50 protein-coding genes and 3 pseudogenes (1 of these 53 running past the window's edge) are annotated in these 55,634 nt (G+C 74.3%); 32 read left to right on the top strand and 21 right to left on the bottom strand.

The genetic code is table 11. The features are described 5' to 3' along the window. The 8 genes and pseudogenes from AB0D66_RS27885 to AB0D66_RS27850 form a co-directional block, all read left to right on the top strand. Positions 1–408: the 3' portion of a phosphatase PAP2 family protein gene (locus AB0D66_RS27885; protein ID WP_362309153.1), read on the top strand. The gene continues 402 nt to the left of window position 1, outside the view; the window shows 408 of its 810 coding nt (coding positions 403–810); the start codon falls outside the window, past its left edge; it ends in the stop codon at positions 406–408. Next, positions 405–1,397, top strand: a complete 993-nt coding sequence (locus tag AB0D66_RS27880; protein ID WP_362309150.1) for a hypothetical protein — start codon at positions 405–407, stop codon at positions 1,395–1,397. The genes AB0D66_RS27885 and AB0D66_RS27880 overlap by 4 nt, the downstream gene beginning before the upstream one ends. Positions 1,398–1,473: 76 nt before the next feature. Next, positions 1,474–1,740: a GlsB/YeaQ/YmgE family stress response membrane protein gene (locus tag AB0D66_RS27875; protein WP_362309147.1), complete on the top strand. Its 267-nt coding sequence runs from the start codon at positions 1,474–1,476 to the stop codon at positions 1,738–1,740. Between the two features lie 35 nt (positions 1,741–1,775). Next, a complete protein-coding gene (locus AB0D66_RS27870) occupies positions 1,776–1,964 on the top strand; it encodes a hypothetical protein (protein WP_362309144.1) in 189 nt (62 codons plus the stop codon). Positions 1,965–2,032: 68 nt separating this feature from the next. Continuing rightward, complete coding sequence (gene rraA, locus AB0D66_RS27865; RefSeq protein ID WP_362309141.1) at positions 2,033–2,512, top strand: ribonuclease E activity regulator RraA; 480 nt, start codon at positions 2,033–2,035, stop codon at positions 2,510–2,512. Between the two features lie 382 nt (positions 2,513–2,894). After that, positions 2,895–4,412, top strand: a pseudogene (locus AB0D66_RS27860) (peptide-N4-asparagine amidase); the annotation flags it as partial. A gap of 27 nt (positions 4,413–4,439) precedes the next feature. After that, positions 4,440–6,089 (top strand): serine/threonine-protein kinase, encoded by a 1,650-nt coding sequence (locus AB0D66_RS27855; RefSeq protein ID WP_362309138.1) that lies wholly within the window; start codon positions 4,440–4,442, stop codon positions 6,087–6,089. An 80-nt stretch (positions 6,090–6,169) separates the two neighbouring features. Next, on the top strand, positions 6,170–7,075 hold the full coding sequence (locus AB0D66_RS27850) for a squalene/phytoene synthase family protein (RefSeq protein WP_362309135.1): 906 nt from the start codon (positions 6,170–6,172) through the stop codon (positions 7,073–7,075). A 10-nt stretch (positions 7,076–7,085) separates the two neighbouring features. Here the strand turns inward: AB0D66_RS27850 and AB0D66_RS27845 are convergent, their stop codons facing one another. After that, entirely contained in the window at positions 7,086–7,790 is a 705-nt protein-coding gene (locus AB0D66_RS27845; RefSeq protein WP_362309132.1) for a LysM peptidoglycan-binding domain-containing protein, read from the bottom strand. A gap of 510 nt (positions 7,791–8,300) precedes the next feature. Continuing rightward, a complete protein-coding gene (locus AB0D66_RS27840; RefSeq protein ID WP_362309129.1) occupies positions 8,301–9,353 on the bottom strand; it encodes a dihydrodipicolinate synthase family protein in 1,053 nt (350 codons plus the stop codon). Between the two features lie 71 nt (positions 9,354–9,424). Here AB0D66_RS27840 and AB0D66_RS27835 point away from each other — a divergent pair, with 71 nt between their 5' ends. The 5 genes from AB0D66_RS27835 (at position 9,425) to AB0D66_RS27815 (ending at position 14,668) form a co-directional block, all read left to right on the top strand. Then, on the top strand, positions 9,425–10,357 hold the full coding sequence (locus AB0D66_RS27835) for a LysR substrate-binding domain-containing protein (protein ID WP_362309126.1): 933 nt from the start codon (positions 9,425–9,427) through the stop codon (positions 10,355–10,357). 73 nt (positions 10,358–10,430) lie between these two features. Then, the gene (locus AB0D66_RS27830; protein WP_362309123.1) at positions 10,431–11,519 is read left to right on the top strand and encodes an S-(hydroxymethyl)mycothiol dehydrogenase; all 1,089 of its coding nucleotides are present in this window, start codon (positions 10,431–10,433) and stop codon (positions 11,517–11,519) included. A 127-nt stretch (positions 11,520–11,646) separates the two neighbouring features. Next, positions 11,647–12,951, top strand: coding sequence for an alpha/beta fold hydrolase (locus AB0D66_RS27825; protein WP_362309179.1), 1,305 nt, complete (start codon positions 11,647–11,649; stop codon positions 12,949–12,951). A 54-nt stretch (positions 12,952–13,005) separates the two neighbouring features. Further along, positions 13,006–13,770 (top strand): PIG-L family deacetylase, encoded by a 765-nt coding sequence (locus tag AB0D66_RS27820; RefSeq protein WP_362309120.1) that lies wholly within the window; start codon positions 13,006–13,008, stop codon positions 13,768–13,770. A gap of 61 nt (positions 13,771–13,831) precedes the next feature. Next, positions 13,832–14,668 (top strand): enoyl-CoA hydratase/isomerase family protein, encoded by an 837-nt coding sequence (locus tag AB0D66_RS27815; RefSeq protein ID WP_362309117.1) that lies wholly within the window; start codon positions 13,832–13,834, stop codon positions 14,666–14,668. Positions 14,669–14,697: 29 nt separating this feature from the next. Here the strand turns inward: AB0D66_RS27815 and AB0D66_RS27810 are convergent, their stop codons facing one another. Together AB0D66_RS27810 and AB0D66_RS27805 are read right to left on the bottom strand one after the other, a co-directional pair. Further along, positions 14,698–15,597 carry an SDR family oxidoreductase gene (locus AB0D66_RS27810; protein WP_362309114.1) on the bottom strand — a complete coding sequence of 300 codons (900 nt, stop codon included), beginning with the start codon at positions 15,595–15,597 and terminating at the stop codon, positions 14,698–14,700. 49 nt (positions 15,598–15,646) lie between these two features. Continuing rightward, a complete protein-coding gene (locus tag AB0D66_RS27805) occupies positions 15,647–16,783 on the bottom strand; it encodes a hypothetical protein (RefSeq protein ID WP_362309112.1) in 1,137 nt (378 codons plus the stop codon). 216 nt (positions 16,784–16,999) lie between these two features. On the opposite strand from AB0D66_RS27805, the gene AB0D66_RS27800 reads away from it, so the two are divergent. From AB0D66_RS27800 to AB0D66_RS27775, 6 genes are all read left to right on the top strand, one after another. After that, a complete protein-coding gene (locus tag AB0D66_RS27800) occupies positions 17,000–17,977 on the top strand; it encodes an NADPH:quinone oxidoreductase family protein (protein WP_362309109.1) in 978 nt (325 codons plus the stop codon). Then, positions 17,974–19,167 (top strand): acyl-CoA dehydrogenase family protein, encoded by a 1,194-nt coding sequence (locus tag AB0D66_RS27795; RefSeq protein WP_362309106.1) that lies wholly within the window; start codon positions 17,974–17,976, stop codon positions 19,165–19,167. Before AB0D66_RS27800 ends, AB0D66_RS27795 begins: the two co-directional genes overlap by 4 nt. Then, positions 19,164–20,288 carry an acyl-CoA dehydrogenase family protein gene (locus tag AB0D66_RS27790; protein WP_362309103.1) on the top strand — a complete coding sequence of 375 codons (1,125 nt, stop codon included), beginning with the start codon at positions 19,164–19,166 and terminating at the stop codon, positions 20,286–20,288. Before AB0D66_RS27795 ends, AB0D66_RS27790 begins: the two co-directional genes overlap by 4 nt. A 176-nt stretch (positions 20,289–20,464) precedes the next feature. Next, positions 20,465–21,076 (top strand): TRIC cation channel family protein, encoded by a 612-nt coding sequence (locus AB0D66_RS27785; RefSeq protein WP_362309100.1) that lies wholly within the window; start codon positions 20,465–20,467, stop codon positions 21,074–21,076. Between the two features lie 88 nt (positions 21,077–21,164). Beyond that, entirely contained in the window at positions 21,165–21,530 is a 366-nt protein-coding gene (locus AB0D66_RS27780; protein WP_362309097.1) for a tyrosinase family oxidase copper chaperone, read from the top strand. 17 nt (positions 21,531–21,547) lie between these two features. Further along, positions 21,548–22,411, top strand: a complete 864-nt coding sequence (locus AB0D66_RS27775; protein WP_362309094.1) for a tyrosinase family protein — start codon at positions 21,548–21,550, stop codon at positions 22,409–22,411. An 84-nt stretch (positions 22,412–22,495) separates the two neighbouring features. Here AB0D66_RS27775 and AB0D66_RS27770 read toward each other — a convergent pair whose 3' ends face one another. After that, positions 22,496–22,780 (bottom strand): chaplin, encoded by a 285-nt coding sequence (locus AB0D66_RS27770; RefSeq protein WP_362309091.1) that lies wholly within the window; start codon positions 22,778–22,780, stop codon positions 22,496–22,498. A 194-nt stretch (positions 22,781–22,974) separates the two neighbouring features. On the opposite strand from AB0D66_RS27770, the gene AB0D66_RS27765 reads away from it, so the two are divergent. After that, complete coding sequence (locus tag AB0D66_RS27765) at positions 22,975–24,450, top strand: carboxylesterase family protein (protein ID WP_362309088.1); 1,476 nt, start codon at positions 22,975–22,977, stop codon at positions 24,448–24,450. Here the strand turns inward: AB0D66_RS27765 and AB0D66_RS27760 are convergent. Next, positions 24,428–25,711, bottom strand: coding sequence for an alpha/beta hydrolase-fold protein (locus AB0D66_RS27760; RefSeq protein WP_362309085.1), 1,284 nt, complete (start codon positions 25,709–25,711; stop codon positions 24,428–24,430). The genes AB0D66_RS27765 and AB0D66_RS27760 overlap by 23 nt on opposite strands. 210 nt (positions 25,712–25,921) lie before the next feature. Here AB0D66_RS27760 and AB0D66_RS27755 point away from each other — a divergent pair, with 210 nt between their 5' ends. Further along, complete coding sequence (locus AB0D66_RS27755; RefSeq protein WP_362309082.1) at positions 25,922–26,950, top strand: hypothetical protein; 1,029 nt, start codon at positions 25,922–25,924, stop codon at positions 26,948–26,950. Positions 26,951–27,031: 81 nt separating this feature from the next. Here the strand turns inward: AB0D66_RS27755 and AB0D66_RS27750 are convergent, their stop codons facing one another. Further along, positions 27,032–27,718: a GNAT family protein gene (locus tag AB0D66_RS27750; RefSeq protein ID WP_362309079.1), complete on the bottom strand. Its 687-nt coding sequence runs from the start codon at positions 27,716–27,718 to the stop codon at positions 27,032–27,034. A 140-nt stretch (positions 27,719–27,858) separates the two neighbouring features. Here AB0D66_RS27750 and AB0D66_RS27745 point away from each other — a divergent pair, with 140 nt between their 5' ends. After that, on the top strand, positions 27,859–28,659 hold the full coding sequence (locus tag AB0D66_RS27745; RefSeq protein WP_362309076.1) for an alpha/beta fold hydrolase: 801 nt from the start codon (positions 27,859–27,861) through the stop codon (positions 28,657–28,659). Between the two features lie 100 nt (positions 28,660–28,759). Here the strand turns inward: AB0D66_RS27745 and AB0D66_RS27740 are convergent, their stop codons facing one another. Next, on the bottom strand, positions 28,760–29,509 hold the full coding sequence (locus tag AB0D66_RS27740) for a GntR family transcriptional regulator (RefSeq protein ID WP_362309073.1): 750 nt from the start codon (positions 29,507–29,509) through the stop codon (positions 28,760–28,762). Between the two features lie 176 nt (positions 29,510–29,685). Between AB0D66_RS27740 and AB0D66_RS27735 the strand changes: the two genes are divergently transcribed. From AB0D66_RS27735 to AB0D66_RS27725, 3 genes are all read left to right on the top strand, one after another. Continuing rightward, on the top strand, positions 29,686–30,915 hold the full coding sequence (locus tag AB0D66_RS27735) for a PTS transporter subunit EIIC (RefSeq protein WP_362309069.1): 1,230 nt from the start codon (positions 29,686–29,688) through the stop codon (positions 30,913–30,915). A gap of 76 nt (positions 30,916–30,991) precedes the next feature. Next, a complete protein-coding gene (locus tag AB0D66_RS27730; protein ID WP_362309066.1) occupies positions 30,992–32,059 on the top strand; it encodes a hypothetical protein in 1,068 nt (355 codons plus the stop codon). A gap of 78 nt (positions 32,060–32,137) precedes the next feature. Further along, on the top strand, positions 32,138–32,809 hold the full coding sequence (locus tag AB0D66_RS27725) for a (2Fe-2S)-binding protein (RefSeq protein ID WP_362309063.1): 672 nt from the start codon (positions 32,138–32,140) through the stop codon (positions 32,807–32,809). Between the two features lie 54 nt (positions 32,810–32,863). Here the strand turns inward: AB0D66_RS27725 and AB0D66_RS27720 are convergent, their stop codons facing one another. Together AB0D66_RS27720 and AB0D66_RS27715 are read right to left on the bottom strand one after the other, a co-directional pair. Next, positions 32,864–34,639, bottom strand: a complete 1,776-nt coding sequence (locus tag AB0D66_RS27720) for a S8 family serine peptidase (protein WP_362309060.1) — start codon at positions 34,637–34,639, stop codon at positions 32,864–32,866. 265 nt (positions 34,640–34,904) lie between these two features. Beyond that, the gene (locus AB0D66_RS27715) at positions 34,905–36,260 is read right to left on the bottom strand and encodes a cation:dicarboxylase symporter family transporter (protein ID WP_362309055.1); all 1,356 of its coding nucleotides are present in this window, start codon (positions 36,258–36,260) and stop codon (positions 34,905–34,907) included. Between the two features lie 106 nt (positions 36,261–36,366). Here AB0D66_RS27715 and AB0D66_RS27710 point away from each other — a divergent pair, with 106 nt between their 5' ends. Continuing rightward, the gene (locus AB0D66_RS27710; protein WP_362309052.1) at positions 36,367–37,977 is read left to right on the top strand and encodes a sensor histidine kinase; all 1,611 of its coding nucleotides are present in this window, start codon (positions 36,367–36,369) and stop codon (positions 37,975–37,977) included. Continuing rightward, the gene (locus tag AB0D66_RS27705; protein ID WP_362309049.1) at positions 37,974–38,675 is read left to right on the top strand and encodes a response regulator; all 702 of its coding nucleotides are present in this window, start codon (positions 37,974–37,976) and stop codon (positions 38,673–38,675) included. The genes AB0D66_RS27710 and AB0D66_RS27705 overlap by 4 nt, the downstream gene beginning before the upstream one ends. Here AB0D66_RS27705 and AB0D66_RS27700 read toward each other — a convergent pair. Then, on the bottom strand, positions 38,633–39,478 hold the full coding sequence (locus tag AB0D66_RS27700; protein ID WP_362309046.1) for a tyrosinase family protein: 846 nt from the start codon (positions 39,476–39,478) through the stop codon (positions 38,633–38,635). The two genes, AB0D66_RS27705 and AB0D66_RS27700, sit on opposite strands and share 43 nt — an antisense overlap. Next, positions 39,475–39,870 carry a tyrosinase family oxidase copper chaperone gene (locus tag AB0D66_RS27695; RefSeq protein ID WP_362309043.1) on the bottom strand — a complete coding sequence of 132 codons (396 nt, stop codon included), beginning with the start codon at positions 39,868–39,870 and terminating at the stop codon, positions 39,475–39,477. The genes AB0D66_RS27700 and AB0D66_RS27695 overlap by 4 nt, the downstream gene beginning before the upstream one ends. A 263-nt stretch (positions 39,871–40,133) precedes the next feature. Here AB0D66_RS27695 and AB0D66_RS27690 point away from each other — a divergent pair, with 263 nt between their 5' ends. After that, on the top strand, positions 40,134–41,525 hold the full coding sequence (locus tag AB0D66_RS27690; RefSeq protein ID WP_362309040.1) for a glutamate decarboxylase: 1,392 nt from the start codon (positions 40,134–40,136) through the stop codon (positions 41,523–41,525). 13 nt (positions 41,526–41,538) lie between these two features. Here AB0D66_RS27690 and AB0D66_RS27685 read toward each other — a convergent pair whose 3' ends face one another. Then, positions 41,539–43,998, bottom strand: a complete 2,460-nt coding sequence (locus tag AB0D66_RS27685) for a Helicase associated domain protein (RefSeq protein WP_362309037.1) — start codon at positions 43,996–43,998, stop codon at positions 41,539–41,541. Positions 43,999–44,185: 187 nt separating this feature from the next. Here AB0D66_RS27685 and AB0D66_RS27680 point away from each other — a divergent pair, with 187 nt between their 5' ends. After that, positions 44,186–45,040 carry an RNA polymerase sigma-70 factor gene (locus tag AB0D66_RS27680; protein WP_362309034.1) on the top strand — a complete coding sequence of 285 codons (855 nt, stop codon included), beginning with the start codon at positions 44,186–44,188 and terminating at the stop codon, positions 45,038–45,040. Positions 45,041–45,058: 18 nt separating this feature from the next. Here AB0D66_RS27680 and AB0D66_RS27675 read toward each other — a convergent pair whose 3' ends face one another. Then, the gene (locus AB0D66_RS27675) at positions 45,059–46,708 is read right to left on the bottom strand and encodes a sigma-70 family RNA polymerase sigma factor (protein ID WP_362309032.1); all 1,650 of its coding nucleotides are present in this window, start codon (positions 46,706–46,708) and stop codon (positions 45,059–45,061) included. Positions 46,709–46,927: 219 nt separating this feature from the next. Further along, entirely contained in the window at positions 46,928–47,728 is an 801-nt protein-coding gene (locus AB0D66_RS27670) for an IclR family transcriptional regulator (RefSeq protein WP_362309029.1), read from the bottom strand. Between the two features lie 88 nt (positions 47,729–47,816). On the opposite strand from AB0D66_RS27670, the gene AB0D66_RS27665 reads away from it, so the two are divergent. Both AB0D66_RS27665 and AB0D66_RS27660 read left to right on the top strand, forming a co-directional pair. Next, the gene (locus tag AB0D66_RS27665; protein ID WP_362309026.1) at positions 47,817–48,467 is read left to right on the top strand and encodes a bifunctional 4-hydroxy-2-oxoglutarate aldolase/2-dehydro-3-deoxy-phosphogluconate aldolase; all 651 of its coding nucleotides are present in this window, start codon (positions 47,817–47,819) and stop codon (positions 48,465–48,467) included. Next, positions 48,464–49,462, top strand: a complete 999-nt coding sequence (locus tag AB0D66_RS27660) for a PfkB family carbohydrate kinase (RefSeq protein ID WP_362309023.1) — start codon at positions 48,464–48,466, stop codon at positions 49,460–49,462. Before AB0D66_RS27665 ends, AB0D66_RS27660 begins: the two co-directional genes overlap by 4 nt. Here the strand turns inward: AB0D66_RS27660 and AB0D66_RS27655 are convergent. The 6 genes and pseudogenes from AB0D66_RS27655 to AB0D66_RS27630 all read right to left on the bottom strand — a co-directional run bounded on the left by AB0D66_RS27655 (position 49,425) and on the right by AB0D66_RS27630 (position 55,042). Beyond that, entirely contained in the window at positions 49,425–50,306 is an 882-nt protein-coding gene (locus tag AB0D66_RS27655; protein WP_362309020.1) for an aldo/keto reductase, read from the bottom strand. The two genes, AB0D66_RS27660 and AB0D66_RS27655, sit on opposite strands and share 38 nt — an antisense overlap. After that, positions 50,303–50,647: pseudogene (locus tag AB0D66_RS27650) on the bottom strand (serpin family protein); the annotation flags it as partial. The gene AB0D66_RS27655 and the pseudogene AB0D66_RS27650, both read right to left, overlap by 4 nt. 253 nt (positions 50,648–50,900) lie before the next feature. Continuing rightward, a complete protein-coding gene (locus AB0D66_RS27645; RefSeq protein WP_362309017.1) occupies positions 50,901–52,235 on the bottom strand; it encodes a glycoside hydrolase family 18 protein in 1,335 nt (444 codons plus the stop codon). A 112-nt stretch (positions 52,236–52,347) separates the two neighbouring features. After that, positions 52,348–52,872 (bottom strand): hypothetical protein, encoded by a 525-nt coding sequence (locus AB0D66_RS27640; RefSeq protein WP_362309014.1) that lies wholly within the window; start codon positions 52,870–52,872, stop codon positions 52,348–52,350. Positions 52,873–53,022: 150 nt separating this feature from the next. Continuing rightward, positions 53,023–53,421: a VOC family protein gene (locus AB0D66_RS27635; protein WP_362309011.1), complete on the bottom strand. Its 399-nt coding sequence runs from the start codon at positions 53,419–53,421 to the stop codon at positions 53,023–53,025. Between the two features lie 460 nt (positions 53,422–53,881). Next, positions 53,882–55,042: a substrate-binding domain-containing protein gene (locus tag AB0D66_RS27630; protein WP_362309008.1), complete on the bottom strand. Its 1,161-nt coding sequence runs from the start codon at positions 55,040–55,042 to the stop codon at positions 53,882–53,884. A 251-nt stretch (positions 55,043–55,293) separates the two neighbouring features. Here AB0D66_RS27630 and AB0D66_RS27625 point away from each other — a divergent pair. Continuing rightward, positions 55,294–55,634: pseudogene (locus tag AB0D66_RS27625) on the top strand (hypothetical protein); the annotation flags it as partial.

Raw genomic sequence — 55,634 nt, 5'->3', positions numbered from 1 at the left:
CTCGCGCCCCCGCGGATGCTCGGCGCCGCGCACCTGGTCGACACCGGACAGGTCTACGGACCCAGCGTCTACGGGGCCGCCCCGGCCACCGACACCATGGCCAACCAGTTCGCGGCGATGCCCTCCCTGCACTTCGGCTGGGCGCTGATGCTCGCGCTCGGCATGATCGCCGCCACGTCCGGCCGGTGGCGCGCCCTGTGGCTGCTGCACCCCGCGCTGACCCTGTTCGTGGTCGTCGGCACCGCCAACCACTACTGGCTCGACGCCGTCGTGGCGGCCCTGCTCCTCGGGGCGGCCCTGCTGCTCGTGCCGCGCCGCGGAGCCGCCGCCACCCCCGTACCCGGACTGCCGGGCCCGCGGAGCGCCACGACCGCGCCCGCGCCGGTGCCCGCCGGAGCCGAACGGTGAACGCCACCGCCCTCGCCGTCGGCCTCTGCCTGGCCTCCGCCGCGGCCTACGCGGCGGCCGCCGTGGCCCAGGAGCGGCTCGCCCGCGCCGGCGCCGCCCGCAGCGCCAGAGCCCTGCTCGGCAACGGGGCCTGGTGGTGGTCGGCCGGACTGAACGCCGCCGCGGCCCTGCTGCACGCCGCGGCCCTGCGGTACGGACCGCTCACCCTCGTGCAGCCCCTCGGCGCGCTGACCCTGGTGGCCGCCGTACCGCTGGGGGCGCGCGGATCCGGCCGCCGGGTGGCGGCCACCGAGTGGCGGGGCACCCTGGCCACCGTCACGGGACTGGGACTGCTGCTCCTCCCGGCCTCCGGGCCGGCCCCCGACGACACGCTCACGCTCGCCGAGGCGCTCGCCGTCTCCGGGACCACGGCGGCGGTGATCCTGCTGCTGACCGCCGTCAAGGACCCGCGCTCCGGGCTGCGGCACGCCACGGCCTCCGGGCTGGCCTCCGCCGCCGCCTCGGCCCTGACCCAGACCGTGGCCGTGGCGGGCGGCCGCGGCGGATCCCTGTTCAGCTTCCGGGTCGTCACCGTGGCCCTGCTCGTCGTGGTGTTCGCCGTCGGCGGGATGCTGCTGTCGCAGCGGGCCTACCGGGGCGGGCTCGGCGCCCCGCTCGCCGTGGTCAACCTGGCCAATCCGCTGGCCGCGGCCGCCATCGGCATGGTCCTGCTCGGCGAACGCCTCCAGGGCGGCGCGGCGGGGGTGCTGCTGGCCGCGGCGGGCGCCCTGGCCGCCGCGCGGGGGGTCCTGCTGCTGACCCGCACCGCGCCGGACCCGGCCGCCGGACCGGCCGCCGCCGTCCCGGGGCGGCCTCCCGTCGCGGCCCCCGCTCCGCCTTCCGTCCCGGTCCCTGCCCCGGTCCCTGCCCCGGGCCCCGCACCTGCCCCGGCTCCTGCCGCCCCGTCCGCGGCACCGCGGGGCGTGCTCGCGCCGGCCCGCCACTGCTGAGCATCGGAGAACCGTTTCGGCCCCGGTCGCGTCCTCCTGGGTGGACCGCCGGAAGACCGAAACGGAGTGCGTGGACATGGGGATCATCGGCTGGATCATCCTGGGACTGCTGGCCGGAGGCATCGCCAAGGTCCTGCTGCCCGGCCGGGACCCGGGCGGCCTGATCGGCACCACCCTGATCGGCGTGGCCGGCGCCTTCACCGGCGGCTGGCTCTCGGCGAAGTTCCTGGACCGCCCGATCGACACCCAGTTCTTCGACCTCGCCACCTGGGGCTCCGCCATCGCGGGCTCGCTGGTCCTGCTGATCGGCTACCGGATCCTCTTCGGCAACTCCCGCGACTGAGTGTCCGGACGCACCGAGCGGGGCAGGGACGGGGCATGAGCCGACGCGCCTACGTGGCACGAGGGGTCCCGGGCGGCTACCGCATCTGGAAGACCAAGGGCGGCCGATGGTGGGGAGACCTCTACGAGCTCTGCCCCGACGACCTCCTCGCCGAGCTGAACGGCAGGGCGGATCCCGAGAAGATCACCGCCCTGCTCAAGCGGTACCGTGCCCTGAAACGCTAGGTCGTCCCTGGCTCCGCACAGCCCCGCCACGGCGTACCAGAACGAGCCCGCGAGGAAGTTCCAGCGATATGAGCCCCACACCCGTCCCCACGGCGGACCTCTACGACGAGCACGGCGAAGACCTCGGCATCTGCGCGACCCAGTTCCGCCTGCTGGGCGGCCGCCGGCTGTTCGCCGGCCCCGTGCGGACCCTCTCCTGCCACGAGGACAACGCGCTGCTGCGCGAGCTCGTGCACTCCCCGGGCGAGGGCGCCGTCCTCGTCGTGGACGGCGGCGGCTCGCTGCGCACCGCCCTCGTCGGCGACCTGATCGCCGGCGCCGCCGCGCGCAACGGCTGGGCCGGGCTGATCGTCAACGGCGCGGTCCGCGACAGCGTGGCCCTCGGCGGACTGGACCTCGGGGTGATGGCGCTGGGCACGGTGCCCCGCAAGAGCGGCAAGACCGGCGCGGGCACGGTGGACGGGCCCGTCACGATCGGCGGCGCCGCCTTCCGCCCCGGCGACACGGTCCACGCGGACGCCGACGGCGTCGTCGTCCTCCGGGCCTGACGGGGCCGCCCCACCCGACCGGGGCCGGGGCCGGCGAACTGCCCGGCCCCGCGGCGGCTGCGCCCGGCCCGACGGGCCCGGCCGGCCCCGCCGAGCGGCGATTTTCGGCCAGGGGCGCCGCCCCGGCCCTGGCGCCGGCCGGGCCGCCCGGTTTCACTGCTGGCCCATGACACGACACAGGATCATGGGCCTGCTCGGCGCGCTGACCCTCGCCGCGGCCACCCTGGCCGGCACCGCGGGACCCGCGAACGCCGCCGTACCGGCGACCGCGGGACCCGCGAACGCCGCCGTACCGGCGACCGCGGGACCCGCGAACGCAGCCGCACCGGCACCGGCACCCGCCTCCGCCGCCACCCCGGCCGCCGCCGGGGGCGACACACCGCCCGCCGAGTTCGGCACCGACTGGCACGACCCCCTCACCCCCGCCCCGCCGGTGACAAGGCCCGGCACCCGTTCCTGCGAAGTCACCCTCGCGGAGGCCCAGTTTCGCGACTTCACCCCGTACCGGGGCAGTTACGCCCCGCCCGCGGGCTGCGGCGGCGACCACTGGGCCGCGGTGGTGCTCCGCCTCGACGGCAAGGTCAAGGGCCGCCAGTACGACCGCCTCGGCCACCTCTCCCTCGGCGGCGTCGAGATCCTGCGCACCTCCACCCCCCAGCCCTCGCCCGACGGCATCACCTGGTCGGTCGAGAAGGACGTCACCCGCTACCGCGACACGCTCGCCCGCCCGCAGCCCGTCGAGATGCTCATCGGCAACGTCGTCGACGACACCTACACCGGCGTCATCGACGTCAAGGCCACGCTCACCTTCTACGCCGCCGAGGGCCGCACCGGCCCCGCCGCCACCCCCGACCGCGTGCTCCCCCTCACCAGCCCCACCGTCACCACCCCGCGCAACACGGAACGCCTCCTCGCCGAGGTGTACGCCACCGGCTCGGGCGGCGGCTGCGAGGAGTACTGGTACATGACCACCCCGGACGCGGCCCCGTACTCCTGCAAGGCCGCGGACGGCCCCTACCGCGAGGTCCGCATCTCCGTGGACGGGCGGACGGCCGGCATCGCCGCGCCCTTCCCGACCGTATGGACCGGCGGCTGGTCCAACCCCTTCCTCTGGTACGTCACCCCCGGCCCCCGCGCCTTCGACGTGCAGCCGATCACCTACGACCTGACCCCCTTCGCCGCCCTCCTCAACGACGGCCGTCCGCACCGGATCGAGGTGTCCGTGGCCGGGGTCCCGGCCGGGCAGAGCGGCTGGAGCACCCCCACCAACCTGCTGCTGTGGCAGGACGAGGCACGGAAGGTCGTCACCGGCGCCCTCACCCGGTACGAGGAGGGCGCCCCGGCCAACTCCTCCCGCTGGACCCCCGCCGCGCCGGGCGCAGAACACCGCCTCGACACCGAGGGCGGGCACCGGCTGACCGTCGCCGGACACCTCGACACCTCCCACGGGCGGGTCACCACCACCGTCACCCGCGCCGTCCACCACACCTCCGTCCACCGCTGGACCGACGGCGAGAACCGTGACGCGCTCACCGCCGCCTGGACCGACGAGGAGACCGTGACCCGGGGGAGCACCGCCACCCGCACCCACCGCACCTACACGATGGACGGCGAGACCACCCTCGGCGACGGCGACCGGCTGCGCACCGTCCTCTCGCTCGGCGACCGCGCGGACACCGCCACCCTGCGCGGCGGCCGCACGATCGACGCCTCCCGGCTCGACGACCGGTACACCGGCGACGCCACCTACACCGCGAACGTCCCGCGCGACCAGCGGCACGCCGTCGCCACCACCTCCGCCCGCTCCCGCCTGTACGGGTCCCAGGCCCCCGGCGGGTGCTACGACCGTACGGTCACCGCCGTGCAGGGCACCGTCACGGTGGACCGCCGACGCTGCTGACACCGGCGCCGCCTACGATGACCGGCCATGGAGACGAGTGAGGCCGGCAGACAGCTGATCGACGGCCGTTTCGAGCTGGTCGCGCCCCTGGGCAGCGGCGGCATGGGCACGGTGTGGCGCGCCCGCGACATCGCACTGCACCGCGAGGTCGCGCTCAAAGAGGTGCGCCCGCCGGACCCGGCGACCGCCGCGGCCCAGCCGGGCCTCGCCGACCAGCTGCGCGAGCGGGCCGTCCGCGAGGCCCGGGCCCTGGCCCGCCTCGCCCACCCGCACGTGGTGACGATCCACCACATCGTCGAGCCCGCCCAGGGCACGGACGGTCATCCGTGGATCGTGATGGAGCTGGTCAGGGGCGGTTCCCTGCACGACCGGCTGGCCTCCGGACCGCTGCCGCCGGGGGACGTGCTCCGGCTCGGCCGCGACGTGCTGTCCGCCCTGCGCGCCGCGCACGCCGAAGGGGTCCTGCACCGCGACGTGAAACCGGCCAACGTGCTGCTGCGGCCCGACGGGTCGGCGGTGCTCACCGACTTCGGCATCGCCGCCCTGCACGGCTCGACCGGCCTCACCTCCACGGGCGTGCTGATCGGCTCGCCGGAGTACATCGCACCCGAGCGCGTCCGCGGCGAGGAGGGGCTGGCCGCCTCCGACCTGTGGTCCCTCGGCATGCTGCTGTACGTGGCCGCGGAAGGCGTCCACCCGCTGCGCCGGGCCACCAGCCTGGCCACCGTGGTGGCGGTGCTCGACGAGCCGATCCCGGCCCCCGTACGCTCCGGCCCGCTGGCGCCCGTACTGGAACGGCTGCTCGTACGGGATCCGGGCGCGCGGCCCGACGCCGAGCAGCTGGAACAGCTGCTCCGGGATGCGAGCACCGCTCTCGCCACGGCCCCGGCGGCCCCCGCGGCCGCGCCTCCCGTCGGGCAGTACGGGCCGCCCACACCGCCGCCGTTCGGCCCGGTGCCCCACCCGTACGCGGTCACCGCGCCCCTCCCGCCGGCGCAGGCGACCCCGCGCAGGCGCCCGGTCCTGCTCGGCGCGGCCCTCGCGGCGGTCCTCGTCGCCGGTACGGTCGGCATCGTCAAGTGGCTGCCGGACGGCACCGGCCAGGGCGATGGCGCGAAGGCCGGCTCCGGCGGCCCGAGCCGGAGCGCAGGCGCCGACCCCGCAGGCGGCCAGGTCTCCGCGGCCCCCTCGACCCCCGGCCCCAAGGCCAGTGCGCAGAAGGGCGCCACCCCCGAGGGCAGCCTGCTCACCCCGGCCAACATCCGGACCGCGCTGGCGGCCCTGAAGGGCCAGACCGGCACCACCAGCTTCGTGAACCTGCGGATCTACGACTCCTACGTCATCGCCGCCGTGCCCACCGCCCCCGGAGCCAAGACCGTCGACTCCTGGCAGTACCGCGACGGCGCGGTCACCCGCACCGGCCCCGCCGGCACGGTCAAGGACCGCGTTCCGCTCATCGACATGGAGAAGGTCGAATGGGACACCCTGCCCGCCCTCCTGGAGCAGGCCGGACGGGAGCTGGGCGTGGCGAACCCGACCTCCCGCTACGTGATCGTCGAGCCCTGGATGATGGACCAGAGCCCTTCCATGCGGCCCTACCTCAGCGACGAGTACGGGCAGGGCGGCTACGTGCTGGCCGGCACCGACGGAAAGGTCAGGAAGGTGTACCGCTCCTGACGCGGGGCCGGGCCGGGGGCGCGCGCCTGCGATCCTGATCTCCGTACGCGCGGAGAAACGTTTCGAGGAGCACCACGACCATGCCGACCTGGGGCACCACACTCACGGCCGCCGGAATATCCGGCACCCGGCTGCGGAGCGACTACACCCACGCCGCCCGCCGGGTGCTGCGCCGCGAACCCGCCCCCTACCTCGCGCTGCGCCTGCTCGCCGCGCCGCCCCTGGTGCCCTGGCTCGCCGCGGGACTCGCCTTCATGAACCTGGTCGACGACGTGGCCGAGACCGGAACCCCGGCTTCGAGGGCCGCCAACCTGGCCGAGCTGTCCGGGCGCGTCGAAGCGGCCCTGAAGACCGGGGACAGCCCCGACCCGCTGCTGCGCGCGTACGCGCACGCCGTGGACTCCCGCGCCCTGCCCGCGCACTGGGTCTCCCGGTTCCTCGAGGGCGCCGCCACCGCGGAGGCCGGTTTCGAAGGCTTCGCCGCCGAGGAGGACTTCCAGGACTACCTCGACGCCTACGCCTGGCCGGGCGTGCTGGTCTTCACCGGCCTCCAGTACCAGGGCGGCCCCGACGCCGAACAGGCCGCGGCCTGGCGGCGGTTCGTCGACGCCGCCCAGCGCGTCGACTTCCTCGCCGACCTCGCCGGGGACCTGGCGGACGGCCGCCTCTGCATTCCGCGTGCCCGCCTCGACGAGCACTCAGTGACCCGCGCCGACCTCGAACAGGCCCGGGACACCCCGGCCGTACGCGCGCTCCTCACCGCCGAGGCCGGCCGGGCCCGGGCCGCCCTGGAGGCCGCCGACGGCATCCTCGCCCTCGTCGACCCCGGCCTGCGCCCCGTCACCGCCACGATGGGGGAGCTGATGGCCCACCAGCTCGCGGCGGTGGAGCGCGCGGGATCCGCGGCCCTGCGCAGGGACGTCGGCTACGGCCTGGTGGCCCCCCTGCGCACCCTGCTCAAAGCGCGCGCCGCGGCGCGGCGGTGACACCGCCGCGTCAGTAGGGGCCGTTGACGTTGTCGATGGAGCCGTAGCGGGCGGCCGCGTAGTTGCAGGCGGCCGTGATGTTCGCGACGGGGTCGTAGGAGTCCAGCGAGGTGCCGGGCACGTGGTAGGCCTTGAACGTCGGGTCGATGACCTGGAGCAGGCCCTTGGAGGGGATCCCGTTCTGGGCGTTGATGTCCCAGAGGTTGATCGCCTTCGGATTGCCCGAGGATTCCCGCATCACATTGCGGTGAATTCCGTTGTAGGTCCCGGGAATGCCGTGCTTCGCCATGACGTCGAGGGACTCGCGGATCCACCCGTCGAGATTGTTCGCGTAGGTGGTGGCGGCGGGGGCCGCGGCGGTGCTCTTGGCCGGGGTACCGAGGGTCAGTTTGAGCCCGGGCCGGATGATCGACGGGTCGGCGCCGACGATGCTCTTGTTCGCCGCGTACAGCTGCTCCCAGCCGCCGCTCACGGAATGCTGCGCCGCGATCTTGGCAAGCGAGTCACCGGCCACCACGGAATACGACGCGGGAGCGGCGGCCACGGGGGCCGCGACCGCGGAACGGGCCGCGGGAACCGCGGCCGCCTCCGCCGCCCCGGCGGTGGTCGTGCTGATCAGAGGGAGGGCGAGCGCCGCGCCGCCCGTGCCGGCGAGCGCCAGCTTGCGGGTGATCGGGTGCTGCTTGGGCCGGCGGTGCTTTCCCTTTGCGGACATGGCGCATTTCCTCACGTGGGGGGGACGGAGAGGCCCCGGAGGTGGCCGGTTTGGGGAGCGGGTCCGCCGGGAATGAGGGTGACCGTAGGCGAGCTCGCGGCGCGGGAACAAGGCCCGAATTCCACCAGTAGATCGACTTCCTGCCCGATGCCGCGGAAATGACCTTGCCGGGCGCTTCGCGCATTTCCCAACTTTCTTTCCGGGAAAAGGGAATCGACCCTTCGAAGGAATTGATGTTGATGCGTTCCGAGTGACTCACATCACGGGCCGCAGGCCTGCTCGCGGCTGCCTGGTGAATACGGGCAAGTCCGCTCTCCGCGGGCCGGATTCGGGCGACAGGTGCGTTGCAGGCGAATCGCCCATCGTGGACGTTTTCCGGTCACGGTTTCCGGCTGTACGCCTGCCCGCCCGGACACCCCGCCGCCCCGCCCCGGCCCGGATACCCCGCCCCGGCCCGCCTTGCCGTCCGCCCCGCCCCGGGCCGCCCGCCGCCCGGCCCGGCCCCGGGTCTCAGAGCTCCGCCAGCCGCTCCAGGGCGGCCGTCACCGCCGCCCCCGAGGCCGGCAGCAGCGGGAGGCGTACGCCGGGCGCCGGGATCCGGCCCTGTGCGTGCAGCACGCCCTTGACGACCGCCGGATTCGGCTCTGCGAAGACCGCAGCGGACATCCGGGCCAGGGCGTGCCCCAGCGGCCTGGCCCGCGCCACGTCACCCGCCCGCCAGGCCCGGGCGAGCTCCGCGAACCGGTCCGTCGCCAGATGGGCCGAGGCCAGGATCCCGCCGGCCGCACCCAGGGCCAGCATCGGCGAGAGGTAGGCGTCGTCCCCGGCCAGCACCTCGAAGCCGTCCGGCAGGTCCCCGAGCAGCGCCACGGCGTCCTCCCCGACCGAGCCGCCCGCGTACTTCACGCCGGCGACCCCGTCCAGGGAGCCCAGCGCCCGCAGGGTGACGGCGTCGAGCGACTGCCCGGTCCGGTACGGGACGTGATAGACGATCAGCGGTACCGGGCTCACCTCGGCCAGCCGCGTGAAGTGCGCCAGCACCCCCGCCGCCGAGGGTCGTACGAACGCGGGTACGGCCACCAGTGCCGCCCGCGCCTGCGGCCACCCGGCCAGCCGGACCAGCGAGGCCTCGGCGGCCCGCGTCCCGCTCGCCCCGGCGCCCACCGTCAGCAGTGCGCCCCGCTCCTCGCAGACCCGGGCGCACACGCCGGTGACGAGGTCGCGCTCCGCCTCGTCGAGCATGGCCGCCTCGGACGTGGTGCCGAGGGCGACGATCCCGGCAGCGCCCCCGTCGAGCACCTCGTGGGCGAGTGCCTCCAGGGCCTCGGCGGCGATCTCCCCGGCGCGGGTGAAGGGGGTGACCAGCGGGACGTGGACCCCGCGCAGGGAGGGGCCCGCCCCGGGATCGGCGGTCGCGACCGAGCCGGCCGTGCCCGTTGTGCCCGTCGTGCCCGTCGTGCCCGTCGTGCCCGTCGTGCCGGCCGCGGCCGTCGTGCCGACCGGGCCGGCCGTGTGCGCCGTGGTGTCCGTCGTATGCCTGGTGTCAGTGGTGTCCTGTGCCATGCCGTCGAGCCTCGCCCGCCCCGAGCGCCGAATCCAGTTCGCGTTTCTTACCCCACCCGTAAGCTGAGCCGATGCTCGATGTACGACGCCTGCGACTGCTGCGCGAACTGGCCCGCCGCGGGACCATCGCCGCCGTCGCCGAAGCCCTCGCCTTCAGCCCTTCGGCGGTATCCCAGCAACTCGCCGTCCTCGAACGCGAAGCAGGGCTCCCGCTGCTGGAACGCACCGGACGCCGGGTCCGCCTGACCCCGGCCGGGCAGCACCTGGTGGGCCACGCCGAGGCCGTGCTCGAACGACTGGAACAGGCCGAGTCCGATCTCGCCGAGGCCCGCGGCGGCCTGGCCGGAGCCCTGCGCATCGGGGCCTTCCCCACCGCCACCCGGGCCATCGTCCCGGCCGCCCTGTCCGCCCTCGCCCGGCGCCACCCGGGACTCGAGCCCATGGTCCGCGAGACCGACCCGGCGGCGGTCGCGCACGCGCTGCGCTCCGGCGACCTCGACGTGGCCCTGGTCCACGCCTACGACTTCGTGCCCGCCGCCCGGGAGCCCGGTCTGGCCACGGAGCCGCTGTACCGGGAGGCGATGTACCTGGCGGCGCCGGCCGCGGGAGTCCCCGAACCGCCCCCGGGAGACGACCAGGGCGCCGTCCTGCGCGCGCACGCGGAGGACCCCTGGATCACCGCCACCCCCGGCACCCTCTGCCACGCCATGACGGAACGGGCCTGCCAGGCCGCCGGGTTCACCCCCCGGGTCCGCCACCGGGTCGACGAGTTCGCCACCGTGCTCGCCCTGGTCGCGGCCGGCCAGGGCGTGGCCGTCGTACCGCAGCTCGGGGTCACCGGCCCCGCCGACCCGGCCGTCCGCCTCACCCGCCTGCGTATGCAGCGCCGCACCAACCTCGCCTTCCGCAGCGGGGCCGGCGCCCACCCGGCGGTGGCCGCGTTCGGCGCCGCCCTGCGCGCCTGCGTACCCCCTGAGCTGGCCGGATCTCGCGCCCCGGAGTGAGGCAACTCCCTTACCGGGCGGCGCCCGTGTACGTTCTGACCGAGAACCGACGAGAGCAGAACGGGGTTACGACGTGACGCACCGCGTACGAGGGGTCATCGCCCGGAGCAAGGGCGCACCGGTGGAGACGACGACGATCCTCGTGCCCGACCCGGGGCCCGGCGAGGCGCTCGTCCGCGTCCAGGCCTGCGGGGTCTGCCACACCGACCTCCACTACCGCGAGGGCGGCATCAACGACGCGTTCCCCTTCCTGCTCGGCCACGAGGCCGCCGGGATCGTGGAATCGGTCGGCCCGGACGTCACCTCCGTGGCCCCCGGCGACTTCGTGGTCCTCAACTGGCGAGCGGTGTGCGGTACCTGCCGGGCCTGCAGGCGCGGCCGCCCCTGGTACTGCTTCGCCACGCACAACGCCACCCAGCCGATGACCCTGGAGGACGGCACCCCGCTGTCCCCGGCGCTCGGGATCGGAGCCTTCGCCGAGAAGACCCTGGTCGCGGCCGGCCAGTGCACCAAGGTGGACCCGGCCGCCTCGCCGGCGGCCGCCGGGCTGCTCGGCTGCGGGGTGATGGCGGGCCTCGGCGCCGCCCTGAACACGGGCAGCGTCGGGCGCGGCGACTCCGTGGCCGTCATCGGGTGCGGGGGAGTGGGCAACGCGGCCGTGGCGGGAGCCCGGCTGGCCGGCGCCTCGAAGATCATCGCGGTGGACCTGGACGACCGGAAGCTGGAGTGGGCGCGCGGCCTGGGCGCCACCCACACCGTCAACGGCCGCACCGAGGACGTGGTCAAGGCCGTGCAGGCCCTCACCGACGGCAACGGCGCCGACGTGGTCATCGAGGCGGTCGGCCGCCCCGAGACCTACCGGCAGGCCTTCTACGCCCGCGACCTCGCCGGCACCGTGGTCCTGGTCGGCGTCCCCACGCCGGAGATGAAGCTCGAACTCCCGCTCCTGGACGTCTTCGGCCGCGGCGGCGCCCTCAAGTCCTCCTGGTACGGGGACTGCCTGCCCGAGCGCGACTTCCCGCTGCTGGTCGACCTCTACCTCCAGGGCCGGCTCGACCTGGACGCCTTCGTCTCCGAGACCATCCCCCTCGACGGGGTGGAGGACGCCTTCGCCCGGATGGAGCGCGGCGAGGTCCTCCGCTCGGTGGTCGAGTTCCCGTAAGCCCCGGTCCGCCGCTGGGCCCCGTACTAGACTCACCGGAACGCCATCCCCGCGCTCCGGCCGCGACCCGGCCGGAGCACGGGCCCCGTACCTTCCGTACCTCGTATCCCAGGGGCCGTCCGTGACCATCGAGCACAGCTACCGCCAGCCCGGAACGGTTGTCACCGACCACCGGTTCACCGTCCCGCTGGACCACGCCCGCCCGGACGGCGAGCACATCGAGCTGTACGCCCGCGAGGTCGTCGCCGCCGGCAAGGACCCGGGGACCCTGCCGTGGCTGCTCTACCTGGAGGGCGGACCCGGCTTCGGCGCCCGGCGGCTCATCGGCCGGCAGGCATGGCTGGAGCGGGCCCTGGCCGACTACCGGGTCCTCCTGCTCGACCAGCGCGGAACCGGATGCTCCACACCGGTGAACCGGCAGACCCTGCCCCTGCGCGGCACCCCCGCGCAGCAGGCCGACCACCTCGCCCACTTCCGCGCCGACTCCATCGTGCGCGACGCCGAGGCCATCCGCCCCGCCCTGACCGGCGGCGCCCCGTGGACCGTGCTCGGCCAGAGCTTCGGCGGGTTCTGCACCACCCGCTACCTCTCCACGGCCCCCGAGGGCCTCAGCGCCGCCCTGATCACCGGCGGCCTCCCCTCGCTGACCGCCACCGCGGACGAGGTGTACGAGGCCGCGTACCCCCGCGTCGAGCGCAAGAACCAGGCCCACTACCGCCGTTACCCGATGGATGTCGAGCGCGCCCGCCGGATCGCCGCCCACCTCGCCGAGCGTCCGGCCGAGCTCCCCGGCGGCTACCGCCTCACCGTCGAGGCCTTCCAGTCCCTCGGCATGATCCTCGGCTCCGGCGACGGCAGCCACCAACTGCACTACCTGCTGGAGGACGCCTTCGTCCGCACCGCCGCCGGCCCCGCCCTGTCCGACGCCTTCCTCGAGGGGGCCCGCGCGCTGCTCTCCTTCGCCGGGCACCCCCTCTACGCGCTGGTCCACGAGGCGTGCTACGCCCAGGACCCGGCCGCGCCCACCGCCTGGGCCGCCGAGCGGGTGCGCGCCGGGCACCCCCGCTTCGACGCGGCGAAGGCCCTCGCGGGGGACGAGCCCGTCCTGTTCACCGGCGAGACCATCCACCCCTGGCACTTCACCTCGGACCCCTCCCTCGCCCCGCTGCGCGAGACCGCCGAACTGCTGGCGGCCCGTACCGGCTGGGAACCCCTCTATGACCGGGCCCGGCTCGCCGCCAACGAGGTGCCGGCGGCCGCCGTCGTCTACCACGACGACATGTACGTGGACACCGCGCACTCCCTGGAGACCGCCCGAGCCGTCCGGGGGCTGCGGACCTGGGTGACGGACGAGTTCGAGCACGACGGCGTCCGCGCGGGCGGCCCACGCGTCCTGGACCGGCTGCTGGCCCTCGTCCGCGGCGAGGCCTGACCGGGCCGCGCCGGGCCCCGCCCCGGGCCGGTCCGCTCGTCTATCGTGCGACGCATGACCGAACAGCGTGATCAGCCCGAGCCCTTGCAGCCCATGCCCACCGACTGGCAGCGCGCCCTGGCCGTCGTCGCCCATCCGGACGACCTGGAGTACGGCTGCGCGGCCGCGATCGCGGACTGGACCGACGGGGGCCGCGAGGTCGTCTACCTGCTCGCCACGCGGGGCGAGGCGGGCATCGATACCCTGGCCCCCGCCGACTGCGCCCCGCTGCGTGAGGCGGAGCAGCGGGCGAGCGCGGCCGTGGTCGGCGTGTCCGAGGTGGAGTTCCTCGACCACCGCGACGGCGTCGTCGAGTACGGCCTCGGCCTGCGGCGGGACATCGCGGCGGCCATCCGACGGCACCGCCCGGAGCTGGTGATCACGCTCAACCACCGGGACACGTGGGGCGGTGCACAGGGCGGCGGTTTCTGGAACACCCCCGACCACAAGGCCGTGGGCCGGGCCGTGCTGGACGCGGCCGGTGACGCCGGAAACCGGTGGATCTTCCCCGAACTCCTCACCGAGCAGGGCCTGGAGCCGTGGAGCGGAGTGCGCTGGGTGGCGGTGGCCGGCTCCAGCACGCCGACGCACGCGGCCGACGCCGGTCCGGGCCTCGAGCGGTCGATCGCCTCCCTGCTGGAGCACAAGGCGTACATCGAGGTGCTCACGGACCAGGACCCGGCGGAGTACGTCCGCAGCTTCCTCACCGGCAACGCCCAGCAGGCCGCGGCCCGGTTCGGCGGGCGCCCGGCGGTCCCGTTCGAGGTCTTCCCCCGCTGACCGGCCGCCCCTAGGCTGACGCTCCGTCAGAAACCTACGAGGTTACGGGGGTGCAGCACACGTGATCGACACCGTCGCCACGGAGGTCGCGGAGGGGGAGGAGCGGATCCGGCTGGAGACCGGCGAGGACGGCCTCGCGGTCCTCACCCTGTGCCGCCCCGACAAGCTCAACGGCTGGAGCTGGGAGTCCACCCGTCAGCTGGGGCTGCTGGCGGACCGGATCCGCTTCGACCCCTCGGTCCGCGCCGTACTGCTGCGGGCCGAGGGCCGGGCCTTCTGCGCGGGCATCGACGTGACGGCGCCCGGCGGCGCGATCACCGGCGGATCGGCCGCCGAGCGGACCCGCAACTACTACGAGGGCATCCGCTGGGTCCACGAGCGCTTCGCGGTCCTCGCCCGCCTCCCGCAGCCGGTGGTGGCAGCCGTCCAGGGCTACTGCCTGGGCTTCGGTTTCGAGCTGGCCCTGATGGCCGACATCCGGGTGGCCGCCGAGGACGCCGTCTTCGCCCTCCCGGAGGCACAGCTGGGCGTGGCGGTGGACGCGGGCGGCGACCTGCGCATCGCCCGCGAGGCGGGGGCGGGCTGGGCCAAGTACCTGGCCCTGACCGGCCGCCGTATCGACGCGGCCACCGCGCAGCGCCTCCACTTGGTCCAACTCGTCGTGCCGGGCCCGGAGCTGGACGCCGCGGCCCGCGGCCTGGCGGCGGAGATCGCCGCGAACGCCCCCCTCGCGGTGCAGGGCATCAAGCGCGCGGTCGACGCCTACGCGGACGCCGCCCTGCCGGCCGCCCTCGACCGCGTCGCCATGACGGCCGCCCTCACCCTCACCTCGGACGACTGCCGCGAGGGCTACGCGGCCAAGGCCGCCCGCCGCCCCCCGCGCTTCACGGGGGGCTAGGGGGTCGCGGACGGCGGAAGCGGGCCGGGTCAGGCGCCGAAGGGCCCCCGCCCCAGCTGCTCGCGCACCGGCACGACCTCGGGGTTGACCAGCGCCCGGCGCTGCCAGTTCGCGCCGTCGACCACCAGGGTGTGGCCGGTGACGAACCGGGCGTACGGCGAGGCCAGGAAGGTCGCGGCCCACCCCAGCTCCCGGGGCTCGCCCACCCGCAGGGCGGGCTGCCGCCCGTCCTTGGCGTCGGGTGCGGCCCGGTCCAGGCCGCCGCGGATGTCCCCGGACATGTCGGCGTGCGGGAACAGCCCCGGCACCAGGCCGTTGACCTGGATGCCGTACGGGCCCCACTCGACGGCGAGGGTCTCCACCAGGTTCTTCACCCCCGCCTTGGCGGCCGCGCTGTGGGCGAAGCCCGGCCCGCCCGTCCAGGCGTACGAGGCGCCGATGTTCACGATCGACCCCGGGGTCCGCGCGGCGAGGTGGCGGCGGCCGAACTCCCGCGTCATGAACCACGTGCCGGTCAGGGTGATGTCCACCACGGCCCGCCAGGCGTTCGGCGAGAGGTCCTCGGCAGGGGACGGAAAGTTGGCGGCCGCGTTGTTGACCAGGACGTCCGGCAGCCCGAAGGCGGCCTCGGCCGCGTCGAAGACGTCCGCGACCCGCTCCGGGTCGCGGATGTCGCACACGGCGGCCGTCACCCGGCCCGCGCCGGGTACGGCCGCCAGTTCGTCCCGCGCCGCCGCCAGCTGCTCGGCCCGGCGGCTCGCGATCACCAGATCGGCGCCGAGCCGTGCGAACTCGGCGGCGATGGCCTTGCCCAGCCCGGTGCCGCCGCCGGTCACGAGGACCACCTGCCCCGCGTACGTACCGGGGGGCAGGGCGGCGGCGCCGAGCGGCGGGGGCGCGGGCAGGCCGCGCCGGGAGTCGTCCGTCATGGGGCATCGATAGCGCGCGGGCGCCGAGATCACCAGGCCCCGGACGGGATCAGCTCTGCGGGGTGTACGCCTGCCGGCCCGCGCAGGTCCAGATCACGGCGCCCGACCCGACGCCGTCCCAGCCCCAGTAGCTGCCGCCCACCCGGTCGTCGTCCGAGACCGCGAAGGCCTCGCTGCGCGCGTCCTGGGTGGCGCCTGCGGGGTGGGGCAGCGCCTTGGCCGCGCCCGCCCCCGGCCAGTACGCGGCCCGGATGTGGTTGGGGTAGCCCTCGACGAAGGTCACGGCCGAGCCGACCGCCGTGTTCGCGGTCGGGCTGACGGCGTCGAGCGTGAGGTGCTCGTACCCGGCGACCAGCCCGGGGCCGGCCGGCAGGGCGTCGTACGGCCGCTTCCAGACGGCCGGCTTGCGCTCCTGCCAGTCCCGGTGGCTGAGCTTCTCGTAGCCGACGACCCGCCCCTTGTCGTCGATGCCGGTCGCGTGGGTGCCGACGGTCTGGTCGCCGTCGTTCCACACCGGGAGGCTCGCGGTCGGGTAGCCGCCTGCGGGCCAGACCACGGGGAAGGTCTTGCTGACGATCTGGTCGTTGTCCTGGTCCCAGTAGTTCGTGTACGCGGTGCCGAGGACGTCGCCGCGCCTGTTGATGCCGTTCACCGAGCTGATGACGGTGCTCGGGTGCGCGTCGGCGGGGACGGGCAGCTCGCGCGCCACCTTGCCGTTCACCCACTCCTTGGCGACGCCGTCGTCCAGGGCGACCACGTGGCCCGCGTCGTTGACCTCGGCCCCGCCGGACCGCGCGGACGTGGCGGTGACCAGCCGGACCGACCCGGCGCCGAGCTGGTAGGTGAAGGCGGCGCCGGGGGAGCCCTGCGCGGTGCTCCGCACGGTGCCCGCCATCAGACCCTTGCCGTTCACGGCCGTGACCGTGCCCTCCTGGAAGCCCTCCGGCATCGGCACCGCGTGGACGCGCCCGTCCGCGGTCCAGTACGCGGGCAGCCCGGAGCTGGACCCCACCGCCAGCCCGTCCGGGCCGAAGGCGCGGACCGATCCCGCGGGACCGCCCGTCAGGGAGGGCAGCACGGTGATCCCCGGCGTGCACGCCGGACCGGCCGCCGCGGCCGGTCCGGCGGCGGTGATCAGCCCCGCGAGGACGGCTGCGGTCGCGGCGGCGGACGTGGTACCTCTCATACGGCTTCTGTTCATGGGACGGTTCCCCCCGATGGTCGTGTCATATGCCTGAGGAAGACTGCCTGTTGATGCTAATCGGGCCACCCCGGCGGGGTCGCCCGCTTTCCGTGCGCGTCCCCGCGCGGTTCCGAGGGGTCCCCGTGGTTCACAGAAGGGCAAGCGACCGCTTAGTATGCCCGCGGAGCGTGGTTCCTCGACGGCGGCTGGAGGCCCCGGATGCAGGCATGGCGAGTACACACCCTGGGAGAGCCCCGAGAGGCCATGCGCCTCGAGGAGATCCCCGAACCGGTGCCCGGCGAGGGCGAGGTGAGGCTGAAGGTGCTCGCGGCGAACCTGAACTTCCCCGACGCGCTCCTCGTGCGGGGCCAGTACCAGATCCGCCCCCCGCTGCCCTTCACCCCCGGCGTCGAGATCTGCGGCCTGACCGAAGACGGCCGCCGCGTCATCGCCAACCCGAGCCTGCCCCACGGCGGCTTCGCCGAATACGTGGTCGCGCCCGAACGGGCCCTGCTCCCGGCCCCCGAGAGCCTCGACGACGCCCAGGCCGCGGCCCTGCACATCGGCTACCAGACCGGCTGGTTCGCACTGCACCGCCGGGCCCGCCTCCAGGCGGGCGAGACCCTGCTCGTCCACGCCGCCGCCGGCGGGGTCGGCAGCGCCGCCGTCCAGCTCGGCAAGGCCGCCGGGGCCACCGTCATCGGAGTCGCCGGCGGCAAGGCCAAGGTGCGCGTCGCCGAGGAGCTCGGCTGCGACCTGGTGATCGACCGCCGGGCCGAGGACGTGGTCGCCCGGGTCAAGGAGTTCACCGGCGGCCGCGGGGCCGACGTCGTCTACGACCCCGTCGGCGGCGACTCCTACACCGCCTCCGCCAAGTGCGTGGCCTTCGAGGGCCGGATCGTCATCGTCGGCTTCGCGAGCGGCACCGTCCCCGCGCCCGCCCTCAACCACGCCCTCATCAAGAACTACTCGATCCTCGGCCTCCACTGGGGGCTCTACGCCGCCAAGGACCCGGCCTCGATCGGCGCCTGCCACACCGAACTCACCCGCCTGGCCGCCGAAGGCGCCATCAAGCCCCTGGTCAGCGAGACCATCGCGCTCCCCGCCGTCGCCGACGCCGTGCAGCGCCTCGCCGACGGCGCCACCACCGGCCGGGTGGTCCTGGCCATGCCCGGGGACCGGGGTGTCTCCCGATGACCGCCGCCACCGCCGAGCACCTGCTCACCCGCGTACGCGGCCTGCTGGCCGCCCACCCGCCCGCCACCACCTCCCGTACGGACTTCCTGCGCGCCCGGTTCGACGCCGGACTGGCGTGGGTCCACTACCCCGAGGGGCTCGGCGGCCTCGGCGCGCCCCGGTCCCTCCAGGCCGTCGTCGACGCCGAACTGGAGGCCGCCGGAGCCCCCGACAACGACCCGCGCCGGATCGGCATCGGGCTCGGCATGGCCGCGCCCACGATCCTCGCGTACGGCACCGAGGAGCAGAAGCGGCGCTTCCTGCGCCCCCTGTGGCTCGGCGAAGAGGTCTGGTGCCAGCTCTTCAGCGAGCCCGGCGCCGGCTCCGACCTGGCCGCGCTGGGCACCCGCGCCGTCCTCGACGAGGAGTCCCGGGAGTGGGTGGTCGACGGCCAGAAGGTGTGGACCTCCAGCGCCCACACCGCCCGCTGGGCCATCCTGATCGCCCGCACCGACCCGGCACAGCCCAAGCACCGGGGCATCACCTACTTCCTGTGCGACATGCACGACCCCGGCGTCGAGGTCCGGCCGCTGCGCCAGATCACCGGCGAGGCCGAGTTCAACGAGGTCTTCCTCACCGGCGTGCGCATCCCCGACGCCCACCGGCTCGGCGCCGTCGGCGACGGCTGGGCGGTGGCCCGCACCACCCTGATGAACGAGCGCGTCTCCATCGGCGGCATGCGCATCCCGCGCGAGGGCGGCATGATCGCGCCGGTCGCCGCCGCCTGGCGCGAACGCCCCGCACTGCGCACCCACGCCCTCCACCAGCGGCTGCTGGAGCTGTGGGTGGAGGCCGAGGTCGCCCGCCTCACCGGTGAACGGCTGCGCCAGCAGCTCGCCGTCGGCCAGCCCGGCCCCGAGGGGTCCGGCATGAAGCTCACCTTCGCCCGCCTCAACCAGGAGATCAGCGCCCTGGAAGTCGAACTCCTCGCGGAGGAGGGCCTGTCCTACGAGGACTGGACCCTGCGCCGGCCCGAACTGGTCGACTTCACCGGCCGCGACGCCGGCTACCGCTACCTGCGCGCCAAGGGCAACAGCATCGAGGGCGGCACCAGCGAGGTCCTCCTCAACATCGTCGCCGAACGCGTGCTGGGCCTGCCGTCCGAGCCGCGCGACGACAAGGACCTCGCCTGGAAGGACCTCGCCCGATGACGACGCCGACGACCCCCACGACCCCGGCGGACCTGCTCTACTCCGAGGCAGAGGACGAACTGCGCACCGCCGTACGGTCCCTCCTGGAGGCCCGCTGCACACCGGCGGGCATCCTCGCCCGGATCGAGACCGACCGGCCCCACGACCCGGCCCTGTGGAGCACCCTCGCCGCCGGGATCGGCGCGGCCGGGCTCCTCGTACCGGAGAAGCTCGGCGGCCAGGGCGCGAGCCACCGCGAGGCGGCCGTGGTCCTGGAGGAGCTGGGCCGGGCCGTGGCGCCCGCCCCGTACCTGACGAGCGCGGTGCTCGCCACCGAGATCCTGCTCGGCTGCGACACCGAGGACGCCGTCCCGCTGCTGCGGGAGCTGGCCTCGGGGCGGCAGGTGTGCGTACCGGCCGTGCCGCTGACCCTCGCCCCCGGCGCCCCGCTGCCGGCCGCCGTCCGGGACTCCGGCGGCGGGACCCTGACCGGTACGGTCACCTCCGTCGCGGACGCCGTGGCCGCCGACGTCCTGCTGGTGCTCGCCGACACCGGGCTCTACGCCGTCCCCGCCGCCTCGGCCGGGATCACCCCGCAGGTCCCTCTCGACCTCACCCGCCCGCTGGCCGCCGTCACCCTCGACGGCGCGGCCGGCACCCGCCTCGCCGACCCCGCCACCGCCCGGGCGGCCGTCGCCGGGGCCCTGCTCTCCGGGGCCGGGCTGCTCGCCTCCGAGCAGCTGGGGATCGCCGAGTGGTGCCTGACGGAGACCGTCGGATACCTCAAGGTCCGCCACCAGTTCAACCGGCCCGTCGGCTCCTTCCAGGCCCTCAAGCACCGGCTCGCACGGCTCTGGCTCGACGTGGCCTCGGCCCGGGCGGCGGCGAGGGCCGCGGCCGACGCCCTGGCCACCCAGTCCCCGGACGCCCCGCTCACGGTCGCCGTCGCCCAGGCCTACTGCTCGGGCGTGGCGGTCCGGGCCGCCGAGGAGTGCGTCCAGCTGCACGGCGGCATCGGCATGACCTGGGAACACCCCGCGCACCTCTACCTCAAACGGGCCAAGGCCGACTCCCTGGCCCTGGGCACCGCGGGCCACCACCGCGGCCTGGTCGCCGACTTCGCGGAACTCCCGGCGCCGTAGGGGGCGCCCTGCCGGCCGGAACGGGCGCCCGGCGCCCCGCCCCGGCCGGCCCGGCGGCCCCGCCCCGGTCGATACCGGGGCCCGGGCCTGGCCGAACGGCCGATGCGGGGGCGGGGCCGGGTGCGGCACCCTCGACGGGTCGCCCCGAGAACACCCCGCCCCGTGAAGGAGGCGCCATGCTGCACGCCCTCTACCTCCTCGGCATCTCCGCCTTCGCCGCCTCCGGCGTACTGGCCGCGCACCGCGCCAACATGGACCCCTTCGGCGGGCTCGTCCTCGCCTTCGCCGCCGCCATCTCCGGCGGCACCCTGCGCGACCTGATCCTCGACCGGCACCCGCTCTACTGGACCCACGACTGGGTGCTGCTCGTGCTCATCGCCTCCGTGGGCGTGGCGACCATGCTCTACCTGCGCCGCTGGGAGCTCCCGCACCGCGCCCTGATGGTGGTCGACGCCGTCGGCCTCGCCGTGGTGACCGTGATCGGCGCCCGCGCCGCCCTCGACGCGCACGTCACGCCGGTGGCCGTCCTCATCCTCGCCGTCCTCACGGGCGTCACCGGCGAGGTCGTCCGCGACGTCCTGTGCGGGGAGTTCCCGCCGCTGCTGCTGCGCGAGGAGGTGTACGCGACGGCCGCGCTGGCCGGCGCCGCCGCCTACCTCGGCCTGCACCGGGCCGGCGTCGCGGACGCGCCGAACACCGCCGTCTGCGCCGGCCTCGTCTTCGCGCTGCGGATGGCCGCGGTCTTCCGCGACCTCCACCTGCCCCGGCTCCAGCGCGCGGCGGCCTGATCCCGGCCCCCGGCACCCCCAGGGGGTGACCTCGCCCGCCGCGCGGCGTTAGACCCGTAGCCGCCGGCCACCGAGCGAGGGAGACCGAATGCCCGCAGCACCCGCCGCACTTCCCACCCGCCGCGCCCTGCTCCGTACGGCCTTCACCGCGGCCGTGCTCGCCGGGACGGCGGCCGCGCTGGCTCCCGTACTGCGGGCCCGCGGCCCCCGGCAGACGCTCACCCCGGCCCCGCTCGCGGAGGAGACGTACCGGGGGCGGCACATCGCCGTGGACCGGGCCGGGGTCCGCATCGACGGGCGCCCCCTGCCCGTCATGCGCCGGGCCGACGGCAGCTACCTGAGCGAGGTCAACCACTTCCAGTCCTTCGGGACACCGCTGGAACTGGCCCGTGCCGCCGTCGACGAGCTGGGCACCGCCCAGCTCGTGTCGGCGGCCGCCCCGCACCACGGCTGACGGCAGGAGTCCCCGCCTTGTACACCCGGCAGAACCAGAAGAACCTGACCAGCGCCCAGAAGAAGCGCTTCACGGCGGCCCTGCTCGAGCTCAAGCGCAGCGGCGTCTACGACGCCTTCGTGCGCACCCACGGCAAGTACTTCGTACCCGACCGCGACCGCAAGCTGCGCGTCGGGCACATGTCCCCGTCCTTCTTCCCGTGGCACCGCTACTACCTGCTGGAGTTCGAGAAGCAGCTGCGGGCCGTCGACCCGGGGGTCTCCCTCCCGTACTGGGACTGGACCACCGACACCAGCCCGGTCTCCTCCCTGTGGGCCGACGACTTCCTGGGCGGTACCGGCCGCGCGGCGGACCGCCGGGTGATGACCGGGCCCTTCGCCTACGACAAGGGCAACTGGACGGTGACGGTGGGCGTCTCGGAGGCCCGCTTCCTCACCCGCAACCTCGGCCGGCCGCAGAACCCGATCGCGCTGCCCACCCGCGCCGAGCTGCAGTGGGCCATCGACGATCCGGTCTACGACGTCTCGCCCTGGGACTCCACCGCCACCGCGGGCGGTTTCCGCAACAAGCTCGAGGGGTGGGCCGCCCCCAAGAGCGAGCGCTGGCGCAACCACAACAAGGTGCACCAGTGGATCGGCGGGCACATGACCGGCGGCACCGCGCCCAACGATCCGGCCTTCTGGCTGCACCACGCCTTCGTGGACCTGGTCTGGGACCGCTGGCAGCAGCGGCACCCGGGCTCCGGATACCTGCCCGCCGCACCGCTCGCCCTCGGCGACCTCCAGCGCGGCCGGGTGATCGCCCTCGACGAGCCGATGCCGCCGTGGGACGTCACCCCGCGCCAGATGCTCGGCCACCAGGGCCTCTACCGCTACGAATGACGCGGCCGGACCGGGCACACGGAAAGGGCCCCCGCCGCGCGGCGGGGGCCCTCCCTTCGATCGGCCGGTCGGCCGATCAGGCGATCAGTGGCCGTAGCCGCCCTCGGTGTGGTGGTCGCCGCCGCCGCCCGAGGCGTTGACGCAGGTGTTGCCGAAGGCCGGGTTCAGCAGCGCGATCACGTTGACGGTGTTGCCGCAGACGTTGACCGGGACGTGAACCGGAACCTGGACCAGGTTGCCCGACAGGACACCGGGGGAGCCGACCGCCGCACCGTGCGCTCCGGCATCGGCGACGGCCAGACCCGCTCCGGCGGCCACGGCGCTACCGGCGACAGCGGTGACGGCGAATGCCTTCGCGATACGCGACATCAAGATCTCCTCATGAGAAACGGGGTGCCGCAGCGTGTGCGGCGTTTGACATGGCATACAACGCGGGGAGGCGCGGGGGGTCACGGCCGCTGGGCCTACTTGGTGAGGTCAGGGTCACGGCTTGTCACCGGTGGGGCCCCTGTGCGACCGTGCGCGCACCGCGCGGGTGCGCGGGGCGGACCCGGGAGGACCAGATGAGCGCAGCGGGCGGCGACACCGGCGGCCGGCCCCGGGCCAGGACCGCGCACGGCGTGGTCGAGGGCCGCACCGGGCGCGGCGGGACCGCCGTCTTCCGCGGCATCCCCTACGCGGCCCCGCCCGTCGGCGAGCTGCGCTTCGCGGCGCCCGGGCCCCCGGAGCCCTGGGACGGCGTCCGCGACGCCGGCGCCTGGGGTCCGACCGCGCCGAAGGTGCCCTACCCCCCGAAGTTCGCCGCGCTGCTCGCCGACCCGGAGATCCCCGGGGAGGACTGCCTGAGCGTCAACGTCTGGACCCCAGACCCGTCGCCCGCGGCCCGGCTGCCCGTCATGGTGTGGATCCACGGCGGGGCGCTCACCCGGGGCTCCTCGGCCGTCCCCGTGTACGACGGCTCCGCCTTTGCCCGCGACGGGGTCGTGCTCGTCTCCCTCAACTACCGGCTCGGCGTCCTCGGCTACGGGCTCTTCCCCGACGCCCCCGCCAACCGGGGCCTGCTGGACCAGATCGCCGCCCTGGAGTGGGTCCGGGACAACATCGAGGCCTTCGGCGGCGACCCCGCCCGCGTCACCGTCTTCGGCGAGTCCGCCGGAGCCATCAGCATCGGCGCCCTGCTCGCCGCCCCCAGGGCCGCCGGGCTCTTCGCGCAGGCCGCCTTGCAGAGCGGCGCCCCCGAGGCGCTGCGCCGCGACCGGGTCCGCGCCATGGTCCGGCGGATGGCCTCGCTGCTGAAGGCGGACGCCACCGCCGAGGCCTTCGGCGCCGTCGCCCTGCCCACCCTGCTCGCCGCCCAGGCCGCCGTCCTGCGCCGGTCGGGCCCCCTCGCCGGAGGTCCCGCCTTCGGCCTGGTCACCGACCCGGACACGCTGCCCGCGGATCCGCTGGACGCGGCCCGCGGGACCGGCGTGCCGCTGCTGCTGGGCTGGACCTCCGAGGAGTACCGGCTGTGGCTGGCCCCGACGGGCACCATGCGGCTGCTGGAGCGGCTGGGGCCGGTCGCCGTGGAGCTGGCCCGCCGCCGCAGCGGCAAGGACCGGGCGGCCGTACGGGCGCTGCGCGCCGCCCTGCCCGGGGCCGGCCCCGCCGACCTCGCGGGGCAGCTGCTCACCGACCTGCTGCTGCGCGACCCGCTGCGCCACCTCGCCGGTGCGCGGCGGGCGGCGCCGAGCTTCCTGTACGAGTTCGCCTGGCGCTCGGGCATCGCGGGGCTCGGCGCGTGCCACGCCCTGGAGCTGGGCTTCGTGTTCGACACGCTGGAGACGCCGGAGGCGGCCCGGCTGGCCGGGCCGCACGCTCCCCAGGCACTGGCCGACGAGATGCACGCGGCCTGGGTGCGCTTCGCGGTGACCGGCGATCCGGGCTGGGCGCCGTGGAACGGCTCCGGCCCGCCGAAGGTGTTCGGCGGGCCGGAGGCGAAGGAGGCGGGGCCGGGTGCGGCCCAGGAGCCGGACCTTACTCGACGGGTCCTTCCATGACCTTGCTGATGTACTGGATCGGCCCCTCGCCCATGTTGGGGACGTAGGTCTTGGCGTTGTGCTGGCCGCCCTTGATGATCCTCAGCTCGGTGTGCACGGGACCCTTGTTGCCGAAGGTGGCGATGAACTTCTGCACGTCCGGCAGCGTCTTCTTGTTGTTCTCGCTGTCGCCGACCTGGAAGGCGAGGTAGACGTCGGGACCCTTGCGGTCGATGAGCTGCTTGGCCAGCACCTCCGGGTTGTTCTCGGCCTTCTCCTTGTCGTGGCCCTTCCACAGGGAGGAGTCCGGGACGATGTCCGGGCCCGAGGCGATCACGGCCTTGAACTTGTCCGGGTGCTTCAGCACGGCCTTCAGGCCCGCGAATCCGCCGGTGGAGGAGCCCATGAAGGCCCAGCCGTCGCGTGACTTCACGGTCCGGAAGTTCGCCTTCACCAGGTCCGGCACGTCCTCGGTCAGCCACGTGCCCATCTTGGGCTGGTCGGGGATGTCGGAGCCGTCCCAGTAGACGCCCTTGTCGTCCGGGCCCGGGTTGAGCACCGGCATGGCCAGGATGAAGGGCTTGCTCTTCCCCTCGGCGTACCACTTGGCGATGCTGGTCTGGAGGCCGAGGTCGGTGCCCATCCAGTAGTTGCTGGGGTACCCGGCGCCGCCCGGCAGGGCGATCATGACGGGGAAGCCGCTCTTGGCGAACTTGGGGTCGTTGTACTCCTTGGGCGCCCAGACCCACACCTTGCCCTTGAAGCCGGACTTCTTGCCGTCCAGCGTGGTGACGGCCACGTGCGTCCCGTCGGGCAGCGTCATCGAGTTCTTGAACTCGGCCTGCGGACCGGTGGGCATCAGCATCTTGGAGTTGGCGGCCTGGGGGGCCGCGTTCTTGCCGCCGTCGCCGGCGGGCGCACCCCCGAAGGAGACGGCCGCGCCCTTGTCGGTGAACGGGGGTATCTCGTAGTGGTTCATCACGCCGGCCGCGATGCCCGCCAGCGCGAGGACGGCGACACCCGCGATCACCCACCGCCGGGCCCTGGACCTGCGTCGGGGAGCCGGCTCGGGCTCCTGCCCGTAGGGCTCGTACGGCTCGTAGGGCTCGTACGGCTCCTGGCCGTGGGGAGGCTGCTGTCCGTACTGCTGCTGCCCGTAAGGCTCCTGCCCGTAGTGCTGCTGTCCGTGCTGCTGTCCGTACGGGGCGCCGTAGGGCTGCTGCGGGTTCTGGCCCTGGGGCCGGTACGGCGGCTGGTGCTGCCCTTCGGGTGGGTACGACATGTGCGGTGGCTCTCCGGCGGGTGCTGCCCCGAGGGGGCGGTGGTCTGGCGGGCTTGATCCTTCTGTTCGAAGGATGAACGAAAGCATGCCAGGGTTCCGCATTTTTCCTTCTCTTGGGACTTTCCGGAGACGGCCGTTGCCCGGCGTGGGCCTGGCTCTTGTGCATGCCCATGGGTAGGGTGCCCCCGCCCCGCGAGAGGAGAGGACCCCTTGAGCCTCCAGCGCCGGATCCTGATCCTGGCCACCGCAGTCGTCCTGCTGGCCGCCGTGGCCGTGACGGCCCTCGTGCGGGCCTCCGCCACGGCCGACCGGAAGAACCGGACGCAGGCCGACGGCCCCCGGGTCACCCCGGGCGCGGTCTCCCTGGACCCGGCGGGCGGGGACCGGCGGATCGTCTTCCGGAACATGGCCTGGGGCCCGCACCGCGACGAGCTCGCCACCGTCCCGGCCGCCGCGCCGGAGGGGGACCGCACCGCCTCGGGAGTCGCCTGCCTGCGCTTCCACGCGGCGGCGGGCACCGGGATCTGCCTCCAGGCCGAGAAGGGCGGGGTCCCCGACCGCTACCGGGCCGTCGTCCTCGACGCCCGCCTCCAGGAGGTCTCGGCGCACGCCCTGACCGGCATCCCCACCCGCGCCCGGGTCTCGCCGGGCGGCAGGCTCGCCGCCTGGACGGTCTTCGTCGGAGGGGACTCGTACGCCGGAAGCGACTTCTCCACGCGGACCTCGGTCCTCGATCTGCGCACCGGCAGGCTCGAAGCCTCGCTGGAGGACTTCGAGATCCTCAAGGACGGCAAGCCGTACCGCAGCGCCGACGTGAACTTCTGGGGGGTCGCCTTCACCTCCGACGAGCGGACCTTCTACGCCACGCTCGGCACCGCGGGCCGCACCCACCTGGTGCGCGGGGACCTGGCGGCGCGGACCGTGACCACCCTGCGCGAGAACGTCGAGTGCCCCTCCCTGTCGCCCGACGGGACCCGGATCGTCTTCAAGAAGCGGATGCCGGGCCTGCCGGCCGAGGCACCGTGGCGGCTGCACGTCCTGGACCTGGCCTCCGGCACGCAGACCCCGCTCGCGGAGGAGCGGAGCGTGGACGACCAGGTGGTGTGGACGGACGACCGCACGGTCGTCTACTCCCTGCCGGGGGACTTCGGAGCCGACCTCCACTCCGTACCGGCCGACGGGAGCGGCGCCCCCGTCCGGCTCATGGCATCGGCCCTGGCCCCGGCCTTCCTCGGATGAACGCGGACGCGTCCGGGGGAAGGGGCGGGGCCAGGGCCGATGCAGGAGCGTTACGCCGGGCGTGCCGGGCGGCGGTGCGGACTAGGCGGGGATCAGCGTGCGGCGGCGCCGCTTGCGCTGCGCGCCGGCCGAAACCCGCAGCTCGATGATCGACCGCACGGCCGGCCACTCCTCGTCGAGGATCGAGTAGAAGGCCGTACTGCGGACCGCCCCGTCCAGCCCCCGCGAATGGGCCCGGCGGACCCCCTCGCAGGTGAAGCCGAGCCGTTCCATCGCGGCGCGCGAGCGGCCGTTGCGGGCGTCCGCCCGCAGCGAGATCCGCCGCACGCCCCAGGTCTCGAAGGCATGGCGGAGCATGAGCAGCTTCGCCTCGGTGTTGATGCCGGTGCCCTGGGCGCCCGGGGACAGCCAGGTATTGCCGATTTCGGCGGCATCGGGGATCGCCGTCGCCGGATCGCCGAACGGAACGCCGGGCACGGCGGGCCACACCAGCGGCCCCTGCCAGTAGTCGAGTTCCAGGAACCGGGTCGAACCGACGACCCGCCCGTCCTTGGCTCTGATGACCGCGAACGGGAGCGATCGGCCCGCCGCCTGATCGGCGAGGGCACGGTCGATGTACTCGTGGGACGCCTGAACCCCATGGGGTACGGGGGTGAAGGCGTAAGTCGTACGATCCTCGGCACCGGCCACGGCCAGGGCCTCGGTGTGGTGGGGTGCGAGGGGCTCGAGCCGCACGGTGCGGCCGGCGAGGAGTACGGGTACGGGCACGGAGCCTTCGGTCCTTCTGGGCGGTGGGGTGGTTGCACAGTCTGCGTCCCTGACGTCGCCCCCAGTGCAAAACACGGGTGAAAGGCAACGGGCTGTCAGGTGAACGCGAGTGGCTCAATGTAGCCCCTTAAAGTCCTCTCATGAACCCCCGATTCGGCAATGGCGTGAAGGTCTTTTTCGATGACTTGGGTCCCCGCGGCGGAGCGCCCGTAATCCTGATCCACGGACATCCGTTCAACCGCACCATGTGGGCCCCCCAGACGGCCGCGCTGACGTCCGCCGGGTACCGTGTGATCACCCCTGACCTGCGAGGATACGGAGAGAGCCCGGTGCGCCCGGGCAAGACGCTGCTCGCCGACTTCGCCGATGACCTCGCCGCTCTGCTCGCCCGCCTGGGCATCGAACAGGTGGTCGTCGGCGGTGTGTCCATGGGAGGGCAGATCGCCATGGAGATGCGGCTGCGCCACCCGGGTCTGGCAAGGGCCCTCGTCCTGTCCGACACGACCGCCGTTCCGGAGTCCGCGGAGGCCCGCAAGGGACGTCTGGAGACCGCCGACCGGCTGATCGCGGAGGGCATGGGGCCGTACGCCGAAAGCGTCATCGACAAGATGCTGGCGCCCTACAACGTGACCGGCATGCCGGAGGCCGCCGCGCACGTGACCGCCATGATGCGCGCGACCGACCCCGAGGGGGCCGCGGCGGCCCTGCGCGGCCGCGCCGAGTGCCCCGACTACCGGCCCGTGCTCGCCGGGACCGCCCAGCCCTGCCTGGTCGTGGTCGGCGCCGACGACGTCTACACCCCGGTCGCGGCGGCCGAGGCCCTGCACGCCCTGCTCCCCGACTCGGTGCTCGCCGTCATCGAGCGCGCCGGGCACCTGCCGGGCGTGGAGCAGCCGGAGGCCTTCAACCGGGTGCTGCTGGAGTTCCTCGCCGGCCTCTGACCGGGCACCGGCCCGCCCGACCCGGCCCGCGGGCGCCGGAAAGGGTCTTTCGCCCGGCGCCGGCGTGCCCAATGGCGCCCCGGGGCCGGGCGCCGGCGTGTCAGTCTGTCTGCAGGGTGGTGCGCAGCCGGTAGCGCTCCCCGCTGTACTCCACCGTCGACAGCAGCAGCGGCCGGCCGCCGCGCGTGAACACGGTCTGGTCGAGGACGAGGACGGGCGCCCCGGGCGCGATGCCCAGGTGTCCGGCGAGCTCCCCGTCCGCGCTGCGGGCCTCGATGGTCGCCTCGGCGCGGTCGGGCTGGACGCCCCAGCGGCGCAGCTCGCTGAAGAGGGAGGCCTCGCGGAAGTCGGTCTTCGCCAGGTCGGGGGCCAGTTCGGCGACGACCAGGGTGCGGTCGAGGGCGATCCGCACGTCGTTGAGCAGGCGGACCCGCTCCAGCCGCAGCAGCGGGGTGCCGGCGGGCACGCCGAGCCGGTCCGCGTCGTCGAGGGACGCGGTGACCGTGTCGTGGCGCAGTACGACCGAGCTGGCCCGCATGTGCTTGCGGCGCGCGGTGGCGGTGAAGGACTCCAGGTCCTCGGGCCAGTCCCGGGCGGGCGCCGGGGGCGCGGAGGCGGCGACGAACCAGCCGCGGCCGTGGGACGCGGTCACCAGGCCCTGGTCGACCAGGTGGGCGAGGGCCCGGCGCAGCGTGACGCGCGAGATGTCCAGGCGGGTGCACAGCTCGCGCTCGGGCGGCAGCTTGCTGCCCTCGCCCAGGCCGCGGCGGGCGATCTCCTCGCGGATCCGGTCGGCTGCCTGCGACCAGAGGGGGTCGGCGCCCCGGGCGTCCATTGCGTCGTCGGTCATGGAGGGACCATACCACCTACTACCAATTCCCTCGGGCGGAGGGCCTGGGGCGTACGGGACCTTCGGCATGTCTTGGCCTCTGGCAGGCAGACCACATAGGACCACTATTGACCAATAAAAAACCTCTAAGTACCTTCGGGGTCATCACCACCCCCACTCGACGAGGAGTACCCGCGATGAGTACGGCCCGGATCATGCCGGTCATGCAACGCATCGGCAGAAGCCTGATGCTGCCGGTGGCCACCCTTCCGGCGGCCGCCCTGCTGACCCGGCTCGGGGGCGACGACCTGCTGGGCCGCGAGGCCTTCCCGGAGGTCGTCCGCAAGCTCGCCATGGTGCTGGCCGCCGCCGGTGACACCGTGTTCGCCAACCTCCCGCTGCTCTTCGCGGTCGGGGTGGCCATCGGCTTCGCGAAGAAGGCCGACGGCTCCACGGCCCTGTCCGCGGTGGTCGGGTACCTGGTCTTCAAGGCCGTGCTCGCCAGCCCCGCCTTCCCCATGGGCGTCGACGGGGAACCGCTGGACGCCAAGGTCCTCGGCGGCATCGTGATGGGCCTGATCGCCGCCCTGCTCTACCAGCGCTTCAGTCGGACCAAGCTGCCCGAGTGGCTCGGCTTCTTCGGCGGACGGCGCCTCGTGCCCATCCTGAGCGCCTTCGCGGGCGTCGGCACGGGAGTGGTATGTGGAGTGGTATGGCCGACCGTCGGCTCCTGGTTCTTCCACTTCGGCGAGTGGCTCGTGGGCACCGGCGCCTGGGGAGCGGGCATCTTCGGCGTCGTCGTCCGCGCCCTCATCCCCATCGGGATGCACCACTTCTTCTCGTTCTTCCCCTGGTTCGAGGCGGGCACCTTCGTCAACCCGGCCACCGGGGCGGAGGTGCACGGCGACATCCACCGCTTCCTCGCCGGAGACCCGACCGCGGGCCAGTTCATGACCGGCGGATTCCCGATCTACATGTTCGCCCTCCCGGCCGCCGCCATGGCCATCGCGCACACCGCGCGCCCCGAGAACCGCACCATGGTCAAGGGCATGATGATCTCCGTCGCCCTCACCTCGTTCGTCACGGGCGTGACCGAACCCATCGAGTTCGCCTTCATGTTCGTCGCGCCGGTGCTGTACGCCGTCCACGCCTTCCTCTTCGGCGTCTCCATGGCCCTGTGCTACGCCCTCGGCATCCGCGACGGCTTCGGCTTCTCCTCCGGCGCCATCGACTACGTCGTCAACTTCGGCATCGCCACCAAGCCGCTGCTGCTGATCCCGATAGGCCTGGCCTTCGCGGCCCTCTACTACGTGATCTTCCGCTTCGCCATCGTCAGGTTCGACCTGCCGACGCCGGGGCGCGAACGGGACCCGGAGCCGGAGCAGGAGCCTGCCACCGGGGCCAAGGCCGACTCCACCACCGCCTGAGCCCGGCCGCACCCACCCTGGCCGCCCGCGCGGCCCCCGCACCCCTCCTCCCCCCTCACCGCTAGGAACAGACACGATGTCCGGATCCCGCATCACCTTCCTCCAGGGCCAGGCCGAGCAGGGCGCGGCGCTCGCCCGGATCGCCGCCCGCGTCCGCACCCGGCTCGGCTCCCCGGAGACGGCCGCGCTGCGCTCCGCCCGCCGCCCGCTCTTCACCGGCATCGGAGCCTCGTACGCCGCCCTCGCCGTCCCCGTACAGCAGTTGCGCGAGGCCGGGATCGTCACCCAGCGCGTGCTGTCCAGCGAGATCGAGACCGGTACCGCCGGCTTCGACACCGACTGCCTGATCGCCGTGTCCCAGGGCGGGCGCAGCTCCGAGACCCTCGCCGCGTTCCAGTGCGCCGCCCCCGGCACCACCAAGGCCGCGCTGCTCAACGTGGTGCCGTCACCGCTGGGCGACCTCGCCGACGTGACGGTCGACCTCGGCAACGAGTCCGACTCGTACGCCTCCACCATCGGGTACACCGGCACCGTGGTCGCCCTCGACCTCATCGCGGGCGTCCTGGCCGGCCGGGACGGCGACCCCTGGGGCGACATCGCCGAGCAGACCACCGCGGTCCACCGGCAGGCCGCCGAGGCCGTGGCGCGGCTGCGGGTGCGCGGCGCCCGCTGCATCGCCTCCGACGGGGTGGCCGCCGGGGCCTCCCGCGCCTCGGCCGAGGAGGGCGCGCTGCTGCTGCGCGAGGTGGTCCGGATGACGGCGGCCGCCTCGGCGACCCGCAACTACCTGCACGGCGAGATGGAGTCGGCGGGCAACACCCTGCACCTCGTCTACGGAGACGGCCGCGAGGTCGAGCTGGCCCGCTCCCTGGCCGGCGCGGGCCACCTGACGCTGCTGATCACCACGGCGGAGGCGGCGCCCGCCGAGAACCTGTTCACGGTCCGCCTGCCGCGGACCGCCGACGCCGTCCGCGTGGTCCTGGAGACGGTGGTCCTGCAGGAACTGGTGGCCCAGCTCAGTGCGGAACGGGGCGTGCCGATCGAGTCCTTCGTCTTCGCGAACGACGACACCAAGGAGGGCGGGCTCGACATGTCCGACTTCGAGGTGGCCGCCTACTCCCCGGCCGCCTCCCCGGCGGTCTGATCCCGCCTCCGCCCTTTCCCCGGGCCGATCCGCCCTCCGCCGTCCGCGCCCCGCCCGGTGGCGGATACGGTGACCGGCGTGGACGACGTACTGAGGCAACTGCGATCCGTGGGGCCCTTCTTCACCGCGGCCTGCGGGAAGGAACCGCCGCCCGGGCCCGGGTTCCGGCCGCTGACCGTGCTGTACGGGGAGCAGCTCCCCGCGTACGTCGCGGAGGTGGGGCGGCGCAACCGCAGCGGGCCGGGGCGGGTGGCGGCCTCGACCGCGCAGTTCGGCATCGCGGCGCGGCTCTGGTCGATCGGGCTGGGCTGCGCGGCGCTGGCCGGGCGGGTGCCGGACCTCGCCGCCGACCGGGTGTGGTGGCGGCTGCCCGGCGCGGGATCCCTGGAGCTGTGGCTGCCCGAGCCGGGGGAGTTGCCGGCCGGGGAGCTGGGCGGGAGCGTGCTCGGCCACCTGGAGCTGCTCGACGCCGCGGTGCGGGAGCGGTTCGGGGTCTCGCCCAAGGTGCTGCGGGGCAACACCGCGTCGGGCCTGGTCGGAGCCCTGCGGGTGCTGCTCGACCGGGTGCCCGGCACCACGGCCGTGGACCTGGCGGGCGCCCTGCTCGCCGACGGCGGGGCCCTCGCCGGGACCGGCACCTTCGTCCACGAGGAGGGGCTCGGGGTGGCCTTCGTACGGCGCAGCTGCTGCCTCTACTACCGGGTTCCGGGCGGCGGCTTCTGCGGGGACTGCGTGCTGCGGACCCGGTGAACGCCGAAGGCCCCCGGGAGCACGTGCTCCCGGGGGCCCCGCGGTGTGCCGGAACTAGAAGGTGAGGTTCCAGGCGTCGATCTTGCCGATGTCGCCGCCGGCGTTGTCGTTCACGCGGAGCTTCCAGGTGCCGTTCGCGACCTCGGAGGAGGCGTTGACGGTGTAGGTCTGGTTGATGTTGTCCGTGCCGGACCCGCTCCTGTTGTGCAGGTTGTACGCGGTGCCGTCGGGGGCGATCAGGTCGACCTTGAGGTCGCCGATGTAGGTGTGCACGATGTTCACGCCCACCTTGAGGGTGGCCGGGGCGTTGCCCGTCACCCCGCTGACGGTGACCGGGCTCTCCACGGTGGTGTTGTCGCCGATGGCGAAGTCACCGGTGTTCTCGAAGTACTTGCCGGGCGGCGGGGTGCTGCCGACGGCCTTCAGCGCGTCGACCTGGCCCTCGCCGAAGAAGCCGTTCTTCGGCGTGGTGCCCTTGCAGCGGCTGTCCGACGGGCAGGCCACGTCGTTGGCCTGGGTGGCCAGCTTGTCGCGCAGCTGCGCCGGGGTGATGCCCGGGTTGGTGCTCGCCAGCAGCGCGGCCACACCGGCCACGTGCGGGGAGGCCATCGAGGTACCGCTCATGCTGCCGTACTTGCCGCCCGGCAGCGTGCTGTAGATGCCGGTGGCGTCGCCGCCGGGGGCCGTCACGTCGATGACGTTCAGGCCGTAGTTGGAGTACGAGGCCTTGGCGGTGGTGCCCATCGCGGAGACCGTGACCACGCCCGGGAGCTCGGTCGGGATGTCGAGGCAGGCGTTGGTGATGGTGCGGGTGACCGGGGTCGAGTCGTTGGGGCTCTCGGTGTCGGTCGTCTTGTTGGCCAGGTCCAGGTTGGAGTTGCCGGCCGCCGCCACCTGGAGCGAGCCCTTGCCCTCCGCGTACTCCTGGGCGCGCTTGACGCCCTCGATGATCGCGGCCTGGTCGGCGTTGTCCGGGCAGTTGAACTGCCACGGGTCGGTGTAGTAGCTGTTGTTCGTGACCTTGAAGCCGTGGTCGCCCGCCCACATGAAGCCGCAGACGGTGTTCTCGGGGAAGAAGAGCGAGGTGTTCGGCTCGGCGATGCGCACCGAGGAGATCTTCACGCCCGGGGCCACGCCGATGACGCCCTTGCCGTTCTTGGCGGCGGCGACGGTACCGGCCACGTGCGTGCCGTGGGTGCCGACGTCGCGCCAGGCGCCGGCGCGGGTGTCCGCCTTGCCGTAGGCGCAGGAGGCCGAGTCCGCCGCGTTGAAGTTCGGCGCCAGGTCCTGGTGCTGGTCGTCCACACCGGTGTCCAGGATGCCGACCTTGACGGTGGCGGAGCCGGTGGTGACGGCCCAGGCCTGGTCGGCCTTGATCTGGGTCATGTCGGCGCGGACCGGCTCGCCCGCCGGGGTGGTGGACTGCGCCGGGTTGGCGGGCAGCGCCGGGTTGTAGGCGTCCGCCGGGATGTCCGAGGTGCGGGTGGCGCCGACCTGCTGGACCCCGCTCACACCGCGCATGGTGGCGGCGAAGGTGCCGGAGGCCGAGTGGGCGACGATGACGCCGATGGCGTCGTAGGACGCGAAGACCGAGCCGCCGTTGGAGGCGACGGCGGCGCGGACCGCCGAGGTGTCGCCGGGCGTGGTGATCACGAAGTAGGCACGGGTGCCGGCAACCCAGGTCGCACTCTGGGAAGTCGGGGCCGCGGCCTGCGGAGCCGCCGCTGCCGCCGGGGCGGAGGCGGGGCCGGTCGGAGCCACGGGGTCGGTGCCGGCGAGTGCGGCAGGAGTCCCGAAGGCCAGTGCGGCGCCGAGGGTGGCGGCCAGCACGAGGGTACGTCGAGGTCGGCTGGATATGTGGGGTATCAATGCGTCCTCCGATGACCCGGTGGTGCGGATGACACCCACCGGGCCGTACGAAACGAGTGGTGGACGCAAGATGTCAGACGTGTGCCCCGCTATGGAAGTACCTTTTACCGCACGCGCGTTCTCCGGCCGATGGCTGAAAACAGCCCCTACCGGGAGTAGTCGGGACCGGCCGGGCTGGGCACCGTGGGGGCGAGCCCTGCCCGGCCGGCCCGACCGGGCCCACCGGTCAGACCGGTACCCCGTCCTTGGCGACTTCGGGCTGGGGCGGAACGGCGCCCGCCGGTTCGCCCGGCCCGTCGTCGACCAGCGTGGACTCGTCGAACGGCAGCCGCCCGGCGAGCACCTCGTCCGCCCGTGCGCGGTCGAACTCCTTGGTCCAGGTGCCGATGAGCACCGTGGCGACCGCGTTGCCCGCGAAGTTGGTCAGCGCCCGCGCCTCGCTCATGAACCGGTCGATGCCGACGATGAGCCCGACCCCGTCCACCAGTTCGGGCCGGTGCGACTGCAGCCCGCCCGCGAGCGTGGCCAGGCCCGCGCCGGTCACTCCGGCCGCGCCCTTCGAGGCGATGACCATGAACAGGAGCAGGGAGATCTGCTCGCCCAGCGCGAGCGGCTGGCCCATCGCCTCCGCGACGAACAGGGAGGCCATCGTCAGGTAGATCGCGGTCCCGTCCAGGTTGAAGGAGTAGCCGGTCGGCACCGTGATGCCGGTGACCGGCCGGGAGACCCCCAGGTGCTCCATCTTCGCGATGAGCCTCGGGAGCGCCGACTCCGAGGAGGAGGTGGACAGGATCAGCAGGAACTCCCGCCCGAGGTAGCGCAGCAGGGAGAACACGCTGACCCCGGTGCACACCCGCAGCAGGGTGCCGAGCACCACGAAGACGAAGATCAGGCAGGTCGCGTAGAAGCCGATCATGATGACGGCGAGTGACGTGAGCGCGTCGATGCCGGTCGCCCCGACCACCGCCGCGATCGCCCCGAAGGCGCCCACCGGGGCCGCCCACATGATCATCGCCAGGATCCGGAACACCAGCTTCTGTACGTGCCCGATCCCGCGCAGGACGGGCTCGCCCGCCGCGCCCATGGCCTGCAGCGCGAACCCGCACAGCAGCGCCACCAGCAGCGTCTGGAGCACCTCGCCGCCGGTGAAGGCGGACACCAGCGTGGTCGGGATGATCCCCAGCAGGAACTCCGGCGTGCTCTCCGCCCCGCCCGCCTTGGCCTGCGCCTCGCCGGCCTGCTTGGCCGCCTCGGTGAGGTGCAGCCCGCTGCCCGGGTCCAGCAGGTTGCCCACGACCAGGCCGATGGCGAGGGCCACGGTGGACATCACCATGAAGTAGCCGAGGGCGAGCCCGCCCACGGCCCCCACCTTGGCGGCCTTGCGGACCGAGCCGATGCCCAGCACGATCGTGCAGAAGATCACGGGCGAGATCATCATCTTGATGAGGTTCACGAAGCCGGTGCCCAGCGGCTTGAGCTCCACGGCCACGCCGGGTGCGGCGAAGCCGACGGCGATGCCGAGGAGCACCGCGGCGATCACCGCGATGTAGAGATAGTGCGTTCTGTCGCGCGTGGCGGCCACGATGCCTCCTGGTGGTGAAAACGTTCCGGGAGGACCATGGCCCGCGGCTGTGACCCCGGTCACCCTTGCGTTCATTGAGTTCACGAGCCGGTGCACACTGAGCGCCATGTTCCGTTTGCCCCGGCCGCCGCGCAGCCTCGCCGGCCAGCTCTTCGCCATGCAGGTGCTGCTGGTCGCCGTGGTCGTGGCCGGGTGCGCCGTCTTCGCGTACGCCACCGCACGCGGCCAGGCCGAGGACGCCGCCCGCCGCCAGGCCGGGGCCGTGGCCCGCGCGGTCGCCGACTCGCCCTCGGTCCTGGAGGCCGTACGGGAGGCCGTGGGCGGGGGCGACCCCACGGCCCGGCTCCAGCCGTACGCCGAGCGGGTGCGCGTCGACTCGGGCGTGGACTTCGTGACGATCATGGACCCGGCCGGGCGGCGCTGGACCCACCCCGACCCGCGCCGGATCGGCGAGCCCTTCCTCGGCAACACCGCCGCCGCCCTGCGCGGCCAGACCTTCAGCGAGACCTACACCGGCACCCTCGGCCCCTCGATCCGGGTGGTCACCCCGCTCACGGACGACGGCCGCGTGGTCGGCATGGTCAGCGCCGGCATCACCGTCCGGGCGGTCAGCGCGCGCCTCGCCGAGCAGCTCACCGCCCTCGTCTGGGTCGCGGCCGCGGCCCTCGCCCTCGGCGGGGCGGGCACGTACATCGTCAACGCCCGGCTGCGCCGCCACACCCACGGGATGAACGCGGGCGAGCTCAGCCGGATGTACGACTACCACCAGGCGGCCCTGCACGGCGTGCGCGAGGGACTGCTGATGCTCGACGGACAGCGCAGGATCACCCTGATCAACGACGCCGGGCGAGAACTGCTGGGCCTGCGGGGCGCGGTGACCGGCACCGGTGTCGCCGACCTGGGGCTGCCGGCCCCGCTCACCGGAGCGCTGCTCGCCGACCGGCCGCGGGTGGACGAGGTGCACCTGGCCGCCGACCGGGTGCTCGTCGTCAACAGCTCACCCGTCGCCGGCGGCGGCCGCCGGGGCACCGTGGTCACCCTGCGCGATCACACCGAACTCCAGGTGCTGGCCGGCGAGTTGGACCACGAACGGGGATTCACCCAGGCCCTGCGCTCGCAGGCGCACGAGGCGGCGAACCGGCTGCACACGGTCGTCTCGCTCATCGAGCTCGGGCGGGCGGAGGAGGCGGTGGAGTTCGCCACGGCGGAGCTGGAGCTGGCGCAGGCCCTCACCGACGAGGTGGTCACCGCCGTCGGAGAACCGGTCCTGGTGGCGCTGCTCCTCGGCAAGGCCGCCCAGGCGCACGAGCGGGGCGTCGAGCTGGTGGTCACCCCCGACAGCACGGCCATCGACGGCGCGCCGGGGACCCCGCCGGCCCGGGACCTGGTCACCGTGGTCGGCAATCTCGTGGACAACGCCATGGACGCGCTGACCGGCGTACCGGGCGGCCGGATCGCGGTCACCGTGCGCCGCGACGGGGAAGGGATCCTGCTGCGGGTGGCGGACAGCGGGCCCGGCCTCCCGGAGGGGGTGGACGTGTTCCGGCGCGGCTGGTCCGGCAAGGGCGAGGACCGGGGCCTGGGCCTCGCCCTCGTACGGCAGGTGGCGCAGCGCCACGGCGGCACCGCGGACGCCTCCGCGGGCCCCTCCGGCGGCGCCGAGTTCACCGTACGGCTGCCGGCGCCCGGGCGCCCCGCCGTGGGCGGGCCCGCGTGAGCGCGCCCGGGGTGCGGGTCCTGATCGTCGAGGACGACCCGGTCGCGGCCGACGCGCACGCGCTCTACGTCGGCCGGGTCCCCGGGTTCACCGCGGTCGCCGCCGTGCACTCGCTCGCCGAGGCCACCCGGGTCCTGGAGCGGACCCGCGTCGACCTGCTGCTGCTCGACCTCACCCTGCCGGACGGGCACGGCCTGCGCTTCGCCCGCGGGCTGCGGGCCGCCGGGCACCCCGTCGACGTCATCGTGGTGACCTCCGCACGGGACCTGGCCGTGGTCCGCGAGAGCGTCTCGCTCGGCGTGGTCCAGTACGTGCTGAAGCCCTTCGCCTTCCCGACCCTGCGCGAACGGCTCCTGCGCTACGCCGAGTTCCGCGCGACGGCGGGCGAGGCGGCCGGCCAGGACGACGTGGACCGGGCGATGGCCGCCCTGCGCGCCCCGCGCCCGGCCGAACTCCCCAAGGGGCTGAGCGCGCCGACCCTGGACCGGGTCGCCGCGCTGCTGCGCTCGGCCCCCGAGGGGCTGACCGCGGCGGGGGCGGCCGAGGCGGCCGGGATCTCGAGGATCACCGCCCGCCGCTACCTGGAGCACCTGGTGGACACCGGCCGCGCGGACCGCACCCCCCGCTACGGCCAGGTCGGCCGCCCCGAACTGCACTACCGCTGGCTGGCGGCGGCCGGCTCGGTGTCGAAGGTGTAGAACTTCCGGTGGTCCAGCATGTCCGCCGGGGTCACGTCGTTCCACGGCCGCATCGTGTCGTTCAGGTCCACGACGTTCGCCGTGCCGGCCGCCGGCAGGTAGCCGGACTGCGGGTGGCGGGCCTGCCAGTCGGCCCACAGCTTGTCCACGAAGGCGTGGTGCATCCAGAACACCGGGTCGTTGGGCGAGACCCCGGTGCCCATCTGGCCGCCGACCCACACGTGCACCCGGTTGTGCAGGTTGGCGCCCCGCCAGCCCTCCAGGTTGTTGCGGAAGCCGCTGGAGGAGCTGTTCCAGGGGGCCGCGTCGTACACCGGCATGGCGAGGACGGCGTCGACTTCGGCCTTGGTCGGCAGTTCGGCGACGCCCTGGCCGAGCGCCCGGCGCAGGTACGCGCGCCCGTCCACCCGTACGCCTATGTTCCACTTGCCCGTCGCGTAGGCGAAGGGGCCGTCGAGGACCTGCCCGTCGCGCGCCCGGCCGGTACCGCCGAGGAAGTCGGCGGCCCAGAGGGAGGAGCGGGTGGTGCGGTCGGCGGTCCAGTCCCAGTACGGGAGCGTGACGTTCGCGTCCACCTCCTGCAGAGCAGCCTCGAACTCCAGAAGAAACCGGCGGTGCCAGGGGAGGAAGGAGGGGGAGCGGTGGCCCACCCGGTCGCCCGAGTCGGTGTCGGCCATGATGAAGCCGTTGTGGGTGGTGACGAAGCGGTCGTACCGGCCGGTGCGCTTCAGCTCCAGCAGCGCGTTGGTGAAGGCGCGCTTCTCCTCGGGAGTGAGCGCGGCCTGGTTCTTGCGGACGGTCATGCCGTGCCTCCCATCGGGGCGAAGGGGGCGAGCACGGCGCCCTGGAGCTCGCGCACGGCGGCCCGGGCCAGCGAGGCCGGGTCGGAATACGTCTCGTAGTGGTTGACCACGCTGATCCAGGTGCCGTCGGCGTTGCGCATCACGTGCAGTTCGCGGCCGTCGATCCGGACGGTGGGCAGGCCGGGGGAGTGGTGGCCGCCGTGGTGGCCGCCGCCCGTGCCGGCGGTTATCTGGATGCGTCGGCCCTTGTACACCTCGTCGACCGTGCCGGCGGGGGTGGCGGCGGCCCGGGAGTCGGTGGCGGCGGCGCGCGCGGTGGCGCCCGCCAGTCCGAGGACGGTGAGTGCACCGGCAGTGGTGCCCAAGGCCTGCCGGCGGGTGATCTTGTTCATGACCGTAGAACTACCAGGCGCCTGACGGTAGTTGACCGGTATCCGGACATCGGAGGATAAGTTTCGTATAGAACGAGTTGCACGATCTTTCGATTCCGGCAGGCCTTTGCGGCTCCGGCGGGAAGATCTGCGGTGACCATGCTACTCGACGGTAATTTCTTCGGCTCCGCCCGGCGACTATGGAGGGGGTCACACTGCGGAGTCGGCCGGAAGTGTGGCGTGACGTCGGGGGGATATATCCCTTATTCACCTATAGTGCCGACATGGCTCTGCATGAGACGAAGGACGCACACGCCCCCGACGCCGACCCGGACGTGTTCGCGTCCGCGCTGAGCGGCCAGATCCTCCCCAAGTACCGGATGCCCGAGGACCCCGCGCCCACCGAGGTGGTCTACGAACTCATCCGCAACGAACTGCTGTTGGACGGGAACGCCGCGCAGAACCTGGCCACCTTCTGCACCACCTGGTCCGATGACGGCGTCCACCGCCTGATGAACGACTGCCTCGACAAGAACATGATCGACAAGGACGAGTACCCGCAGACCGCCGAGATCGAGGCCCGCTGCGTCACCATCCTGGCCGACCTGTGGAACGCCCCCACCGGCACCACCGGGGCCGGCTGCTCCACCACCGGCTCCAGCGAGGCCGCCATGCTCGGCGGGCTCGCCCTCAAATGGCGCTGGCGCGCCCGCCGCCGCGCCCAGGGACTGCCCGCGGACCGCCCCAACCTGGTCTGCGGCCCGGTCCAGATCTGCTGGGAGAAGTTCGCCCGCTACTTCGACGTCGAGCTGCGCCAGGTCCCCCTGGAGCCGGGGGCCACCGGCCTGAGGCCCCACCAGCTCGCCGCGTACGTCGACGAGAACACCATCGGCGTCGTCGCCATCCTCGGCGTCACCTACACCTGCGACTACGAGCCCGTCGCCGAGATCGCGGCCGAACTCGACCGCATCCAGGCCGAGCACGGCTGGGACGTCCCCATCCACGTGGACGGCGCGAGCGGCGCCTTCGTGGCCCCCTTCCTCCACCCCGACGTGGTCTGGGACTTCAGGCTGCCGCGCGTCGCCTCCGTCAACACCTCGGGCCACAAGTACGGACTCGCGCCCCTCGGCGTCGGCTGGATCGTCTGGCGCACCGCCGACCTGCTCCCCGCCGAACTCGTCTTCGACGTGGACTACCTGGGCGGCGACATGCCGACCTTCGCCCTCAACTTCTCCCGCCCCGGGGGCGAGGTCATCGCCCAGTACTACCTGTTCCTGCGCCTGGGCCGGGGCGGCTACCGCCAGGTGCAGCAGGCCTGCGCCGACACCGCGCAGTACCTGGCCTCCGAGATCGCGGCGATGGGCCCGTTCACCCTCCTCTACGACGGCCGGGGCGCCCTGCCCGCCGTCTCCTACACCCTCGCCGACCCGGCCGGAGCCGGCTTCAGCCTCTACGACCTCTCCGACCGGCTGCGCATGCGCGGCTGGCAGGTGCCCTCGTACCCGCTGCCCGCCGACCGGGACGACACCGTCATCCAGCGGGTCCTGGTCCGCCACGGGGTGACCCGCGATCAGATCGCCCTGCTCGTCGCCGACCTGCGCCGCGCCGTGGAGCACCTGGAGGCCGCCCCGCCGCCCGCGCCCGCCACCGAACCGCGCTCCGGCTTCCACCACTAGTGCCGGGGCGGGCCTACCAGCGCATGTCCAGCGCGTCGAGCGCCTCGACCCGGTCCCGGGTGAGGGAGCCCGCGCGCGAGCGCTGGTTGGCGATCCAGGCGCCCAGGCGCAGCTCCCGGTCCCCGACCCGCTCGACGTGCGTACGGGGGACCGTGAGGTGCCCCTCGCGGCCCCGGAACTGCCGGGCCGCCTCCCACTGCTCCGCCCAGGCCGCGGCATGGCTGCGGCGCGGCGGCGGACGCTCCGCCGCCGTCGCCGCGGTCACCCCGAGCACGTGCTCCAGGAGCCAGCGCTGGGCCCAGGAGAGCCCTTCCCAGTTCAGCCGCTGGCCGCGGACCCACCCGCCCAGGTCCTCGCCCTGGACCACCAGTTCGCCGGGGGAGAGGGGGAGCCGGCCGCCCGCGTCGAGATGGACCCGCGCCAGGTGGAAGGCGCGCTGCCAGGAGATCTCCCAGGCGGGGCACCAGGACGGGTCCACCGCCTCCAGAGCCTCGCGCCGCTCCTCCGACAGGGCCCCCGGCCCCTCGCGGCGGGCCGCCGCCCGCTGGTTCTTGACCCACACCCCGACCGGCGCCCCGCGCCAGGTGGCATCCACCGGCGGCAGCAGGTGGCCGTGTTCCGCCGCCCAGCCGGCGGCCGCCGCCAGGCCCTCCTCGAAGGCCACGTCGAAGTGGCTCCACACCATGCCGAGCCCGTCGAGCGCGGCCGCCCGCTCCCGGCCGAGCGCGCCCCGGCGGTAGGTGCGCCGCGCGTCCGCGATCCACTGGCCGAGCGGGAACCCGGCCAGCGCCGGGGGCCACGCCGCGTCCCGCGCCGGCACCTTGAAGCCGAACGGCACCTTGAGGTGCCCGGCGGTGGCGGCGTGGATCCGGGCGGCCTCGACCCCGCGGCGCCAGTGCGCGTGCTCGGGATGCAGCACGCGCAGCCGTACGAAGGAGGCCAGCAGCGCGGGATCCCGGGGGGTGGAGAAGCTCAGCAGCGCCTGCGCCCCGGAGGCCGCCGCCGGGGCCGCGGTCCGGCTCGGCGCCTGCGGCTGGGCCAGCGACTCGACCAGCCGGGAGTCGTGCGCCCGCAGGGCCTCCAGCAGCCGCGCGAGGTCCCCGTAGGCCCGCGAGGTGAGCATGGCCTCCGGCGTCTCGCCCGGCTCCAGCAGCACGGGGACCACCAGGGAGGCCACCTTCCCCTCCCCGGGGCGGATCCGCAGCGCCCGTCCGACGGCCTGGACCAGATCGGGCATGGACCCCCGTACGTCGGCCCAGTAGACGGAGTCGCACTCCTTGGTGTCCACGCCCTCGCCGAGCACCCGCACACTGCCGAGGAAGGCCTTCTCCGCGACCCGGCCGTCCGCGAACGCGTCCAGCACGCGCCGCCGGTGCGCGGCGGAGTGCCGGCCCGACAGCCAGTCCGCCCAGACCGTACGGGGATACGCCGGGCTGCCGCTGCCGCTGCCGCCTGCGCCGCCGGCCCGCAGCCGGTCCGCCACGGCCGGCAGGCCCGCCGCGAAGGCCTCGGCCTCCCTGGTCAGGTGGTGGAAGACGAGCGTCCGCCGGAACCCCTCCTGGGCGGCGGCCTTCACCAGCGCGGTCTGCAGCGCCGCCATCCGGGCTCCGCGCACCGCGTCCGAGCGGCCGTCCGGGCCCAGCAGCACGGCCGCCCGGAACTGCGGATCGGTGACGTCCACGCACACCACCCGGTACGGGGCGCAGATCCCGCGGTCGACGGCCTCGGACAGGGTGAGCGTGTAGCAGCGCGCGCCGAAGGGTCCGAGCGGATCGTCCTCCATGGACGCGACCAGCTCGCCGTGCCCCCGCGCACCGCCCGCGCGGCCCTCCCCGCCCGCCTCGGCCGGCTCTCCGGCCCCGCCCGCCTCTGCGGGCTCTCCCTCCCGCGCCTCCTCGCCGTCCTGCCAGACGCGCGGCGTGGCCGTCAGGTAGAGCCGCCGGACGGCGGGGATCCGCGTGTTGTCGTGCACCACCGCCCAGGGTTTGCCGATCCGGCCGGACGTCCGGTGCGCCTCGTCGACCACGATCAGGTCCCAGCCCGGCAGTCCGGCGAGATGGGCGCGCTCGATGGTGCCCAGGCCCAGCGAGGCGTACGTCGCGAACACCGTCGCCCGGCCCGTGGCCCGGCCGCCCCAGCGGGCCAGTTCGGCCGCGTCGGTGGTGGTCGGCATGCCGGCGTCCTCGGGGCGCAGGGAGCACACGGCCAGCGAGCGGCCGGCGCGGCCGCCCTCCCGCCAGGCGGCGGCGGTCTGCACCAGCAGGTCCAGGGAGGGCACCAGCACCAGCACCCGCCCGGCCCGCAGCTCCTCCGCCGAGCGGACGGCGACCAGGGACTTCCCCGAGCCGGTGGCCATGATCACCTGGGTGCGCAGCCCGCGCTGGGGCACCCGGCCCCCGGCGGGCACCTCCAGCGCCCGGGCCACGGCATCGACGGCCTCCCGCTGGTGCGGCCTCAGGTCCTTCCTCGCCATGTCCCGTGCTCCACCCGTCGTGATCAGCCGATTCCCCTCCAGTCCCTATCCTGCCCCCGTTGTGACGCACGGGGGGACGCGCCGCGCGGAAGGGAGCCGCGCCACGGCGAGCGGGAACGCGCCCCGCGGATCGCCGATACCCGGAGCGGCGTTGATCAACTGGCGGCCGAATGCGACGGTGGGACCCATGACCGACACGTTCGATGACAACCGGCGGCTGCTGTTCGGCACCGCCTACCGGATGCTCGGCAGCGTCGCCGACGCCGAGGACATCGTGCAGGACGCCTGGCTCGCCTGGAACCGGACGGACCGCACCTCCGTCGAGCACCCCAAGGCCTACCTGGTGCGCACCGTCACCAACCTGAGCCTGAACCGGCTGACGTCGGCCCGGGCCGTCCGCGAGGCGTACGTCGGCCCTTGGCTCCCCGAACCCCTCCTGACCTCGCCCGACGTCGCCGAGGAGGCCGAACTGGCCGACACGGTCTCCATGGCGGTCCTGGTCGTGCTGGAAACCCTCACTCCGGTGGAACGCGCGGTGTTCCTGCTCCGCGAGGTGTTCGGCTACACGTACGCGGAGATCGCCGAGGTCGTCGGGAAGTCGCAGGCCGCGGTCCGCCAGTCCGCGCACCGGGCCCGCGAGCACGTACGGGCCGGCCGCCCCCGGTTCACCGCCGAGGCGTCCGAACAGCGCGAGATCGCCGAGAAGTTCCTCGCGGCCTGCGCGGGCGGGGACCTGCGCGAGGTGCTCGCGCTCCTCGCCCCCGACGTGGCCTCCTGGTCGGACGGCGGCGGCGTCGTCTCGGCCGCCCGCCGCCCCCTGCGCGGCCCCGACCACGTCGCCCGCTGGCTGCTGGGCGTCCTCGCCAAACCCGGGGCACAGGGCATGGAGATGGGCATCACGGAGATCAACGGCGAGCCCGGCCTGCTCATGGCCCTCGGCGGGGTGCCCGTCGGGGCGGTCACCTTCGAGGCGGCCGAAGGCCGGATCACCGCGCTGCGCTTCGTCGTCAATCCGCGGAAGCTGCGCGGCGTCCAGCCCTGAACCGCCCCCGGCCGCCGGCTACTTCGCCCCGAAGTTCTGCGTCCACCAGGGACCGCCCGCGCCCTGGTGGATGCCGACGCCGATGTCCTTGAACGAGCAGTTGAGGATGTTCGCACGGTGCCCCGGGCTCTTCATCCAGGCGTCCATCACCGACTGGGCCGTCTGCTGGCCCTTCGCGATGTTCTCCCCGTACGTCGACCAGCGGTATCCGGCGGTGGTCGTCCGCTGGCCCGGGTCGGTCCCGTCGGGGCTGGTGTGCGAGAAGTAGTCCCGCCGGGCCATGTCGTCGGAGTGGTTCTGGGCGGCCGCCCGCAGCTGGCCGTCCTCCTTCAGCGGACCGCAGCCCGCCGCCGCCCGCTCGGAGTTGACCAGCGCCACGACCTGACCCGCCATCCCCGGCGGGGCGGGGGCCGGCGCCGGCGGCTTCGGGCTCGGCGAGCTGCTGCGGCTCGGCGTCGGGGTGGGGCTCGCGGCCGGGCTCGGCGAGGCGGAGGCCGACGGCGAGGGGGACGCGGAGGCCGAGGGGGACGCGGAGGCGGACGGCGAGGGCGGCTCGGAGGGGAGCGCGGACTCCGAGGCCGAGAGCGCGGCCAGCGGGGCCGGGGCGGCGGCGTCGGCCGTCTTCTTCTCGCCGGAGCCGGGGAGGGTGCCGAGGTAGACCAGGCCGCCGCCCGCGACACAGGCGGCCAGCACCGCCCCGCCGATCACCCGCCGGCGGTTCTGCCGGCGCTTGCGCAGGGCGCCGCGGCCGCCGCCCGCCGTCGCCACGTCCGGGGCGAGGTGCGTCTGGGCCGCGGTGTCGGCGAAGTCCGCGCCCGAGCCCGTGCCCGTGCCCTCGCCGGCGGCATAGGCGGCGGCCACGGGGTCGAAGCCGGCCGTACCGGCCGCGCGGATCCCGGCCAGCAGGGCCGCCGAGACGGGTACGAGGGCCAGCCCGGCCAGCAGTCCCTCCGCCGGAACCAGGCCGCTCCACAGGCCGGAGCACCGCACGCATTCCCGCGCGTGACGGGCTATTCGCTTGCGCCACAGCGCCGAGGGCCGGCCGTCCCAGCCGGCCGCCAGCGTCCGCAGCTCCTCGCACACCGGCCGGGCGTCCAGGGCGCGCTCCACCACGCGGGCCGCCTCCAGCTGCGCCTTCATCCGCTGCACCCGCACCGCCGTGTGCTGCGGGGACAGCTCCAGCGCCGCGGCCACCTCGGCCCGGGTGAGCTCCCCGGCGCACTCCAGCCACCACAGCGACAGCAGCGCCCGGTCGTCGGGCTCCAGCCAGCGCGTGGCGCGAGCCGTCTCGCGCCGCTGACCGGCCAGGTTGAGGCGGACGACGGTCAGGTCGACGAAGTCCGCCCCCGGGTCGGCGACCTCGCCCGCCTCGTCCAGGGTGGACTCGCCGTAGCCGCTCTGGCGGGCCTGCCAGTACGCCCGTACGCGGTTCATCGCGATCGCCACCAGCCAGGACCGGAAGCTCTCGTCGGCGTGCAGGCCGCCCAGCCCGTCGAGCGCCCGCAGCATCGTGTCCTGCACCACGTCGTCCACGTCGCAGGACCCGTTCAGGGCGCGGCCGACGATGTTGTAGACGAGCGGCAGGTGGGTGCCGACGAGTTCGTCCTGCGCGCGGGGATCGCCCGCGCGGGCCGCTGCCACCAGCGCTGCCGTGTGCTGAGTGCTCATGTGATGTTCCCTGTCCGTACCGGCGGTCGATGATGCCCAATGCATGGGAGACCGTCGAGAGGGGTCTCGATAACACTTATCCGGAAGATGATTTCCCGGCATCCGCCGCGGGCGGAAGGGGGCGGTGCCGGGACGGTGCGCGGTCCGGCCCCTCCGCCGCGGCGCAGCCAGCATCGCACTGCCCGCCGCGGTGCCCGACACCACCCGGCTCCGCCCTGCTCACAGCAGCGGAGCCAGTGCCCGCGTCGCCGCGCGCAGGGCCGGTGCCCAGGCCTCGATCTCCTCACGGGACACCAGGAACGTGACGGTGGTGATGCTGACCCCGCCGACCGGGCGGCCGTCCGGTCCGAGGACGGCAGCGCCGATGCAGCGGATGGTGGGTTCGTTCTCCTCGTCGTCCAGGGCGAAGCCCCGGGCGCGGACTTCGGCCAGCTGTGCGTACAGGTCCCGCGCGCTCGTGACCGTGCGCGCGGTACGGGGCGGCAGCCCGGTGGCGGCGACCAAATCCCGTACCTCCTGCTCGGGAAGATGGGCCAGGATGCTCTTGCCGATCGCGGTGGTGTGCAGCGGCATGCGCATCCCGATCCGGCTGGCCGTCCGGAAGGGCTGCTCGCTCTCCAGCTTCCGGATGTAGGTGACGGTCTGCCCGCTGTGCAGGGCCAGATGGACGGTCTGCCCGCCCGCCGCCCGCCGCAGCTCGTCCAGGATCCGCCCGATGCTCGCCGGCTCCCCGCCGCTGACCAGGGCGGACAGTCCGCGCAGCCGCGGCCCGACCCCGTACCGCCCGTCGTCCTCCTGGCGGACGAAGCCCTGTTCGGCCAGCGAGGCGAGGATCCGGAAGGTGCTGGACTTGGGTACGGCGGCGGCCGCGGTCACCTCCGCCAGCCGGTGCGGCCCGCCGGGGGCGGCCACCGCCTCCAGGATGCGCAGGGACTTCTCCAACGCCGATCCCGCGGCGGAGGTCCGCCCACCGCGCGTCGCGCTGCCGTTCCCGGGGGCCGGGGCCTCATCCGTTGACATGCCGACTCCCGGACTGGGTAGGGTCTAGACCACATGGTTCCGCTACACAATATGACGTTCCACTACGTGGAACAAACGGGAGGGTCCCTTGTCCTGCCACCCGTACGCGGTCATGGCCGCCCAGCGCCTGCTGCCGGTGCTGCGCAGCGCCGATGCCGACCAGGCCGTCCGGCACGCCGGCGCCCTGCTCGCCGCCGGATGCCGCGCGGTCGAGCTGACCACCTCCACCCCCGGCTGGGCCTCCGCCGTCCGCCGCACCGCCCCGCTCGCCGACGCGTACGGGCGCCCCGCCCTCGTCGGCGTCGGCACGGTGACCACCGCCGAGCAGGCCGGGGCCGCCCTGGACGCGGGAGCCGGCTTCCTGATCTCCCCCCACCCCGCGCCGGAGGTGCGCCGGGTCGCCGCACGCCGCGAAGCCGTCTTCATCGAGGGCGGGTTCACCCCCGGCGAGATCGCCTCCGCCGTCCGGGCCGGGGGCGCCGCCAAGGTGTTTCCGGCCCATGTCGGCGGTCCGGATTTCATCCGCTCCCTCAAGGCGGTCCTGCCCCCGGGACTGATCGTTCCGACCGGGGGCATCCGGCCCGCCGAGGTGCCGGACTGGCTGGCGGCCGGGGCGGACGCCGTCGGCATCGGCAGCGGACTGCCCGACGACCCGGGCGAACTGGCCGCCGTCTTCGCCGAGCTGGCCGGACCGTGCTGCGGCCGCGGCGGCTGCGCCGGCCGGGAGCCCCGGCCGTGACCGGCGCGCCGTACGACGTCCTGGTGCTCGGCGAGGTGCTCGTCGAGATCCACGCCGCGGCCGCCCCGGGCGAGGTCGCCGACGGCACCCCGGCCCGCATCTCCTACTCCGGGGACGCGCTGAACGCCGCGGCGGCCGCCGCGGCCGCCGGCGCCCGCACCGCCCTGCTCGCCGTCGTCGGCGACGACGAACTCAGCACCCCGCTGCTGCGGCGGGCCGCCGAACTCGGGGTGGACGTCTCCCACGTACGCCGCGCCCCGCGGCCCAACGGCGCCTACCTGCTGTCCGCCGACACCGAAGGCGGCCGGGAGTTCGTCTACTGGCGTGCCCACAGCGCCGGTTCCACCCTCGCGCCCGCCCATGTCGACTCCTGGCGCGGGCTGCTCACCGCCTCCACGGCGCTGATCACCAGCGGCATCACGGCCGCGCTCTCACCGAGCAGCCACGACGCCGTACTGGCCGCCGCCCACCTCGTGCACGAGGCCGGCGGGCACCTCTCGTACGACCCCAACTTCCGCCCCCGGCTGACCGGCCGCGACCGTGCCCGGGACCTGCTCGCCCGGATCACCCCGCTGACCGGGCTGCTCAAGACCTCCTGCCCGGCCGACGCCCTGGCCCTCGTGGACACCGACGATCCGGACACCGCCGCCGCCCGCTGCCGCGCGCTGGGCGCCCGCACCGTCGTGGTGACCGCCGGCGCCGGCCGGCTGCTGCTGGACGACGGATCGGGCGCCCGGTACCAGACGGTCCCGGTGAACCCGGCCCCGGTCGACGCGACCGGGGCCGGGGACTGCTTCACCGGCACGGCCACCGCCCGGCTCGCCCTCGGCGACGGGCTCGCGGACGCCGTCGCCTACGGCGCGGCGGCCGCCTCCCTCTCGGTGTCCGGCCGCGGGGGCACCGGGCGCGTCCCCGCCTTCCCGCAGACGGCGGCGCTGGCCGCGCGGCACCGCGGACTCACAGGCCGCCCAGGAGCGCGACCTCCTCGGGGGTGAGGCGCAGGGAGCCCGCGGCGACGTTCTCGACGAGGTGGTCCGGGTTCCCCGTGCCCGGGATCGCCAGGACGTGCGGGCCGCGGCCCAGCGTCCACGCCAGGCGCAGCTGGGCCGCCGAGACCCCGTGGGCCTCGGCCAGGTCGCGTACCTCGGGGCCCTCCTCGGCGGCCGCCCCCGACTCCTTGCCGGCGCCGGCGATCGCGAAGAACGGCACGAAGGCGATGCCCTGCTCCCCGCAGGCCTCCAGGAAGGCGTGGTCCTCGGCCGGGGAGCCGATCCCGTACGGGTTCTGCACGCACACCACCGGCGCGATGGCACGCGCCTCGGCGAGGTGGTCGGGGCGGGCGTTGGAGATGCCCAGGTGGCGGATCAGGCCGGCGGTGCGGAGCTCGGCGAGCGCCCCGAAGTGCTCGGCGACCGACCCGGTCGTCTCCCGGCGCGGGACGCGGAGGTTGACCACGTCGAGGTGGTCGCGGCCCAGCTGGCGCAGGTTCTCCTCCACCTGCCCGCGCAACTGCCCGGGCTCGGCCCACCACCACTGGCCGGCGGCGTCGCGGCCCGGCCCGACCTTGGTGGTGATGACCAGGTCGTCGGCGTACGGAGCAAGCGCGCGGTTGATCAGCTCGTTGGCGGAGCGCAGCGGGGAGAAGTAGAAGGCGGCGGTGTCGATGTGGTTCACACCGAGCTCCACGGCGCGGCGCAGCACGCCGGTCACCCGCTCACGGTCGCTGGGGGAGCCGTCGGCGAGGTGCGTGAGCCGCATCGCGCCCAAGCCGAGCCGGTTGACGGTGAGGTCGCCCAGCCGCCAGGTGCCCGCGGAGGCCGCGGTGATCGTTTCTGTCATTCGGCGACCGTACCGGGCTCGTCGACCCATCCGGCGGCCAGGACCAGCCGGGAGGTGCGGTGGACGGCCAGGAAGCCGAAGGGCCGGTCGAAGCGGGCCTCCGCCCGCCGGACCCGGTACCGCGGACGGGGCGCCGCGCTGCCGGCCGCCGCCGCGAACGCGGTGACGGCCGCGGCCTCGAAGCCCTCGGCGCCGAAACGGGCCAGCGCCGTCTGGCGCGCCGAGCCGATGGCCGACGGCTCGGCGCTGATGCCGGGGAAGTGCCCGCGGCGGCCGTCGCACGCGGCCTCCAGCCCGAACAGCCGCGCCTGGCGCAGCAGGTCGTGCTCCGCGCGGACCTCTCGTCGGCGTAGCCCGACATCTCGCGGAAGGGGCGGATCCATTTCAGTCGCAGAGCCAACGCGGAGTCCGGGACGAACCGGGTGTCTTCCTTGAGGTCCACCGGCATCCGCTCGATCAGGCCGCCGGTCCGCTCCGTTGACCGCCCGCACCGTCGAGTTCGTCATCCGCGGGAGCGTACGTGGTGGGACGCCGCCGGGCCGGATCCTTTTCCGCGGCCCGGCGGCGCCGGTCAGTGGCCCTCGCGGGGGCCGGTCAGCGGCCCCGCAGGCCCCGGTCCACGGCCGTCAGCAGCTCGCCGTCGGCGGTGTCCGCGTCCAGGGACCAGAACATCGCGCCGCCCAGACCGTGTTCGCGGACGTAGCCGGACTTGGCGCGCAGCACCTGCGGGTCGTCGTACGTCCACAGGGTGGTGCCGTCGAAGAGCCAGGCGTGCCCGCCGCGCCGGTCCCGGTGGATCTGGTAGGTCCCCGAATCGGCCAGCCCCTTCAGGGCCTTGTAGTCCTCGTACCCCGCCGCCCAGGTGGCCGGCGCCGGTCCGGTGGCGGGCTGGCCCATGCCGTCCCCGCCGCCGCTGACGCCCGTCCAGCCCTGCCCGTAGAACGGCATGCCGACCACCAGCTTGTGCGCGGGCGCCCCGCGCTCGCGCCAGGCGTCGACCGTGCCGTCCACGCTGAAGTCGCCCCGGGCGTACAGCGCGGACTGCTGGGCCGTGGTGGCCTCGCCGGAGACGTGGAAGTCGTAGCCCTGGAGGGTGACGAAGTCGAGGTCGCGCATGATCCGGCGGACCTCGAAGCCCGCGTCGATCTTGGCGGGAGCGGTCGGGACGAAGGCCGTCAGCTCGTACGGCGACTTCCGCTTCTGGCTGCGCCCGTACGCGTCGAGCTGCGTGCGGAACTCCTTGACGAGCTCGGTGAAGTTGCGCTTGTCCTCGGGCCGGAACTTCGTGTCCGTGTCCCCGGCCGAGCCCGGCCACTCCCAGTCGAGGTCGATCCCGTCGAACAGCCCGGCGGCCGCGCCCGCGCCGCCGCGGGTGCCGTCCTGCGGCAGGTTGCCCTTGATGTAGAGGTCGATGCACGACTGGACGAACGCCTTGCGGGAGGCGGGGGTCAGCGCGGCGTCCGAGAAGTGCGTGGACCAGCTCCAACCGCCCAGCGAGATCATCACCTTGAGGCCGGGGTGCTTGGCCTTGAGCTCGCGGAGCTGGTTGAAGTTGCCGGCGAGCGGCTGGTCCCAGGTGTCGGCGACCCCGTCCACGGAGTTCTCTGCGTCGAGCGGGCGGACGTAGTCGGCCCAGGCGTCGGCCTCGCCGGGCACGTTCCCGGTGAAGCACTTGCCCTCGGCGCTGACGTTGCCGAAGGCGTAGTTGATGTGGGTGAGCTTGCCGGCGGAACCGTTCGCCTCCAGGTCCTGGACCTGGAAGTCCCGTCCGTAGACGCCCCATTGGGTGAAGTAGCCGACCTTCTTGTACGAGCGGTAGTGGCCGCCCGCCGCCTCGTCCTGCGCGGCGCCGGCGGTGGGCGCGAAGGCGGCCAGCAGGGAGAGGGAGCAGGCGGCGACGGCCAGCCTGCCGAGCATGCTGCGGCGCATGGGCTTCCTTTGCGGATGCGGGAGCGGGGGCGTGAGCGCGTGCGCGGTGCATGCCGGAAACTATTGGTCTGGACCAGAGCGGTCAAGGGGGCGGCGGAAACTCGCCGGTCGGCTACGGAAGACTCCACTGGCCCACGTCGTCCGCCAGGCCGCCGTTCAGCGCGAACTGGACCGCCGCCGCGGTGGCGTCCTGGGGCAGCCGGAAGGTGACGAAGCCCTCGGCCGAGCCGCCGGGGCTCAGGGTGACGGTGTCGGGGAAGGAATCCCCGGCCGTCGTCGGGCTGTTGAGGCCGGAGAACCGCTTCCCGGCGGTGTCCAGCAGGTGCGCGGCCGGCGCGGGGGAGTCCTTGTACACGGTGGTCCCGGTGTTCTCCAGCCGGAACCGGACGGCCAGCAGCCGGGTCGACGCGTCGGGCGCCGGGCCCTGCGCATCGGCCGGGCTCGCGGGGTCCACCACTTGGACCAGGGTGACGTCGAGCCGCTGGCCGGGCTCGCTCCCGGCGAGGGAGACGGTCTCGCCCGAGCCGCCGGGGGCCGCGCCCAGCAGCGCCGGACCGAAGGCCGCGAGGACGCACGCGGCCACCGCGCCGCGCAGGCGGCGCCGGGGCATGCGGGCCCCCGCCGATCCACCGGTCACCCTGTCCACGATCCTCCCCGGCCCTCCGCCCCGCCACCCGCGCGGCCCCGGGACGGCGACCGGCGGCGCGCGATCCCGCGCCGCCGCCCGCCGGCGCGATCCCGCGCCGCCGCCCGCCGTCGGGGACCGGATGGGCCGGCCCGCCGGAGGCTACGCGGCGCCGTCCTCCTGGTACCCGTACGGGCGGGTGATGATCTCCATCCCGTGGCCCGCCGGATCCGTGAAGTACACGCCGCGGCCCCCGTCGTTGTGGTTGATCTCGCCGGGGTGCCTTCCGTGCGGGTTGGCGAAGTACGCGACCCCCGCGGCCCGGATCTTGTCGAAGGCCGCGTCGAACTCCTCCTCGGAGAGGAGGAACGCGTAGTGCTGCGGGGTGATGGCCTCGGCCGGGACGGTCGCGAAGTCCAGCGTGACGCCGTTGGCCGTCTCGACCGGGATGAAGGGGCCCCACTCGGCCCCGACGCTCAGGCCCAGGACGTGGGCCAGGAACGCGGCGGACTCCCGGTTGTCACGGGAGTGGATGATGGTGTGGTTCAGTGCGACTGACATGGGTGGATGCCTCCGAAAGGCACTTCGCGGCGACCTCCATGCCTCACCCGGCCGGTGACCGGCACGCGATGCCGCGGTGCCGATGCTAGTGCTGTGACCGCAAAGGTTCACCGGGTCGCGACGCCCGGCACGGCACCTCGCTGCGTTGTCGGACCGCACAAGTACGTCCAGTACGAGCCGTGGCCCTCCGCCTTGCGATGCACCGCACCGGACGCCGCGCCCCGGCAAACCTTTCCGGCCACAGCACTAGGCAGGCCCGCCGGGCGAAGTCCACCGGGTATCGGCCCCGGGGCCCGCCCGTCCGGCCCGCACGTCCCCTACACGGCCTCGAGGTCGCCCCGCGCGGGGTGGGTTCGCCCCGCGCGGGGCGAGCCAAGATCGAATGTGCAATCCGATCGAAGCAATCAGTTCGCGGGCGGCGGCCCCGGTCGGAGGGATTCGCGTGGCTCCCCAGGCGCGCCTACGTGCGGATGGTCAGCCGCGGCAGCAGTTCCAGGTGCTGGCGGGGGCTGTCCTGCGCGTTCTCGCCCGCGAGGCGTTCCACCAGCCGGTCCAGCAGCAGGTCCGCCGCGCGGGCGCCGACCTCGCGCTTGGCCGGCGCCACCGCCGACAGCGGTACGTCGGCCATCTCGGCGACCTCGTCGTCGTACGTGATCACGGCCAGGTCCTCCGGCACCCGCACGCCCCGGGCCTGGAGCCGCGGGATCAGCATGATCGCGTCGGTGTCGCTGTGGATCAGCGCCGCGGTCACCCCGCCGGCCGTCACCGCGTTGCACAGGTACTCCAGGGTGCGGGCGAAGGTGTCCGCGTCCGAGAGCGGGCCCGGCCCGGCCGCCGGCCACGGCGGCGCCGGCTCCAGCCCGAGCGCGGCCACCGCGGCCTCGTACCCGGCCCGCAGCCGCGCCGTGGTCGGCGTGGTCCGGCTCGCCAGGGCGATCCGCCGGTACCCCAGCCCCACGAGGTGCTGCACCGCCCGGGCCGCCCCGTGCGCGTGGTCGGAGGCCACCCGGTCGAGGGCCGCCGCCGGATGCCCCGGCGGGGCCCACCGCTCCACCAGGACGGTGGGGACGGGGAGTTCCACCGTCCAGGCCCCCTCCCCGGGCCCGGGCGACCCGGCCTCCCAGTTCGGGGTGAGCAGCAGTCCGTGCGCCCCGGTGGACAGCAGCCGGTCCGCCTGGGTCCGGTCCTCGCCCGGCAGGTAGCGGGTCAGCCCCACCGTGAGCCGCGCGCCACGGGCTTCCACGGCCGCGCGGGCCCCCCGTACGACGTCGGCGTAGTAGTACTCGGTGGTGGGCACCACCATCCCGATCACGAGCCCCTCGCCGTCGTCGGGACCGCCGTGACCGGCAGCGGCCGGGTCAGAGGCGGCGGTGGAGGAGGCGGAGGCTCCGGCGTCCCCCGCGCCCGCCCGGCCGCCCGGCGGCGCGGCTCCCGGCTCCACCCGGCTGATCACCCCGTGCATCCGCTGGATCTCGCCCCGGGCCGCCATCGCCTCGATGTCCCGCCGCAGGGTGACGGGGGAGATGCCCAGCTCCCGGGCCAGCTCCGCGACGCGCACACTGCCCCGCGCCCGGACGAGCGCGAGCACCTGGGCCTGACGCTGGTCTACGTGTGGTCTCAAGGGGTCCCCCTGCGGTCTGCCGTTCCGTCGGCGTCATCATAGGCAATCGAACCGATCGATTCGATCGATTCCGATCAACTTGTCATTGACGCCGTGGTCAGAGCGTTCATATATTCGGCGGCGTCCCGCATCGCACGGCATCACGTCCCTCTTTCGGGAGTCAGCGCATGCTCACGCACGACCAGGACGGATTCCCGGCCCGACCTCGGCCGCCGCGCGGTCGTCACCGTCCCGTGAGAGAGGATCCCCACGTGAAGCGCACGAGTACCCGCCTGGCAGACGGCCGCGAGATCATCTACTACGACACCGGCGACACCGGCGACACCGGCGACACCGGCGACACGGGCGACGCCGGCGACGACGGCGCCGCCCGTACCTTCCCCGACACCCGCCCGCTGGGGACGCCCGCCACCGCGAGCACCTGCGAGGTCCGGCGCGATCCGCTGCTCGGCGACAGCGTCGTCATCGCCTCCCACCGGCAGGACCGCACCTACCACCCACCCGCCGACGCCTGCCCGCTGTGCCCCTCCACCACCACCCACGCCAGCGAGATCCCCGCCCCCCACTACCAGGTGGCCGTCTTCGAAAACCG

The sequence above is a fragment of the Streptomyces sp. NPDC048270 genome (assembly GCF_040652335.1).
Taxonomy (GTDB): domain Bacteria; phylum Actinomycetota; class Actinomycetes; order Streptomycetales; family Streptomycetaceae; genus Streptomyces.
The sequence above is the reverse complement of the archived record's forward strand: the minus strand, read 5'-3'. Positions and strand labels throughout refer to the sequence as shown.

Excerpts from the sequence above, each read along its gene's own strand:
- AB0D66_RS27875 (WP_362309147.1), top strand. The coding sequence starts at position 1,474 with ATGGGGATCATCGGCTGGATCATCCTGGGACTGCTGGCCGGAGGCATC.
- AB0D66_RS27870 (WP_362309144.1), top strand. The coding sequence starts at position 1,776 with ATGAGCCGACGCGCCTACGTGGCACGAGGGGTCCCGGGCGGCTACCGC.
- rraA (WP_362309141.1), top strand. The coding sequence starts at position 2,033 with ATGAGCCCCACACCCGTCCCCACGGCGGACCTCTACGACGAGCACGGC.
- AB0D66_RS27855 (WP_362309138.1), top strand. The coding sequence starts at position 4,440 with ATGGAGACGAGTGAGGCCGGCAGACAGCTGATCGACGGCCGTTTCGAG.
- AB0D66_RS27850 (WP_362309135.1), top strand. The coding sequence starts at position 6,170 with ATGCCGACCTGGGGCACCACACTCACGGCCGCCGGAATATCCGGCACC.
- AB0D66_RS27845 (WP_362309132.1), bottom strand. The coding sequence starts at position 7,790 with ATGTCCGCAAAGGGAAAGCACCGCCGGCCCAAGCAGCACCCGATCACC.
- AB0D66_RS27840 (WP_362309129.1), bottom strand. The coding sequence starts at position 9,353 with ATGGCACAGGACACCACTGACACCAGGCATACGACGGACACCACGGCG.
- AB0D66_RS27835 (WP_362309126.1), top strand. The coding sequence starts at position 9,425 with ATGCTCGATGTACGACGCCTGCGACTGCTGCGCGAACTGGCCCGCCGC.
- AB0D66_RS27820 (WP_362309120.1), top strand. The coding sequence starts at position 13,006 with ATGACCGAACAGCGTGATCAGCCCGAGCCCTTGCAGCCCATGCCCACC.
- AB0D66_RS27810 (WP_362309114.1), bottom strand. The coding sequence starts at position 15,597 with ATGACGGACGACTCCCGGCGCGGCCTGCCCGCGCCCCCGCCGCTCGGC.
- AB0D66_RS27805 (WP_362309112.1), bottom strand. The coding sequence starts at position 16,783 with ATGAGAGGTACCACGTCCGCCGCCGCGACCGCAGCCGTCCTCGCGGGG.
- AB0D66_RS27800 (WP_362309109.1), top strand. The coding sequence starts at position 17,000 with ATGCAGGCATGGCGAGTACACACCCTGGGAGAGCCCCGAGAGGCCATG.
- AB0D66_RS27795 (WP_362309106.1), top strand. The coding sequence starts at position 17,974 with ATGACCGCCGCCACCGCCGAGCACCTGCTCACCCGCGTACGCGGCCTG.
- AB0D66_RS27790 (WP_362309103.1), top strand. The coding sequence starts at position 19,164 with ATGACGACGCCGACGACCCCCACGACCCCGGCGGACCTGCTCTACTCC.
- AB0D66_RS27785 (WP_362309100.1), top strand. The coding sequence starts at position 20,465 with ATGCTGCACGCCCTCTACCTCCTCGGCATCTCCGCCTTCGCCGCCTCC.
- AB0D66_RS27780 (WP_362309097.1), top strand. The coding sequence starts at position 21,165 with ATGCCCGCAGCACCCGCCGCACTTCCCACCCGCCGCGCCCTGCTCCGT.
- AB0D66_RS27770 (WP_362309091.1), bottom strand. The coding sequence starts at position 22,780 with ATGTCGCGTATCGCGAAGGCATTCGCCGTCACCGCTGTCGCCGGTAGC.
- AB0D66_RS27765 (WP_362309088.1), top strand. The coding sequence starts at position 22,975 with ATGAGCGCAGCGGGCGGCGACACCGGCGGCCGGCCCCGGGCCAGGACC.
- AB0D66_RS27760 (WP_362309085.1), bottom strand. The coding sequence starts at position 25,711 with ATGTCGTACCCACCCGAAGGGCAGCACCAGCCGCCGTACCGGCCCCAG.
- AB0D66_RS27745 (WP_362309076.1), top strand. The coding sequence starts at position 27,859 with ATGAACCCCCGATTCGGCAATGGCGTGAAGGTCTTTTTCGATGACTTG.
- AB0D66_RS27740 (WP_362309073.1), bottom strand. The coding sequence starts at position 29,509 with ATGACCGACGACGCAATGGACGCCCGGGGCGCCGACCCCCTCTGGTCG.
- AB0D66_RS27735 (WP_362309069.1), top strand. The coding sequence starts at position 29,686 with ATGAGTACGGCCCGGATCATGCCGGTCATGCAACGCATCGGCAGAAGC.
- AB0D66_RS27730 (WP_362309066.1), top strand. The coding sequence starts at position 30,992 with ATGTCCGGATCCCGCATCACCTTCCTCCAGGGCCAGGCCGAGCAGGGC.
- AB0D66_RS27710 (WP_362309052.1), top strand. The coding sequence starts at position 36,367 with ATGTTCCGTTTGCCCCGGCCGCCGCGCAGCCTCGCCGGCCAGCTCTTC.
- AB0D66_RS27700 (WP_362309046.1), bottom strand. The coding sequence starts at position 39,478 with ATGACCGTCCGCAAGAACCAGGCCGCGCTCACTCCCGAGGAGAAGCGC.
- AB0D66_RS27695 (WP_362309043.1), bottom strand. The coding sequence starts at position 39,870 with ATGAACAAGATCACCCGCCGGCAGGCCTTGGGCACCACTGCCGGTGCA.
- AB0D66_RS27690 (WP_362309040.1), top strand. The coding sequence starts at position 40,134 with ATGGCTCTGCATGAGACGAAGGACGCACACGCCCCCGACGCCGACCCG.
- AB0D66_RS27685 (WP_362309037.1), bottom strand. The coding sequence starts at position 43,998 with ATGGCGAGGAAGGACCTGAGGCCGCACCAGCGGGAGGCCGTCGATGCC.
- AB0D66_RS27680 (WP_362309034.1), top strand. The coding sequence starts at position 44,186 with ATGACCGACACGTTCGATGACAACCGGCGGCTGCTGTTCGGCACCGCC.
- AB0D66_RS27675 (WP_362309032.1), bottom strand. The coding sequence starts at position 46,708 with ATGAGCACTCAGCACACGGCAGCGCTGGTGGCAGCGGCCCGCGCGGGC.
- AB0D66_RS27670 (WP_362309029.1), bottom strand. The coding sequence starts at position 47,728 with ATGTCAACGGATGAGGCCCCGGCCCCCGGGAACGGCAGCGCGACGCGC.
- AB0D66_RS27655 (WP_362309020.1), bottom strand. The coding sequence starts at position 50,306 with ATGACAGAAACGATCACCGCGGCCTCCGCGGGCACCTGGCGGCTGGGC.
- AB0D66_RS27645 (WP_362309017.1), bottom strand. The coding sequence starts at position 52,235 with ATGCGCCGCAGCATGCTCGGCAGGCTGGCCGTCGCCGCCTGCTCCCTC.
- AB0D66_RS27635 (WP_362309011.1), bottom strand. The coding sequence starts at position 53,421 with ATGTCAGTCGCACTGAACCACACCATCATCCACTCCCGTGACAACCGG.